This window comes from Exiguobacterium sp. SH3S3 (assembly GCF_004337115.1).
GTDB lineage: Bacteria > Bacillota > Bacilli > Exiguobacteriales > Exiguobacteriaceae > Exiguobacterium > Exiguobacterium aurantiacum_A.
In genome coordinates this window covers 222,295-279,965 of the sequence record NZ_SJUU01000003.1, presented here as the reverse complement: position 1 = coordinate 279,965, position 57,671 = coordinate 222,295, and the positions used below count along the sequence as shown (strand labels likewise).

The 57,671-nt window shown below is 51.1% G+C and carries 56 protein-coding genes (2 of these 56 only partly in view); 41 read left to right on the top strand and 15 right to left on the bottom strand.

Annotated features, from left to right (window positions below; genetic code table 11):
• The 4 genes from mnmG to EVJ28_RS04735 all read left to right on the top strand — a co-directional run.
• Positions 1 to 688 carry the 3' portion of a tRNA uridine-5-carboxymethylaminomethyl(34) synthesis enzyme MnmG gene (gene mnmG, locus EVJ28_RS04750; RefSeq protein ID WP_131457818.1) on the top strand. It extends 1,199 nt beyond the left edge of the window, so the window shows 688 of its 1,887 coding nt (coding positions 1,200-1,887); the start codon falls outside the window, past its left edge; it ends in the stop codon at positions 686 to 688.
• 4 nt (positions 689 to 692) lie between these two features.
• Positions 693 to 1,409: a 16S rRNA (guanine(527)-N(7))-methyltransferase RsmG gene (rsmG, locus tag EVJ28_RS04745; protein WP_070329336.1), complete on the top strand. Its 717-nt coding sequence runs from the start codon at positions 693 to 695 to the stop codon at positions 1,407 to 1,409.
• Between the two features lie 79 nt (positions 1,410 to 1,488).
• Positions 1,489 to 2,367 (top strand): nucleoid occlusion protein, encoded by an 879-nt coding sequence (gene noc, locus EVJ28_RS04740; protein ID WP_070329337.1) that lies wholly within the window; start codon positions 1,489 to 1,491, stop codon positions 2,365 to 2,367.
• Between the two features lie 42 nt (positions 2,368 to 2,409).
• Complete coding sequence (locus EVJ28_RS04735) at positions 2,410 to 3,192, top strand: ParB/RepB/Spo0J family partition protein (RefSeq protein WP_131457817.1); 783 nt, start codon at positions 2,410 to 2,412, stop codon at positions 3,190 to 3,192.
• Here EVJ28_RS04735 and yyaC read toward each other — a convergent pair.
• Complete coding sequence (gene yyaC / locus EVJ28_RS04730) at positions 3,165 to 3,791, bottom strand: spore protease YyaC (protein ID WP_070329339.1); 627 nt, start codon at positions 3,789 to 3,791, stop codon at positions 3,165 to 3,167. The genes EVJ28_RS04735 and yyaC overlap by 28 nt on opposite strands.
• Before the next feature lie 170 nt (positions 3,792 to 3,961).
• Here yyaC and EVJ28_RS04725 point away from each other — a divergent pair, with 170 nt between their 5' ends.
• The 22 genes from EVJ28_RS04725 to EVJ28_RS04620 all read left to right on the top strand — a co-directional run bounded on the left by EVJ28_RS04725 (position 3,962) and on the right by EVJ28_RS04620 (position 24,617).
• Positions 3,962 to 4,900, top strand: coding sequence for a mechanosensitive ion channel family protein (locus EVJ28_RS04725; protein ID WP_131488142.1), 939 nt, complete (start codon positions 3,962 to 3,964; stop codon positions 4,898 to 4,900).
• Positions 4,890 to 5,093 (top strand): DUF951 domain-containing protein, encoded by a 204-nt coding sequence (locus EVJ28_RS04720; RefSeq protein WP_016509068.1) that lies wholly within the window; start codon positions 4,890 to 4,892, stop codon positions 5,091 to 5,093. The genes EVJ28_RS04725 and EVJ28_RS04720 overlap by 11 nt, the downstream gene beginning before the upstream one ends.
• Positions 5,094 to 5,246: 153 nt before the next feature.
• Positions 5,247 to 6,347, top strand: coding sequence for a redox-regulated ATPase YchF (gene ychF / locus EVJ28_RS04715; RefSeq protein ID WP_131488140.1), 1,101 nt, complete (start codon positions 5,247 to 5,249; stop codon positions 6,345 to 6,347).
• Positions 6,348 to 6,477: 130 nt separating this feature from the next.
• Positions 6,478 to 6,765, top strand: coding sequence for a 30S ribosomal protein S6 (gene rpsF / locus EVJ28_RS04710; protein ID WP_071398686.1), 288 nt, complete (start codon positions 6,478 to 6,480; stop codon positions 6,763 to 6,765).
• A 37-nt stretch (positions 6,766 to 6,802) separates the two neighbouring features.
• The gene (ssb, locus tag EVJ28_RS04705; protein WP_131466046.1) at positions 6,803 to 7,318 is read left to right on the top strand and encodes a single-stranded DNA-binding protein; all 516 of its coding nucleotides are present in this window, start codon (positions 6,803 to 6,805) and stop codon (positions 7,316 to 7,318) included.
• Positions 7,319 to 7,359: 41 nt separating this feature from the next.
• Positions 7,360 to 7,590 (top strand): 30S ribosomal protein S18, encoded by a 231-nt coding sequence (gene rpsR / locus EVJ28_RS04700; RefSeq protein ID WP_015880232.1) that lies wholly within the window; start codon positions 7,360 to 7,362, stop codon positions 7,588 to 7,590.
• Positions 7,591 to 7,740: 150 nt separating this feature from the next.
• Positions 7,741 to 9,732 (top strand): DHH family phosphoesterase, encoded by a 1,992-nt coding sequence (locus EVJ28_RS04695; RefSeq protein WP_131488138.1) that lies wholly within the window; start codon positions 7,741 to 7,743, stop codon positions 9,730 to 9,732.
• Positions 9,729 to 10,172, top strand: a complete 444-nt coding sequence (gene rplI, locus EVJ28_RS04690; protein WP_070329344.1) for a 50S ribosomal protein L9 — start codon at positions 9,729 to 9,731, stop codon at positions 10,170 to 10,172. The genes EVJ28_RS04695 and rplI overlap by 4 nt, the downstream gene beginning before the upstream one ends.
• 17 nt (positions 10,173 to 10,189) lie before the next feature.
• Positions 10,190 to 11,542: a replicative DNA helicase gene (dnaB, locus tag EVJ28_RS04685; RefSeq protein ID WP_131457812.1), complete on the top strand. Its 1,353-nt coding sequence runs from the start codon at positions 10,190 to 10,192 to the stop codon at positions 11,540 to 11,542.
• A 173-nt stretch (positions 11,543 to 11,715) separates the two neighbouring features.
• Positions 11,716 to 13,005, top strand: a complete 1,290-nt coding sequence (locus tag EVJ28_RS04680; RefSeq protein WP_070329346.1) for an adenylosuccinate synthase — start codon at positions 11,716 to 11,718, stop codon at positions 13,003 to 13,005.
• Between the two features lie 118 nt (positions 13,006 to 13,123).
• On the top strand, positions 13,124 to 13,834 hold the full coding sequence (yycF, locus tag EVJ28_RS04675) for a response regulator YycF (RefSeq protein ID WP_070329347.1): 711 nt from the start codon (positions 13,124 to 13,126) through the stop codon (positions 13,832 to 13,834).
• Positions 13,835 to 13,837: 3 nt separating this feature from the next.
• Positions 13,838 to 15,679 carry a cell wall metabolism sensor histidine kinase WalK gene (gene walK / locus EVJ28_RS04670; protein WP_131457811.1) on the top strand — a complete coding sequence of 614 codons (1,842 nt, stop codon included), beginning with the start codon at positions 13,838 to 13,840 and terminating at the stop codon, positions 15,677 to 15,679.
• The gene (gene yycH, locus EVJ28_RS04665) at positions 15,679 to 17,064 is read left to right on the top strand and encodes a two-component system activity regulator YycH (RefSeq protein ID WP_131457810.1); all 1,386 of its coding nucleotides are present in this window, start codon (positions 15,679 to 15,681) and stop codon (positions 17,062 to 17,064) included. Before walK ends, yycH begins: the two co-directional genes overlap by 1 nt.
• On the top strand, positions 17,051 to 17,875 hold the full coding sequence (locus EVJ28_RS04660; RefSeq protein WP_131457809.1) for a two-component system regulatory protein YycI: 825 nt from the start codon (positions 17,051 to 17,053) through the stop codon (positions 17,873 to 17,875). The genes yycH and EVJ28_RS04660 overlap by 14 nt, the downstream gene beginning before the upstream one ends.
• A 13-nt stretch (positions 17,876 to 17,888) precedes the next feature.
• The gene (locus EVJ28_RS04655) at positions 17,889 to 18,680 is read left to right on the top strand and encodes an MBL fold metallo-hydrolase (RefSeq protein WP_131457808.1); all 792 of its coding nucleotides are present in this window, start codon (positions 17,889 to 17,891) and stop codon (positions 18,678 to 18,680) included.
• A 49-nt stretch (positions 18,681 to 18,729) separates the two neighbouring features.
• Positions 18,730 to 19,998, top strand: coding sequence for a S1C family serine protease (locus EVJ28_RS04650; RefSeq protein WP_131457807.1), 1,269 nt, complete (start codon positions 18,730 to 18,732; stop codon positions 19,996 to 19,998).
• 37 nt (positions 19,999 to 20,035) lie between these two features.
• On the top strand, positions 20,036 to 20,197 hold the full coding sequence (locus tag EVJ28_RS04645) for a CxxH/CxxC protein (protein ID WP_131457806.1): 162 nt from the start codon (positions 20,036 to 20,038) through the stop codon (positions 20,195 to 20,197).
• A gap of 83 nt (positions 20,198 to 20,280) precedes the next feature.
• Positions 20,281 to 20,760, top strand: coding sequence for a 23S rRNA (pseudouridine(1915)-N(3))-methyltransferase RlmH (rlmH, locus tag EVJ28_RS04640; protein WP_016509065.1), 480 nt, complete (start codon positions 20,281 to 20,283; stop codon positions 20,758 to 20,760).
• A 104-nt stretch (positions 20,761 to 20,864) separates the two neighbouring features.
• Positions 20,865 to 21,722: a DMT family transporter gene (locus tag EVJ28_RS04635; protein ID WP_131488136.1), complete on the top strand. Its 858-nt coding sequence runs from the start codon at positions 20,865 to 20,867 to the stop codon at positions 21,720 to 21,722.
• Between the two features lie 146 nt (positions 21,723 to 21,868).
• Complete coding sequence (locus EVJ28_RS04630) at positions 21,869 to 22,804, top strand: aldo/keto reductase (protein ID WP_131488134.1); 936 nt, start codon at positions 21,869 to 21,871, stop codon at positions 22,802 to 22,804.
• 49 nt (positions 22,805 to 22,853) lie between these two features.
• Positions 22,854 to 23,336, top strand: coding sequence for a peptide-methionine (S)-S-oxide reductase (locus tag EVJ28_RS04625; protein WP_131488154.1), 483 nt, complete (start codon positions 22,854 to 22,856; stop codon positions 23,334 to 23,336).
• A gap of 87 nt (positions 23,337 to 23,423) precedes the next feature.
• Positions 23,424 to 24,617 (top strand): DUF4317 domain-containing protein, encoded by a 1,194-nt coding sequence (locus EVJ28_RS04620; protein WP_131488132.1) that lies wholly within the window; start codon positions 23,424 to 23,426, stop codon positions 24,615 to 24,617.
• A 408-nt stretch (positions 24,618 to 25,025) separates the two neighbouring features.
• Here the strand turns inward: EVJ28_RS04620 and EVJ28_RS04615 are convergent, their stop codons facing one another.
• A complete protein-coding gene (locus EVJ28_RS04615) occupies positions 25,026 to 26,471 on the bottom strand; it encodes a DEAD/DEAH box helicase (RefSeq protein ID WP_131457793.1) in 1,446 nt (481 codons plus the stop codon).
• A gap of 290 nt (positions 26,472 to 26,761) precedes the next feature.
• Between EVJ28_RS04615 and EVJ28_RS04610 the strand changes: the two genes are divergently transcribed.
• Both EVJ28_RS04610 and EVJ28_RS04605 read left to right on the top strand, forming a co-directional pair.
• Complete coding sequence (locus tag EVJ28_RS04610) at positions 26,762 to 27,844, top strand: alpha/beta hydrolase (protein ID WP_236634040.1); 1,083 nt, start codon at positions 26,762 to 26,764, stop codon at positions 27,842 to 27,844.
• Positions 27,841 to 30,618 (top strand): glycoside hydrolase family 3 C-terminal domain-containing protein, encoded by a 2,778-nt coding sequence (locus EVJ28_RS04605; RefSeq protein WP_131488130.1) that lies wholly within the window; start codon positions 27,841 to 27,843, stop codon positions 30,616 to 30,618. Before EVJ28_RS04610 ends, EVJ28_RS04605 begins: the two co-directional genes overlap by 4 nt.
• Positions 30,619 to 30,708: 90 nt before the next feature.
• On the opposite strand, the gene hepT is transcribed toward EVJ28_RS04605, so the two are convergent.
• Positions 30,709 to 31,119 (bottom strand): type VII toxin-antitoxin system HepT family RNase toxin, encoded by a 411-nt coding sequence (gene hepT / locus EVJ28_RS04600; protein ID WP_201738400.1) that lies wholly within the window; start codon positions 31,117 to 31,119, stop codon positions 30,709 to 30,711.
• Positions 31,109 to 31,516: a type VII toxin-antitoxin system MntA family adenylyltransferase antitoxin gene (gene mntA / locus EVJ28_RS04595; RefSeq protein WP_131488129.1), complete on the bottom strand. Its 408-nt coding sequence runs from the start codon at positions 31,514 to 31,516 to the stop codon at positions 31,109 to 31,111. Before mntA ends, hepT begins: the two co-directional genes overlap by 11 nt.
• A gap of 129 nt (positions 31,517 to 31,645) precedes the next feature.
• Here mntA and EVJ28_RS04590 point away from each other — a divergent pair, with 129 nt between their 5' ends.
• The 4 genes from EVJ28_RS04590 (at position 31,646) to EVJ28_RS04575 (ending at position 35,584) form a co-directional block, all read left to right on the top strand.
• Positions 31,646 to 32,137, top strand: a complete 492-nt coding sequence (locus EVJ28_RS04590) for an LURP-one-related/scramblase family protein (RefSeq protein WP_070327992.1) — start codon at positions 31,646 to 31,648, stop codon at positions 32,135 to 32,137.
• A 13-nt stretch (positions 32,138 to 32,150) separates the two neighbouring features.
• A complete protein-coding gene (locus EVJ28_RS04585) occupies positions 32,151 to 32,690 on the top strand; it encodes an NUDIX hydrolase (protein ID WP_131488127.1) in 540 nt (179 codons plus the stop codon).
• Positions 32,686 to 32,973, top strand: coding sequence for a DUF1349 domain-containing protein (locus EVJ28_RS04580; RefSeq protein ID WP_131488152.1), 288 nt, complete (start codon positions 32,686 to 32,688; stop codon positions 32,971 to 32,973). The genes EVJ28_RS04585 and EVJ28_RS04580 overlap by 5 nt, the downstream gene beginning before the upstream one ends.
• A gap of 220 nt (positions 32,974 to 33,193) precedes the next feature.
• Complete coding sequence (locus EVJ28_RS04575; protein WP_201738399.1) at positions 33,194 to 35,584, top strand: carbohydrate binding domain-containing protein; 2,391 nt, start codon at positions 33,194 to 33,196, stop codon at positions 35,582 to 35,584.
• Between the two features lie 47 nt (positions 35,585 to 35,631).
• On the opposite strand, the gene mprF is transcribed toward EVJ28_RS04575, so the two are convergent.
• Positions 35,632 to 38,130, bottom strand: a complete 2,499-nt coding sequence (mprF, locus tag EVJ28_RS04570) for a bifunctional lysylphosphatidylglycerol flippase/synthetase MprF (protein WP_236634039.1) — start codon at positions 38,128 to 38,130, stop codon at positions 35,632 to 35,634.
• Positions 38,131 to 38,388: 258 nt separating this feature from the next.
• On the opposite strand from mprF, the gene EVJ28_RS04565 reads away from it, so the two are divergent.
• Complete coding sequence (locus EVJ28_RS04565) at positions 38,389 to 39,252, top strand: DegV family protein (RefSeq protein WP_131488121.1); 864 nt, start codon at positions 38,389 to 38,391, stop codon at positions 39,250 to 39,252.
• A 47-nt stretch (positions 39,253 to 39,299) separates the two neighbouring features.
• Here the strand turns inward: EVJ28_RS04565 and EVJ28_RS04560 are convergent, their stop codons facing one another.
• Entirely contained in the window at positions 39,300 to 39,842 is a 543-nt protein-coding gene (locus tag EVJ28_RS04560; RefSeq protein ID WP_131488119.1) for a histidine phosphatase family protein, read from the bottom strand.
• 112 nt (positions 39,843 to 39,954) lie between these two features.
• Between EVJ28_RS04560 and EVJ28_RS04555 the strand changes: the two genes are divergently transcribed.
• Positions 39,955 to 42,834 (top strand): DEAD/DEAH box helicase, encoded by a 2,880-nt coding sequence (locus tag EVJ28_RS04555; RefSeq protein ID WP_131488117.1) that lies wholly within the window; start codon positions 39,955 to 39,957, stop codon positions 42,832 to 42,834.
• A gap of 20 nt (positions 42,835 to 42,854) precedes the next feature.
• Here the strand turns inward: EVJ28_RS04555 and EVJ28_RS04550 are convergent, their stop codons facing one another.
• Positions 42,855 to 43,268: a (deoxy)nucleoside triphosphate pyrophosphohydrolase gene (locus tag EVJ28_RS04550; protein WP_070328000.1), complete on the bottom strand. Its 414-nt coding sequence runs from the start codon at positions 43,266 to 43,268 to the stop codon at positions 42,855 to 42,857.
• A gap of 242 nt (positions 43,269 to 43,510) precedes the next feature.
• On the opposite strand from EVJ28_RS04550, the gene mqo reads away from it, so the two are divergent.
• The gene (mqo, locus tag EVJ28_RS04545; protein WP_131488115.1) at positions 43,511 to 45,010 is read left to right on the top strand and encodes a malate dehydrogenase (quinone); all 1,500 of its coding nucleotides are present in this window, start codon (positions 43,511 to 43,513) and stop codon (positions 45,008 to 45,010) included.
• A gap of 89 nt (positions 45,011 to 45,099) precedes the next feature.
• Here mqo and EVJ28_RS04540 read toward each other — a convergent pair whose 3' ends face one another.
• The 3 genes from EVJ28_RS04540 to adhP all read right to left on the bottom strand — a co-directional run bounded on the left by EVJ28_RS04540 (position 45,100) and on the right by adhP (position 47,356).
• Positions 45,100 to 45,624: a CarD family transcriptional regulator gene (locus EVJ28_RS04540; protein WP_016510581.1), complete on the bottom strand. Its 525-nt coding sequence runs from the start codon at positions 45,622 to 45,624 to the stop codon at positions 45,100 to 45,102.
• A gap of 104 nt (positions 45,625 to 45,728) precedes the next feature.
• A complete protein-coding gene (locus EVJ28_RS04535) occupies positions 45,729 to 46,163 on the bottom strand; it encodes a MarR family winged helix-turn-helix transcriptional regulator (protein WP_070328004.1) in 435 nt (144 codons plus the stop codon).
• Between the two features lie 161 nt (positions 46,164 to 46,324).
• Entirely contained in the window at positions 46,325 to 47,356 is a 1,032-nt protein-coding gene (gene adhP, locus EVJ28_RS04530; RefSeq protein WP_070328005.1) for an alcohol dehydrogenase AdhP, read from the bottom strand.
• A 192-nt stretch (positions 47,357 to 47,548) separates the two neighbouring features.
• Between adhP and EVJ28_RS04525 the strand changes: the two genes are divergently transcribed.
• On the top strand, positions 47,549 to 48,292 hold the full coding sequence (locus EVJ28_RS04525; protein ID WP_131457778.1) for a hypothetical protein: 744 nt from the start codon (positions 47,549 to 47,551) through the stop codon (positions 48,290 to 48,292).
• 48 nt (positions 48,293 to 48,340) lie between these two features.
• On the opposite strand, the gene EVJ28_RS04520 is transcribed toward EVJ28_RS04525, so the two are convergent.
• The gene (locus EVJ28_RS04520; protein ID WP_131488113.1) at positions 48,341 to 50,125 is read right to left on the bottom strand and encodes an SLC13 family permease; all 1,785 of its coding nucleotides are present in this window, start codon (positions 50,123 to 50,125) and stop codon (positions 48,341 to 48,343) included.
• 190 nt (positions 50,126 to 50,315) lie between these two features.
• Here EVJ28_RS04520 and EVJ28_RS04515 point away from each other — a divergent pair, with 190 nt between their 5' ends.
• The 4 genes from EVJ28_RS04515 to EVJ28_RS04495 all read left to right on the top strand — a co-directional run bounded on the left by EVJ28_RS04515 (position 50,316) and on the right by EVJ28_RS04495 (position 53,132).
• Positions 50,316 to 51,062, top strand: coding sequence for a methionine ABC transporter ATP-binding protein (locus EVJ28_RS04515; protein ID WP_131470485.1), 747 nt, complete (start codon positions 50,316 to 50,318; stop codon positions 51,060 to 51,062).
• A complete protein-coding gene (locus tag EVJ28_RS04510; protein ID WP_071398721.1) occupies positions 51,055 to 51,717 on the top strand; it encodes a methionine ABC transporter permease in 663 nt (220 codons plus the stop codon). Before EVJ28_RS04515 ends, EVJ28_RS04510 begins: the two co-directional genes overlap by 8 nt.
• A gap of 25 nt (positions 51,718 to 51,742) precedes the next feature.
• The gene (locus EVJ28_RS04505; RefSeq protein WP_131488111.1) at positions 51,743 to 52,558 is read left to right on the top strand and encodes a MetQ/NlpA family ABC transporter substrate-binding protein; all 816 of its coding nucleotides are present in this window, start codon (positions 51,743 to 51,745) and stop codon (positions 52,556 to 52,558) included.
• 172 nt (positions 52,559 to 52,730) lie between these two features.
• A complete protein-coding gene (locus EVJ28_RS04495; RefSeq protein ID WP_131488109.1) occupies positions 52,731 to 53,132 on the top strand; it encodes a hypothetical protein in 402 nt (133 codons plus the stop codon).
• A 36-nt stretch (positions 53,133 to 53,168) separates the two neighbouring features.
• On the opposite strand, the gene ahpF is transcribed toward EVJ28_RS04495, so the two are convergent.
• Complete coding sequence (gene ahpF / locus EVJ28_RS04490) at positions 53,169 to 54,692, bottom strand: alkyl hydroperoxide reductase subunit F (protein ID WP_131488107.1); 1,524 nt, start codon at positions 54,690 to 54,692, stop codon at positions 53,169 to 53,171.
• Positions 54,693 to 54,704: 12 nt separating this feature from the next.
• On the bottom strand, positions 54,705 to 55,268 hold the full coding sequence (ahpC, locus tag EVJ28_RS04485) for an alkyl hydroperoxide reductase subunit C (RefSeq protein ID WP_016510347.1): 564 nt from the start codon (positions 55,266 to 55,268) through the stop codon (positions 54,705 to 54,707).
• A gap of 315 nt (positions 55,269 to 55,583) precedes the next feature.
• Here ahpC and EVJ28_RS04480 point away from each other — a divergent pair, with 315 nt between their 5' ends.
• Positions 55,584 to 56,279: a BglII/BstYI family type II restriction endonuclease gene (locus tag EVJ28_RS04480; protein WP_236634038.1), complete on the top strand. Its 696-nt coding sequence runs from the start codon at positions 55,584 to 55,586 to the stop codon at positions 56,277 to 56,279.
• 13 nt (positions 56,280 to 56,292) lie between these two features.
• Here EVJ28_RS04480 and EVJ28_RS04475 read toward each other — a convergent pair whose 3' ends face one another.
• Together EVJ28_RS04475 and EVJ28_RS04470 are read right to left on the bottom strand one after the other, a co-directional pair.
• A complete protein-coding gene (locus EVJ28_RS04475; protein WP_131470469.1) occupies positions 56,293 to 56,739 on the bottom strand; it encodes a very short patch repair endonuclease in 447 nt (148 codons plus the stop codon).
• A 55-nt stretch (positions 56,740 to 56,794) separates the two neighbouring features.
• Positions 56,795 to 57,671, bottom strand: partial view of a Sau3AI family type II restriction endonuclease gene (locus tag EVJ28_RS04470; protein WP_131488105.1) — the 3' portion only. 494 nt of this gene lie beyond the right edge of the window; the window shows 877 of its 1,371 coding nt (coding positions 495-1,371); its start codon lies off the right edge, out of view; it ends in the stop codon at positions 56,795 to 56,797.

The window sequence follows — 57,671 nt, the reverse complement described above, 5'->3', positions numbered from 1 at the left end:
CCCGGTCATCTTGGACCGGTCGCAAGCGTATATCGGTGTCTTGATCGACGACCTCGTGACGAAAGGGACGAACGAGCCGTACCGTCTGCTGACGTCACGTGCCGAATATCGCTTGCTCCTTCGCCACGATAACGCCGATCTTCGCCTCAGCGACATCGGACACGAAGTCGGTTTGTTGTCGGCTGAGCGCCATGCAAATCTTGAAGACAAACGTACAGCCATCGCTGCGGAAGTGAAGCGGCTCCAGTCGCTCGTGATCAAACCGTCGGCTGAAGTGAATGCGATTTTGGAAGAAGTCGGGGCGAACCCGCTCAAAGAAGCAGCACATGCCAACATCTTGTTGAAGCGGCCCGAAGTGACGTACGCGACGCTGACGCGGTTTGCACCGGCTCTGGTCGAAGTGCCGTTCGAAGTGGCTGAACAAGTCGAGATTCAAGTGAAATATGAAGGCTACATCTCGAAACAGCTCGAGCAAGTCGAAAAAATGCGTCGTATGGAAGAGAAGCGCATCCCTGAGAAGCTCGACTATGACGCGATCAGTGGTCTTGCGACGGAAGCACAACAGAAATTGAAACAAGTTCGTCCGCTCTCGATTGGACAAGCGTCACGTATTTCCGGGGTGAACCCGGCCGACGTATCGATTCTTCTTGTCTATATCGAGCAGGGACAATACGCAACGGTGGAGTGAGACGATGAATCAATCCCAATTTATTGAAGCCTTACAGGCAGAAGGGTTCGAACTGAGCGAGAAACAACTCGCCCAGTTCGAACGGTATTTCGAGATGCTCGTCGAATGGAACGAGAAGATGAATTTGACGGCGATCACGGATAAAGAAGAAGTCTATTTGAAGCATTTCTATGATTCGCTGAGCGCTGCGTTTCATTTCGACTTCACGGCCGTCGAGACGGTATGTGACGTCGGCGCCGGGGCAGGATTCCCGAGCTTACCGCTCAAAATCTTGTTCCCGCACTTACATGTAACGATTGTCGATTCGCTCAACAAGCGCATCACGTTCTTGAACGAACTCGCCCTCGCTCTCGAGCTAGATGGCGTCGCGTTCCACCATGGACGCGCCGAAGAGTTCGGGAAAAATAAAAAATTCCGTGAGCAATTTGATGTCGTGACGGCCCGTGCCGTCGCGCGGATGACGGTGCTCGCCGAGTACTGTCTACCGCTCGCAAAAGTCGGCGGAACGTTCGTGGCGCTCAAAGCCGCGAAAGTTTCCGACGAACTTGTGGACGCGAAGAATGCCTTGGCGGTGCTCGGTGGGAAAGTAAAAGCGACACACCAGTTCCTATTGCCAGGAGAGATGAGTGAGCGTAATATCGTAATTGTAGATAAATTACGTAAAACGCCCGGGAAATATCCGCGTAAAGCGGGAACGCCGGCGAAAGAGCCGCTAATCTGAGTATTCTTGTTTCACGTGAAACTAAAAGCAGATTCCAGTGGTGGAATCTGCTTATTTTTTACATAAAGGGGTGCCGACGTTGAAGAAAACATTTGCTAAACTGTTCGGAAGTCGTCAAGAAGTGGCCGTCACGGAAATGACGCAAGTTAAACCGAACGACACGGTCCAAGAAATCGCTTTAGCATTACTTCTTCCAAACCGTTATCAACCGCGTAAAGTATTTGAACCGGCTAAGATTGAAGAGTTGGCCGTCACGATCGAAGAGCACGGATTGCTTCAGCCGATCGTCGTTCGTAAGGCGGAAGGGGACCGCTATGAGATCATCGCTGGGGAGCGTCGTTTTCGCGCGGTCAAATCGTTAGGATGGTCCGTCATTCCGGCCATCGTCCGTGACATGGATGACGATACAACGGCCGCCTTGGCGCTCATCGAAAACTTACAACGCGAACAGCTTAGCCCGATTGAAGAAGCGGAAGCGTATGACCGATTGTTGTCGATGAAACAGTTGACGCAAGACGCGCTCGCGAAGAGCCTCGGTAAGAGCCAGTCGACAATCGCGAACAAGCTACGCCTCTTGAAGCTGCCGAACGACGTCAAACAATGTTTACGTGACCGTCAAATCAACGAACGACATGCCCGGGCGCTCTTGCCGCTCAAAGAAGAGTTGCTGCAAATTCAAGTACTCACGGAGATCCTTGAAGAAGACTATAACGTCAAAGAGACGGAACAACGTGTCGCGTTCCTGACGACGCCGATTGAGGAAGAAAAACGGAAACCGAAGAAGCAACGCCGGCGGACGAAAAGTTTTGCCCGAGACACTCGAATCGCGATCAACACGATCCGTGACTCGATTGATCTGATCGGGAAAACCGGTATCGAAGTTCAAACCGAAGAAGTCGATGAAGAAGAGTTTGTTGAAATTCGAATCCGAATCCCAAAAGCGCGGCCACAAAAGTGAGCTCGTGCTTTTTTTATAATTCATGAACAAGGAGGCGTCACGATGGAAAAGTTAGCGCTCAAATTTATCCGTCCCAACCCGAACCAACCAAGGAAGCAATTCGAAGCCGAGAAGCTAGAAGAGCTGCGACAATCGATTGAACGGTACGGTGTCTTGCAGCCCATCGTCGTCCGTAAGGCGAGCGGCTATTATGAGATCATCGCTGGCGAGCGGCGCTATCAGGCGGCGATGCTTGCCGGAAAGGAAGATATTCCGGCGCTCATCGTGACGGCCGACTCGGATCGGGTCATGGAGCTCGCGCTCATCGAGAACATCCAACGGGCTGATTTGAACGCGATCGAAGAAGCGCTCGCCTATGAGCAACTCATGCAGACGTTAGGGCTGACGCAACAACAGCTCGCCGAACGTGTCGGGAAGAGCCGGAGCCATGTGACGAATAGCCTCCGGCTCCTGAGACTGCCGAGCGCGGTCCAACACGCGGTCATGGTCGGGGAACTGACGATGGGTCATGCCCGTGCCATTACCGGCATGAAGTCGGAGGCGGCGATGGAACAAATCGCGCGACGTGTCATTGCTGAGCAGTGGACGGTCCGCCGGCTCGAGCGCCATTTGCAAAAAGAGCGCACAGAAAAAAAGACGCTCAAACGCTCAGACGCCGACGTCGAAGCCGTCGAGGCCGTGCTTGCGGAACGTCTTCAAATGGATGTCTCGATTCGGTCACGTCGAAAAGGCGGCGTCCTCGAGTTGAAATATTTTTCGCAGGAAGACTTGGAACATTTGTTGACGCTGTTGTCACCTCAAGATTTTGATTCGTCACGTGATTGACGAAGTCTTGTGAACGCAGCCTCTTCATGGTGGATGTTTCCGATTCGCGAATCGAATTCGACGAATCCGGCGGTGACGAAGCGCGCCAGTTCGTAAACGAGGTGGAGACGCGTGTTTTGTAGAATCATCATCTCCATGAAGCCGCTCACGTTGACGACCGCCTTGATGTTGTATTCGCCGACCGAGGGGAGTTCTTTTTGAACGCCAGCGCCCGGTGCGAGCGGGCCTTCCGAGAAGAAGACGTAACCGACGCTCGATAAGCGGCCGAGGCAGGCATCGATGGCGATGATGAGCGGACGGTGAAAGCGTGTCTGAATCTCATGGAGCGTTTCTACTAGGTTTAATGCGTGGACCGGTTTCGTGAGTGTTCCGTAGACGTGCAAGTTCCGAACCATTTTTTCCTCGAGAAACGTACCGACGAGGGGACCGAGCGAATCTCCGGTCGAACGGTCGGATCCGATGCAGACGAGAACGATCGGACGGTGTGTCTCGCTCGCCAACTGTTCGTGAAGCTGGTCAGCAAAAAGTTTGGATCCACTCCGTTCAGTATGTTCGATGAAGAAAGAGTATGGTTTATGAGGTTTTAGGCGAAACGGCATGAATCTCATCCTCTCTTCTAAGCTGTTTGTGATCTAGTTGCATTTGCGGAAGGATATCGTATTAACCCATTCCCGGAACAAGGAAACTTATAACGTCCGGATGTAGGGTTTGAGAAAAGTCATCAATTATGGTTTGATGGGTTAGAATATATGACTTTAGAGGTGACAACATGGCTTCACAGAATACAGAAACAGATTTAAGTACGGTGGCCGACGAGACGATTAATAACGTCAACCGCTTCGTCGCGTATTTTCAAGACACAGAGATGTGGATCGCCCTTGGGATTAAGCTGACCGGGGTCGTGCTCATCATCGTGGCGTTGTATGCGGCGACAAGAATATTGACGTCGATGGTCCAGCGCGTGTTCACGTTACGTAAAATCCATGAAGATAACATCGTGGCGCAACGGCAAAATGAAACGCTTTTGAAACTGGCGCAAAACACGATCCGTTATGTGATCGGGCTCATTATGATTTTGACCGTACTCGGTCAATTCGGGGTCAATATCGCTGGTTTGATCGCATCGGCCGGGGTCGCGGGTCTCGCCATCTCGTTCGGTGCCCAAAACTTGGTCAAAGACGTCATCACAGGCGCGTTCATTATTTTTGAGAACCAGTACAAGAACGGGGACTACGTGAACTTGAACCAACAAGTCGACGGGACCGTCATCGAAGTCGGCATCCGGACGACGAAACTTAAAGGATTGAACGGACAAGTGACGATCATTCCGAACGGTCAAATCATGCAAGTGACGAACTACTCGCTTGAGAACAGCGTCGCTGTCGTCGATATCGGGGTCGCTTATGAGGAAGAGGTAGAAGGGGTCGAGAAAGCGCTGAAAGAAATCGCGAAAGCGGTCGAGGCAAAGTATCATGATCTGTTCATCGAACCGATCACACTCGCCGGCGTGCAGTCGCTCGGACCGTCGGAAGTCGTGTACCGTCTCATGGCCGAAGTGCCGCCGACGCAACATTTCGCGGCAGGCCGGATTTTGCATAAAGAGTTGAAGGCCGGACTTGATGAGCGCAGGATTGAAATTCCATATCCACGCACGGTCATGATGCCTCCAACGACTTCGACTAAAGGAGCGCCCGAAAATGCAGGCTAAATCGTATGAGTTAAACGATTTTGTAGAGATGAAGAAACCGCACGCTTGTCAGACGAACCGTTGGCAAGTCACACGGGTCGGGATGGACATCCGAATCAAATGTCAAGGCTGCGGAGCGAGCGTCTTAATGCCGCGACGTGACTTTGACAAACGTTTGAAAAAAGTGCTTAAACAAGAGAACGCCGCTGAATAAGTGGCGTTCTTCTCTATGTTGCAACCGTGAGTTGCGGTTTAATCGAGGACTATCTATAATTGTGAAGGATGTGACGGTGTGGTGTACTGAACGTACCCACTCCACAGACGGATCAACATTTCCCGGGAAACACCGGATGAGGAGGAAATATAAGTGGGATTAACAGCAGGAATCGTCGGGTTACCGAACGTCGGGAAATCGACATTATTTAACGCCATCACGCAAGCAGGTGTAGAAGCGGCCAACTATCCGTTTGCTACAATCGACCCGAACGTCGGAGTCGTCGAAGTACCGGACGTGCGTTTGGACCGGTTGACGGAACTCGTCAAACCGAAGAAGACGGTACCGACAGCGTTCGAATTTACAGATATCGCTGGAATCGTTAAAGGAGCATCAAAAGGAGAAGGGCTCGGGAACAAGTTCCTAGCCAACATCCGTGAAGTGGACGCGATTTGCCAAGTCGTCCGTTGTTTTGAAGATGACAACATCACCCACGTCGCCGGTAAAGTGTCGCCGATCGATGACATCACGACAATTAACCTCGAGCTCATCTTGGCGGACCTCGAACTTGTCGACAAGCGCATCACGCGCGTTCAAAAAATGGTGAAGTCAAAAGATAAAGGGGCCGCCCAAGAACTTGAAGCACTCGAGATCGTTCAAGCGGTCCTCGAATCAGAGCGCCCGGCCCGTGTAGCCGAATTGACGGAAGACCAACTCGCGATCGTCAAACACTTCCAACTGTTGACGATGAAACCGATGCTTTACGTCGCGAACGTGAGCGAAGACGAAGTCGCGGACTCGGATAACAACAAGTACGTGCAAGCCGTGCGTGAACACGCCGCGACGGAAGATGCGAAAGTGATCGTCATCTGTGCGCGCATCGAGGAAGAAATCTCTGAGCTTGAGCCAGAAGAGCGCCTCGAGTTCTTACAAGACCTCGGGATTGAAGAGTCTGGCCTCGATCAACTGATCCATGCTGCGTACTCGACGCTTGGTCTCGCCACATACTTCACGGCAGGCGAGAAAGAAGTCCGTGCTTGGACGTTCAAACAAGGGATGAAGGCTCCTCAGTGTGCCGGCGTCATCCACTCGGACTTTGAGCGTGGATTCATCCGGGCCGAAGTCGTCTCGTACGAAGACTTGTCGGCTGCCGGCAACATGACGCTCGTCAAAGAACAAGGCAAGTTGCGTTCAGAAGGTAAAGAATATGTGTTCGAAGATGGCGACGTAGTCACGTTCCGCTTCAACGTTTAAGACATTTCCTTGAAACGTATTGTAAAATGCGAATAAGTTTGATAGTATATTATGACGTGAGTAAAACAATTGTTTGCTCCTTGCTCCTGCAACCGGTAGGAGCCGCTAGTCCAAGAGGAGGTGAAAGATAATGCGTAAATATGAACTACTTTACATTATCCGTCCATCAGTTGATGAGGAAGCTAAAAAAGCGTTGATTGAACGTTTTAACAACGTCATCACTGACAACGGAGGTACTGTTGAAAAAACAACAGATATGGGTAAACGTCGTTTCGCTTACGAGATCAACAAAATGCGCGAAGGATACTATGTTCTTCTTAGCATCACTGCTGAACCTAAAGCGATCCAAGAAACAGAGCGTCTCATGAAGATCTCTGATGACGTTGTCCGTCAAATGACAACTAAAGATGAGCGTTGATTCTTGACGCTTCATATTGTGAAAGGGGAGCTTTGAGATGATTAACCGAGTTGTGTTAGTTGGTCGATTGACACGCGATCCAGAAATGCGTTATACGCAGAGCGGAATCGCCGTAACTCGCTTCACTCTCGCTTGCGATCGTCCATTTACTGGACAAGATGGGAAGCGTGAGGCGGACTTTATTGATTGTGTCGTTTGGCGCAAACAAGCAGAGAACGTGGCGCAATATTTGAAAAAAGGCAGCATGGCCGGCGTAGACGGTCGCCTTCAAATCAGTAGTTACGAGGGTCAAGATGGCCAACGTCGTTACCGGGCAGAAGTCGTAGCAGATAGCGTACGCTTCCTTGAACCACGCGGTGCCTCAGCGCAACGTGATACAGCACCAGCGGGAGATGTTTTCGGTGGTGGTGAGTCAAGTGGATCAGGATGGGGCGCAGCCGCTTCTTCGACTTCATCTCAGTCCTCAAACCAATCTTCAAACAAAGGTTTTGAAGCAGATCCGTTCTCGGGTGGCGGCAAAATCGACTTATCGGATGACGATCTACCATTTTGATCGCGTCGATTCGAAACTAAACTAATAAAGGAGGTCTTCACATGGCACGTCGTCCAGGAGGTCGTCGTCGTCGTAAAGTATGTTTCTTTACGTCGAACAACATCACTCATATCGATTATAAAGACGTAGAATTACTCAAGCGCTTCGTTTCAGAGCGTGGGAAAATTCTTCCACGTCGTGTGACCGGTACTTCAGCGAAATACCAACGTCCACTTACTGTCGCTATCAAGCGTTCACGTCAAATGGCTTTGCTTCCATACGTTGCAGAGTAATGTTTGACACACGGCTTATCCTTTGGGGTAAGTCGTTTTTTTGTTTTCTGTCTCCACGTAGGAGTGTAAGTGAAACCGGCAGATATGGTATGATAGAGCAGAAACCATTTAGACATCATGAGTGCTTGGCACTCATTTTAGGAGGCACACATGCACAGTGGTGAAGCAATAACATCAGTGAAGAACCAATACGCACGTTACGCGATTCCTTATGTGATTGGAATGCTCGTTTCGTTAGGATTGGCGTTCTACAGCATTGTGGCGGCAATCACCCTGTTCGTGGGCACGCTGATCTTCTTCACGTATCAGCAAGTGACGATCCGGCGAGAACGCAAAGCGTGGGAACGTTATGTCCACTCGCTCTCACATCGGATTGAGGATGTCGGCAAAGAAGCGCTCACGAGTATGCCGATCGGGATTCTCATATTCGATGAGACCCGGCGCATCAGTTGGTTCAATGAACAGTCCCGACTCATCTTTGAACTTGAGATGGAACTGGGCATCTCGATCGACTCGATTCACTCGGCCTTTACGGAGTTGATCGAGGAGGAAGAGGACGAGGCGACGATTGAAGTCGGGGACCGTGTATACCGTGTCCTGTACAATAAGGAATATCAAACGCTGTACTTGTTCGATATGACGGACGAGGCGGAGATTGAACAGAAGTATTCTGAAACGCAGACAGTGATCGGCGTCCTCTACTTAGACAACTACGATGAGATGTCGACTGCCGTCGATGAACAGGTCCGCAGCGAAATCAACCGCCGTGTGACCGTTCTCTTGAACCAATGGGCGCAAAAATATCACATTTATATGCGGCGGACGGCTGCCGACCGGTTTTTCCTCGTCATGAACGAACGAACGCTCTCGGAACTCGAGAACAATCGCTTCTCGATTCTTGATGAGGTAAGGGAAGCGACGAAGGAACATAAAATTCCGCTCACGCTCTCGATCGGTATCGGCTGCGGCGAGACGACGCTGACCGAACTCGGCAACTTGTCCCAATCGAGCCTCGATTTAGGGCTCGGACGCGGCGGCGACCAAGTCGTCGTCAAACGTCATAACGGAAAAGTCCGCTTCTTCGGCGGCAAGACGAATCCGACCGAGAAACGGACGCGGGTACGTGCCCGCGTCATCTCGAACTCGATGCGTGATTTGATTCGAGAGTCGAGCCGTGTCCTCATCATGGGACATAAAAACCCGGACATGGATTCGCTCGGCGCATCGATTGGAATCATGAAGCTCGCTGAGTTTGTCGGTCGTGAGGCGTACGTCGTCATCCCGGCCGGCGAGACGAGTGTCGGGATTCAACGGCTCGTCCATGAAGTCGAGAATGATGAAGACTTGTACAGCCGCTTTTTGACGGAGTTTGAGGCGCAACCGCTCATCGATGACCAGACACTTCTCGTCATCGTCGACACGCATCGTCCCTCACTCGTCATCTCACGGGATCTTTTGGACCGGGCCGAACGAGTCGTCGTCATCGACCATCATCGTCGCGGCGAAGAGTTTATCGAGGACCCGGTGCTCGTCTATATGGAACCTTACGCGTCATCGACGTGTGAACTCGTGACAGAGTTGATTGAATATCAAGCGGGTACCCGCAAACTGTCGATTTTAGAGGCGACGTCGCTTCTTGCCGGAATCATGGTCGATACGAAAGGGTTCACGCTCCGGACCGGGTCGCGGACGTTTGATGCCGCTTCATTCCTCCGGATTCAAGGAGCGGACACCGTGCTCGTCCAACATTTCATGCGGCAAGACCTCGATTCTTATATCGAACAGTCGCATATTTTAGAGAATACCGACATTTATGCGGGCGGTATGGCAATCGCGGTCGCTTCAGACGACGAGGCCCATCATCAAGTGTTGATCGCCCAATCGGCGGACCAGCTCCTGAACATGGAAGGCGTCAAGGCGTCGTTCGTCATCGCCATCTTGCCAGACGGTCGGACCGGGATCAGTGCCCGTTCGCTCGGTGACGTCAACGTTCAAGTCATCATGGAGATGCTCGACGGGGGAGGCCACTTGACGAACGCGGCCACGCAGTTGAACGTGGGTCGCGACGAGGCAAAACAGCTGTTAAAAGAAGCAATCGATCATTATACGATAGATGAAAACGAGGGAGAGGAATCGGAATGAAAGTCATTTTAAAAGTAGATGTTAAAGGTCAAGGACAGGCAGGGGACGTGAAAAACGTCGCCGATGCTTACGCAAAAAACGTACTCTTCAAGCAAAATTTGGCAGTCGAGGCGACACCAGGCAACTTGAAGGCGTTTCAAGCGAAAGAACGCCGTGCCGAGGAAGCAGCCGAAGAAGAGCTGAAAGCCGCACAACAGTTGAAAGACAAGCTTGAAAAAGAGACGATCGTCGTCAAGACGAAATCAGGCGAAGGTGGCCGTGTCTTCGGCTCGGTAACGAGTAAACAGATCGGTGAAGCGCTCAAAGGGATGGGTTACAAGATCGATAAGCGTAAAATCGAACTTGAACATCCGATCAAAGCGCTCGGTTTCACAAAAGTGCCCGTGAAGTTGCACCATGACGTCACGGCACTGTTAAACGTACATGTTCAAGAAGCTTGAAGGCGAGGTAGAAACGAATGAGTGATGCGATTCAAGTCAATACTCCGCCACATAGCGTTGAGGCGGAACAAGCCGTCCTTGGGGCAGTTATTCTCGATTCTGACCGGCTGATCACGGCCTCGGAACGAGTCGACCCGGACGACTTTTATCGTGTCAGCCATCAACGGATCTTCGAAGCGATGCTGAAGATCAACGACCGCGGGGAACTCGTCGACTTGGTCACGCTCAGTTCGGAGCTCCAATCACAAGGAATCCTCGATGAGATCGGTGGATTGAACTACTTGGCCGAAATCGCCGAGGCGGTTCCTGCCATCGGGAACATCGGGTACTATTTGAACGTCGTCGATCAAAAGGCGGCGCTCCGGCGTCTCATCCGGACGGCGACGAATATCGTCTCGGACGGATACGAGCGTCAAGACGAAGTCGATGCGGTCCTATCTGATGCCGAGCGAAACATTTTAAAAGTTTCGCAGCGGAAAGGCCAATCGAGTTTCCATTCGATCGGTTCGGTTTTGTCGGATGCCTATTCGACGATCGAGAAGCTGCATCAATCGAGCGGTGAGATCACCGGGATCGCGACCGGCTTTAGTGACCTCGACAAGATGACGGCCGGGTTCCAGCGTAACGACCTCATCATCGTGGCTGCCCGTCCTTCTGTCGGGAAGACGGCCTTCGCCCTCAACATCTCGCAAAACGTCGCCGTCCGTACGGGCGAAAACGTCGCCATCTTTAGTCTTGAGATGGGTGCCGAACAACTCGTCATGCGGATGCTCTGTGCGGAAGGCAATATCGACGCGCAGCGTCTGCGGACCGGGCGACTCGAGTCTGAGGACTGGGGACGGCTATCGCTCGCGATGTCGTCGTTATCACAGGCCGGTATCTTTATCGATGATACACCAGGTCTTCGCGTCAACGAGATTCGGGCCAAATGCCGCCGCTTGAAGCAAGAGTACGGTCTCGGCATGATCATGATCGACTACTTGCAGCTCATTGTCGGGAACGGCAAGCCGGGCGAGAACCGGCAACAAGAAGTCTCTGAGATCTCGCGTACGCTCAAAGCGATCGCCCGGGAACTCCAAGTACCGGTCATTGCCTTGTCGCAGCTCTCGCGTGGCGTAGAGAGCCGTCAAGACAAACGGCCGATGATGTCGGATATCCGGGAATCCGGAGCAATCGAGCAAGATGCCGATATCGTCGCCTTCTTGTACCGGGACGACTATTACGATAAAGAGAGTGAAGACGCCAACACGATCGAGATCATCATCGCCAAACAGCGTAACGGTCCGACCGGCACGGTCAAACTCTCGTTCCGGAAAGAGTACAACAAGTTCGTCAACATGGAGACGCAAGCCTTCGCACCACCGATGTGAGATCGGTGGTGTTTTTTTGTAGAATCGGGAAAATAGTAATTGAATGCGAGTCAATAACGAACGAAAGGTTAATACATAAAATTATCGTTCGGTATTAGGTTGACTTTCTGAAGTGTCAAGTGTACACTTACCAATGGTTTGAACAGAACGTTTATCTACAAGGAGGATTCATTATGTCATCAGTAGTCGTAGTGGGAACGCAGTGGGGCGATGAAGGAAAAGGGAAGATCACCGATTTCTTGTCTAAACAAGCCGACGTCGTCGCGCGTTATCAAGGGGGAGACAACGCTGGTCATACGATCGTCTTCAATGATACGAAGTATAAACTTCACTTGATTCCATCGGGGATCTTCTATTCGGACAAGACATGTGTCATCGGGAACGGGATGGTCGTCAACCCGAAGTCGCTTATTACAGAGCTTGCATACTTACATGAGCGCGGCGTGAGCACGGACAACCTCCGCATCTCAAACCGGGCCCACGTCATCTTGCCGTATCACCAGCTTCAAGACAAGCTTGAAGAAGATGCGAAAGGTGACGCGAAAGTCGGGACGACGCTCAAAGGGATCGGCCCTTGTTACATGGACAAAGCGGCACGGATCGGGATCCGGATCGCTGACCTACTCGACAAGGAAGTGTTCGCCGAGAAACTGAAGACGGTCCTCGCAATTAAAAACCGGATGTTCGTCAAGATGTATGAAGTCGACGCGGTCGAGTTCGATGATATCTTTGAAGAATACTATGCGTACGGCCAACAGTTTGCCAAGTACGTGTGTGATACATCGGTCGTGTTGAACGATGCGCTCGACGAAGAACAGAAAATCCTATTCGAAGGCGCGCAAGGTGTGCTGTTAGACATCGATCACGGGACGTACCCGTTCGTCACATCGTCGAACGCGGCGTCAGGCGGGGTATCGAGCGGTGCCGGAATCGGACCTTCGAAGATTGACCACGTCGTCGGCGTCTGTAAAGCGTACACGTCGCGCGTCGGAGACGGCCCGTTCCCAACCCAGCTCGATGACGAGATCGGTCACATGATCCGTGAAGTCGGTAAGGAGTACGGTACGACGACAGGACGTCCGCGCCGTGTCGGTTGGTTCGACTCGGTCGTCGTCCGCCACTCGCGTCGTGTCAGCGGCATCACTGACCTATGCCTAAACTCGATCGACGTGTTGACAGGTCTTGAGACGCTTAAAATTTGTACGGCGTACGAGTACGAAGGCAAGCTCCTCGATGAGTACCCACCTAACTTCCGCGTCCTCGAGAAGTGTGAGCCGGTGTTTGAAGAGCTCCCAGGCTGGACGGAAGACATCACAGGGGTCCGCAAGTTCGAAGACTTGCCGGTGAACGCACAGCGCTATGTCAAGCGCATCGAAGCGTTGACGGGCATCGAACTGTTGACGTTCTCGGTCGGACCGGCGCGTGAACAGACAGTCATCTTGCGTGACATCTACGAAGCATAAGACTAAGAGCCCTCGCGGCTCTTTTTTCATTTCCGTGGAAATGGACCACGCTTTCTAACCCATTGAAAAAGAGTTACAATAAGACGTGTACGTTTAACGATAGAGGAGGACTCACTGAATGGATCGTACGATTTTAGTGGTAGATGACGAACAACCAATCGCTGATATATTGAAGTTTAAACTTGAAAAAGAGGGCTATGTCGTCCACGTCGCTTATGACGGGGAAGAGGCACTCGTGAAAGTCGAGGAGGTCAAGCCTGATTTGATCTTGCTTGACATCATGCTCCCGCTCAAAGACGGCATGGAAGTGTGTCGTGAAGTGCGTAAGAAGTATGATATGCCGATCATCATGTTGACGGCGAAAGACTCGGAGATCGACAAAGTACTCGGTCTCGAACTCGGCGCTGACGACTACGTCACGAAGCCGTTCAGCTCACGCGAGCTCTTAGCCCGCGTCAAAGCGAACATGCGTCGTCACGCGACGGCACCGGCTGTCGAAGCGAAAGGCGCCAACGCGAACGATATCGTGATCGGTGACTTGACGATTCATCCGGATTCATACATGGTCACGAAACGCGAAGAGAAGATCGAACTGACGCACCGTGAATTTGAGCTCATCCATTACCTGGCCCAAAACATCGGCCAAGTGATGACGCGCGAGCATTTGCTTCAGACGGTGTGGGGTTACGACTACTTCGGAGACGTGCGTACGGTCGACGTGACGGTCCGCCGTTTGCGGGAGAAGGTCGAAGACAGCCCGAGTACACCGACGTATATTATTACGCGCCGCGGTGTCGGGTACTATTTAAAAGCGGGAGAAGAAGACTAAACGATGAAACGGACGAACTTCTTTAAATCTATCCAGTGGAAGCTCGTCGTCATCTATGCGCTGCTCATCCTTGTTGCGATGCAAGTCATCGGAGTGTACTTCGTACGCTCCCTCGAACGACAATACATCAACAACTTCTCGCAGTCGCTCGTCGATCGGGCCAACCTTCTGAGCTACAACGTCAGTGAAGGGATCGCATCGAACGGCGGTGACTCGACTACTGATCAGCAGTTGAACCAGGTACTGGATCAACTGCTGTCTGAGTTTACGGAGAGCACGACGCTAGCTGACGACATTCGCGAAGTCCAAATTATCGACACGAACAGTGTCGTCCGGGCGACTTCGAACCAAAACAACCAAAGCCTCGTCGGACAACGGACGGCGAGTTCATTCATTCAAAAATCGTTCGCGACAAGCGGTGCGCAAGAGACGCTCGTCTATGAGGACTCGAACGAGCGGATGCGCGTCGTCGCCGTCCCGATCAAATCTGAGGTCGATGGGACGACGACCGGGATGATCTATATCGAGGCGTCGATGCAATCGATATACAACCAGATGGAGCAAGTGACGAGGATCCTTGCGACCGGTACGCTCATCGCCTTGATTATCACGTCCATCCTCGGAATTTTGCTGTCACGGACGATCACGCGGCCGATTGCGGACATGCGTCGTCAAGCCGTCGAGATGAGAAAAGGAAACTTCTCGCGGAAAGTTAAAGTCTATTCTGACGATGAGGTCGGTCAACTCGCCTACGCCTTTAACGAATTGACCGATGAACTGATGGAAGCGAACGCGACGACCGAGGCGGAACGACGGCGCTTGACGAGCGTGTTAGAGAACATGTCGGACGGTGTCGTCGCGACCGACCGCTCGCTCCGGGTCATCCTCATGAACGATCAGGCCCGCGATATGATTGGCGTCGCCGAAGAAGAGGCGATGGGAGCGAATCTGCAGAGCCTGCTCGAGTTTGATGATGAGATCGTCATCCCGGAAGACGGGACGATGCCGACGAAATTAATCGATCTGAGCACGGACGAAGAACTGTTCCTCGTCCGCGCCTACTTCTCACCAATTCAAAAACATAGCGGTCCGATCACCGGACTCATCGTCGTCTTGCACGACGTGACCGAGCAAGAGCAAGTCGAACAAGACCGCCGTGAGTTCGTCGCCAACGTCAGCCACGAGCTGCGGACGCCGCTCACGACGATGCGGAGCTATCTCGAAGTGCTCGCCGAAGGCGCGTACAAAGATGATGAGCTCGCACCGCGGTTCCTTGAGACGACTCAAAACGAGACCGAACGGATGATTCGTCTCGTCAACGACTTACTCCAGCTCTCGAAGATGGACAGTAAAGAGTATACGATGCAAAAAGTGAAGTTTGACTTCATCCAATTCTTCAACGATATAATCGAGCGCCATGAGATGACGAAAGGCGAAACGATCCAGTTCCGCCGGAAACTCATGAAGCGTCGCGTCTACGTGCACGCCGATCAAGATAAGATGACGCAAGTCATCGACAACATCATCACGAACGCGGTCAAGTTCTCTCCAGAAGGTGGGACGATCACGTTCCGGACGATGCTGCGGGCGAAACGGCTCGTCATCGGTATCAAAGATGAAGGTGTCGGGATTCCGAAGTCGAATTTGAAGAAAATCTTTGAACGCTTTTACCGGGTCGACAAGGCCCGAGCGCGAAATATCGGCGGGACCGGACTCGGTCTGTCGATTGCCAAGGAAGTCGTTTCAGCCCACGGTGGCGACATTTGGGCGGAGAGCGAGTTTGGACGTGGGACGACGATTTACTTCACCATCCCGTTCGATACGATCGTGGAGGTGAATGACTGATGGGACGACCTCGCTTCTTGGCGAAGCCAGAACTAGTGAAATCGCTCGTCTTGCTTACCTTGATCGTCACGTCGATCGTCCAAACGGTCATCCTTTGGGATTACCATCCGAAGTATCAATCGGTTCAATCCGAGACCCAAGTGGCGACGGTGGATGAGTCGCTGCAACGTCAGGCGAGGCAAATTATCGTGCCAACCCAGACGGTCGTCCACGAGAACAACGCTGTCTTTGCGACGAAGAACACGCCGAAGCAAATCGCTCGGGTCATTCGCGACGCGTTCGAGGCGAACGAGTTTAAACCGCTCGCCGTCAAAAACGTACCGAGCTTGTATGCCGGTGTCAACGAGGCAGTTGAACTGATTTTACCGGAACCATACTATGCAGACACACTCAGTTACATTCTGCCCGGATCTTACAGCCTGTCAGGGAAAGTACCGCAACGGGCGCTCATCTTCATGGACGACAACGTCTGGAAAGTCCGGGCGATCATGAGCGATCAGTCGTTGTGGGAAGGTCGGCTCTCTAAAGCCGGACAAGGGGACGTCAACAGTTTGTTCTTAAAAGATTCGAACCGCGCGATGCAACGGGTCACGTACACGGATGAGCGGGTCAACTATATCCCGGTCGTCGGGCCTGAGATGAACGAGCTGTTCGCTTATGACGTCTCACAAATCCAAATCTCGGCACGCCTTGATTGGATGCGCGATACGTTCTTCCCCGGGGACCCGAACGTTCAAGAAGTCGATCCGGCGAGTTCGGTCGGCGCACTCACGAACGGGATCAGCGTCGCCGAGTATGACGCGACGTTGAACGCGAGCCGCTACCGTAACTTGTCACGCAATAGCACCGAGCGCGAGTCGGCGATCGGGCTTGATACGATCGTCGACTTCGTCAACTTTCATGGCGGCTGGGTCGATGAGACGTCAGAGAGTCAAGGGCTGTCCCTTCGTTTCGATGCGATCACACCAGCGAACAAAGGCTTTGAGACGACCGTGTTTCGGTTTCACGTGAAAGGGCACCCTGTTTTTAGCCAACGTGATGCGTTTATCAACAACGATGCGATCGACTTATCCACACTGCGCGTTGAAAATGACGGGGCACAAGTCCGGTCCATCACGCGTCACCATCTCGAGATCGATCGGTTGATCTCGGTCGGGACGACACAGCTTGCGGACGGGCAAGACGTCATCGATACGCTCGTCAACGCAGACCGGTTCGAAAACGTGACCGAGATTCGTCCCGGTTATGAGATCGAATACAATGAAGACGCGAGCCGTTACGTCACGTTCTCCCCGAACTGGTTCGTCCGTGAAGCTGGGAGATGGATCCCGTACGATAAGCCGGAAGATTGGACAGAGAGGATGATGTACCGTGGATTGGAGTAAAGCGAAAACGATTCTAATCCTCGCCTTCCTCGCGCTGAACATCTACCTGTTGTTCCAGCTCTTGACGGAAACGTGGGCGACCGAGGTCGTGACGAGCGACAACACGTCAATCGCCCAAATCTTGGACCAACGTGACGTCGACGCATCGAAATTGCCGCGGATGGGACGGGATATCGGTTATTTGACCGGCTCGTCTGAGCAGATGTCGGCGTCGATGATTACGAAAAATCGTGAAGTACAACTAGCGACGACGCTCGACAACATGCAGCTTGAAGTTGAGCTCAAACAAGCTGTCCCGCTCGACGAGAACGACTTGCGGACGACGGCGACGACGTTCGTCACCGAGTACGTGCCGTTCGGGTCAGAGTACGCCTACTGGCGGTTTGACCAAGAGACGCGCCAACTCGCATTCGTTCAGACGTATGAAAAAAATAAGATTTTCTCGAACCCGGAAATCGAGGCGGGTACGGAGACATATATCGGTCCGTCCCTATTATTGCTCCAATTGAACGAAAACTACGAAGTGACCGACTACAAGCAGCGCCATTTGACGAACTTGTCGTCGAAATCGCAAGACGACCTAGTCTTGACAGCGAGTGAGGCGATCTCACAACTCGCGGCCCGGAAGTACTTCCAGCCGAACCAAGAGATGCGCGCCATCAACACCGGGTTTTATAGCTTACCGCTCGACAGTTCCGGCAGCTTGGTCATCATGCCGCCGCTCTGGTCGATCGCCATCGACGACAACGTGTATTTCGTCAATGCGATCGATGGGACGGTCGAACGGGTTGAATTTAATTTAGAAGACTGAAAGGAGTGATCGAGTGACTTTACGCTACAGTGTGCTCGCGAGCGGTTCGACCGGCAACGCGCTCTATATTGAGACGGACCGGGCGAAATTGCTCGTCGACGCCGGATTGACCGGCAAGGCGATGCAGCAACGCGTCACAGACATCGGCCAGTCGTTCGAGGGTATCGACGCACTGCTCGTCACACATGAGCACTCCGACCATATTAAAGGAGTCGGGATCCTCGCCCGGAAGTACAACTTGCCGATCTACGCGAACACGAAGACGTGGGCAGCGATGGAAGACAAAATCGGCAAGATCGACCCGGCCTTGAAGTTTCATTTCGAAGTCGGTGACGTCAAACAGTTCGGGGACATCGAGATCGAGTCGTTCAACGTTAGCCACGATGCGGCCGACCCGATGTTTTATCAGTTCGCCCATGACGGCAAGCGGTTGGCCCACATCACCGACACCGGGTACGTCTCGGACCGGATGAAAGGGCTCATCCGCGGCGCGGACGACTTCATCTTTGAGTCGAACCACGACGTCTCGATGCTGCAGATGGGACGGTACCCGTGGAGCGTCAAACGGCGTATCCTCGGGGACTATGGCCACGTCTCGAACGAAGACGCCGCCATCGCCATGAGCGAGGTCATCGGTGACCGGACGAAACGGATCTTTTTGGCCCACCTCAGTAAAGACAACAATATGAAAGAACTCGCGCAGATGAGCGTCGCACAGACGCTCGGCATGCGTGACGTCGATCTCGGACGCATCAAACTGCATGACACCGACCCATTAATCCCATGTCCGCTCGTTTCTTTATAAGCGAACTTGGGAAAAGACAGGTAACACTGTCCTGAAGGGGGGGCGCGTCGTGAACGAAGAGAGACACCATGAGTATGAACCTCAAGACGTCGAACCTTTAGAGCACGAAGCAGCATCAATGAACGATTCACCATCGACTTATCCATCCCGAAGCGAGTGGCGTCCGAAGCAAGAGGAACACGTGCGCCATAAGCCACGGCTGAATGTAAAACCGTTATTACTCGGAGGGGTTGGCGGATTCTTAGGAGCGGCGTTATTCTTTTTCGCGATGATGCTCTGGGATTCGCCGACCTCTCGTTTTGTTACAAACGAACTGGTCCGTACCGAGCAAGCCGTCACCGTCACGGAGTCGGACATCACGGCCGCCGTCACGGGCGCGAAGACGTCCGTCGTCAGCATCACGAACATCCAGCGCGCCTTCACCTCGGACTCGCAATGGGAGGCAGGTGCAGGCTCTGGTGTCGTTTATAAAGTGGACCGGGACACGGCGTACATCGTCACGAACTTCCACGTCATCGAGGAAGCGGACGAGATCAACGTCGCCTTCGCGGACGGGCAAGTCGCCACGGCCACGATTTTAGGAGAAGACCCGCTTAACGACTTGGCGGTCGCCTCCGTGAAACTTCCGGAGAATATCGACGTCAATCCGATCGTGCTCGGCGATTCGACGGTGCTACAGGCCGGCGAGACCGTGATGGCGATCGGCAACCCGCTCGGCGTCTTTTCAAACTCGGTCACGCGTGGTATCGTCAGTGGTGTCGAACGGACCGTGCCGGTCGATACGAACGCGGACGGTCTCATGGACTATAACGCCGAGGTCATTCAGACCGACGCCGCCATCAATCCCGGCAACTCGGGCGGGGCACTCATCAACATCCGCGGCGAGCTCGTCGGTATCAACTCGATGAAAATCGCCGAAGCGAGCGTCGAAGGGGTCGGCTTCTCGATCCCGGTCAACGTGGCGTTGCCGGTCATCGACATGCTCGAGCGTGACGGACGGGTGACACGGGCTCAGCTCGGCGTCACGATCCAAGAGGTCATCGCCGTCCCGGGCAACGTCCGGGAAGAATACGGCATCAGTTTTGACAAAGAGGACGGGGTGTTCGTCGAGGCGATCACACCCGGTAGTCCGGCCGAACAAGCGGGGCTGCGAGTCGGTGACGTCATCACGAAGATCGGCGACCGTGAGATTAAACGTTACGTCGATTTACGTGACGCTTTGTACCGAGACGCCGCGGTCGGGGATAACATCGTCATCGAATATACACGGCGAGGCAAGACAGGAACGACCGAGGCCACATTAACAGAAGCAACGTAAAGGAGCGGCGACGCTTCTTTTTTAAGGAGGAAAAATTGTGGAAAAAAAAGTATGCAAGGAACATGTTGAAATCGCTTTAGACATCATTGTCGATGAGACGGGGGAGTACCCGTTGCTCGAAGAACTATCCACGAGTGGACAAGTCAAATGTGAGTTCTGCGACGACGACGCAACATATGTTGTGTCAAGCAAAAAATGATTGTCAACATGTGGATTTGTGGATAACTCTGTGGATAACCCTATGGATAACTCCGAAAAAACTGTGGAAAAAGGAAGAATTGGATGAATATTTCAATTATCACGGTCGGCAAATTAAAAGAAAAATATTTGAAACTAGGAATTGCAGAGTACACGAAGCGCCTGTCGGCATACGCGAAAGTGCATGAAATCGAGGTTGCGGACGAGAAAGCGCCCGAACATTTGAGTGAAGCCGACATGTTTCTAGTAAAACAAAAAGAAGGCGAGCGGATTTTGGCGAAAATCAGTCCGGACACGCACGTCATCGCTCTCGCCATCGATGCCAAGCAGCGGACGAGTGAAGAGTTCGCCCGTGAGCTCGACAAGTTGGCAACGTACGGCAAGAGTAAAATCGCCTTCGTTATCGGTGGGTCGCTTGGCTTATCCGACGACGTCATGAAACGGTCGGACGATACGATCTCGTTCTCGAAGATGACGTTCCCGCATCAATTGATGAAGCTCGTGTTGTGTGAGCAGATTTACCGGGCGTATCGGATCAATCGGAATGAACCGTACCATAAATAACTGAGGTTTTAGGCGTTAACCGCACCAAAATCAAGTTATAAATTTTTGATTAAAAGGTATAGTTACCTCCACATAGATTAAATGAGGAATGTGGAGGTAATAATATGCTTAATAAGGGCCTGGTGTTAGTGGCTTTATCGGCAATTTTATGGGGTATCTCCGGTGGACTTGGCAGTTTTTTAATGGAGAAAGGTTGGGACCCTTTGGTCGTTTCTTTTTACAGAGGAACTGTAGGGTTAATATATCTTCTAATTTGGTTTGTATTTCGACCAGTCCGGTTAAACAAACGCTTATGCCTTTGGGCCGTCGTAGCAGGCATTGGGATAGTAGGAAACTTTGTTTTTTACTTTGTTAGCATCTCAGAATCAAGCGTCGCCGTAGCGGCGGCCTTGATGTACACGGCACCTATCTTTGTTCTCCTTATCTCGTTTATATTTCATCTGGAAAAACCTTCTCTCTTCAAATTCATAGCAATCGCTTTCGTGATGGTTGGTGTCGTCTTGCTGACGGAAGTTTACAATGTCGGCTCTGATCAGGTTACAACGATTGGACTTCTAGCGGGCCTAGGCGCCGGACTATCATATGCGTTGTTTATTTTTGGTTTTAAATATGCTTCAAAGCATGGAGAACCACAAGGGATTTTGGCAATCGCTTTTCTTACGTTTACGTTAATCATGTTGTTCTTCACAGATTTGAATGAAGCAGTATCCGTCATTTACTCACCAGACTGGTTCTGGATGATTCTATTAGGGATCTTTGGTGCGGGTTTATCCTTCTTTTTATACGTAGTGGGTTTGGAGGAAACGTCGCCAACTTCAGCTTCTGTTATTGCTATGGTCGAGCCAGTCACTGCGTCCTCTTTTGGATTTTTTCTCCTCAGTGAAACCCTCAACGTTGTTCAACTATGTGGAATGGCGATCATATTGATAACTGTGACCGTCTTAAGCGTGAAAAAAGGCTAAAGTGAATTCATAGACATCGTATCCATCACTGGGAGTTATCTGAAGTAATTATGTGTATTGAAACACCAAAGATCAGTCACTATAATAAATTGAAAACCCTCATTTGATGATAACTCTTTCTAGACAGAAAGGTTGGAAGGTTAAAAATGAAAAAACGACCATTGGGACATTCAGGGATTGAAGTATCGGAGATCGGCTTTGGAGCATGGCAGTTAGGTAATGAAAAAGACTGGGGCAAGATGACGGATGAAGAAGCTATCCATTTAGTGGAACAAGCAATGGATGAAGATTGCACGTTTTTTGATACGGCACCAAACTATGGAGCCGGGAAAAGTGAAGAGTTGATCGGAAAAGCCGTTAGAGGAAAACGAGATCAAGTCGTCATTAGTAGTAAGGGCGGCCATCATTCAAATGGAGAGCTGAACTTTGAACCAGAGCAGTTACGGTTATCTGTCGAAAGTAGTTTACGCAGATTACAGACCGATTATTTAGACTGCCTCTTACTACATAATCCTCCGTTCTCAACGCTAACTAGTGAATCTCCGCAGTTTGAGTTACTAGAACAGCTAAAAGCTGAAGGGAAAATTAAAGCGTATGGGGCTTCGGTTGATACGGGAAAAGAAGTGACCGAATTAATCAAGCATACCGACAGTCAGGTGATTGAGGTCATGTTCAATATGTTTCATCAGGAACCAGCCGAGTCAATCAAGCTGGCATACCAACAAGGCGTCGGAATCATTGCCAAGATTCCACTCGATTCAGGTTGGCTAACAGGAAAGTATGATCGTCATAGTAAATTTAGCGGGATTCGGGACAGATGGAGTGAAGAAGAAATTCAGAGAAGAGCTCGATTGGTAGAAAAAGTCCGTCTCATTCTTGGAGAAGAACGCTCGATGGTACAAGCGGCACTCCAATATGTTCTCTCTTTCGAAGAAGTGTCTACCACCATTCCTGGGGCGAGAAATATTGCACAACTGCAACACAATATTTCTGCATCAGAAGGTGAGCTGTCGATGAAGGTGTTAAATGAGCTCCATAAACTATGGGAAGAAGAAATAAAGGATTTAAAGCTACCTTGGTAACATACCTCAGTATTTTTTACGTACTGCTTTTGAAAGAGGAGTGATTCTAATCGAGACGATCTATTTAGCCGGAGGTTGTCTATGGGGCGTTCAAGCGTTCGTCAAGACGTTGCCGGGTATCATCACAACAGAGGCCGGACGTGCCAATGGGATGACAGATACGCTCGATGGAGACTACGACGGTTACGCCGAGTGTGTGAAGACAACGTTTGATCCAACGATTGTTACGGTCGCATGTCTGATGGAATATCTGTTTGAAATCATCGACCCATATAGCATCAATCACCAAGGCGAGGATGTGGGGGAGAAGTATCGAACGGGCGTTTATAGTATAGAGCCACGTCATTTAGTGGAGGCGCAAGCGTTTATCGACCGACGTCTTGATGCTGAACGAATCGCACTTGAGGTTAAACCACTCACGTACTACGTGAGAAGCGCAGACGAGCATCAAGACCGACTGACACGTTGTCCAGACGATTATTGTCACATTCCCAAAGCTTTGCTTGAAAAGTACAAGCTTGCTCCTAACTGATGAAGAATTGGTATAATCAAAGTCGAATCGTCAACAATGAGGTTGTTGGGGTTCGGCTTTTTAGTAGGGAACGAAGGAGTGAGGAGCATGAACAAAAAAGACATCGCGGCAATCCGCAAGCATTTCAAGTTGAATGCGGAAGCGGTCAAAATCGCTGAAATTTATAATATTTACATCCGGCAAGACAGCAACGAGATCTTCCACGAAGAGATGCGGTCGTTCCCGTTTTTGGAGCAAGAGCACCAAGAGCTGTTTTTGACGAGTTTTAAGAAAGTACTCGGTGGCAAGCTCGACGAGAAGCTGTTTGAAGTGAAGTTCGAGCACCCGGAAGCGGGTCAGACCGACCATACGCAGACGCTATTGTACAAAGGACTGCAGACAGAAGACTTAGAGGACTGGGCCGCCTCGATGCAGAAAATCGCGTTGAAGATGGTCCAAGACGCCCCGTTCGAGAAAGATGTCGTCGTCACGTTCATTCGCTTCCAATACAATAAACCGACGCGGCGTCATTCCGAAGAGACAGAAATCGACATGCGCGACGAGGTGTACACGTCGCGGTTCATCCTCGGCAGCATCAACCAGACCGAACTGCCGAAACAGTCGCTCGTGTTCGACTTTATCGAGCGTGAGTACAAATCGAACGTCTTCATCAATCCTGTCATCAAACTCGACGCGCCCGTCGGCGGCTTCTTGTTCCCGTGTTTCACGGACAATGCGGCCGACGTCAACCATGTCCTGTATGCGGCCCAGAAGGCGCACCAACCGGACTTCGGTTTTATCGAGAACGTGTTGAATGGCACTGAGATCGTGACGGCGGTCGAAGAGAAAGCGATGTTCGAAGAAGTCGTCAAAGCCGTCATCGGGGAGGAAGTCAACTTGGCGACGCTCGCCACCGTCTATGAAGAGATCAATTATTTGATCGTCGCGGAAGAAGAGCGTGAGGACGAGGACGAGACGGTCCCGATGCTTGACGCACGAGCGGTCGAGGTCGTCTTGAAGGCGAGTGGCGTCGAGGACGTGACGACGGAGAAAGTCGAGCAGGCGTTCAAACAAGTCGTCGATGACACGAAATACGAGATGAAGGCGAGCAGCGTCGTCCCGAAGTATACGTCGAAGTCGATTAAAATCAACACGAAAGTCGCGAATATCACGATCAGCCCGCAAGATTTGAAATACGTGAAGCAAGTGAACGTGAAAGGCAAACGATGTCTGTTAATCGAATTGGAAGAGGACACGGAAATCGAAGGATTCAAGTTGATCTCGGAAGAACTGTTCGACTAATTCATCTCGGCTGGACAAAATCCGTTGCACCCGACAGAGCTGATTGAGCATGTGCTGGCAGCGATTGTTGTTTTTGTGATGTTATGTATTTCACGGGAAATGGCGAACGATAATTCGCACGCTAGCTGTGCTCTGTGTGCAAGATAGAAGTGACGGGATATCGTGCGCGAAACAATGCGGAATTGAAATTTTTAGAGTGAGAGATGAAGGCTCAGGCGACATTGCCTGAGCCTTTTTTTGACAATCAGGTGAGGAAGGTTGAATTCAAGACGTGTTATCGGTATGATTCTGTTGAAAGCGTTCTCTCAAAAACATTATTTTTTTACGGTTTTTCGAAAGCGCTTTCGATAACGTGGTCAAAACATAAAAAAGGCTCGGAGAGATCAAACTCTCCGAGACCTGGATTGGTTATTTATGTGCTTTACTCACTTTTAGCTTTTTACCTTTGATCGGTGTCGACTCCATCGCCTGAAGGACGAGTGAGCCTTTGCCGTTCAAGATGTCGACGTACGTCATCTGATCGGTGATCGTGATGATGCCGATGTCTTCGACTGTCACACCTGGGATTTTGGCGATCGTGCCGACGAAGTCGATGGCACGAAGTTTTTTCTTCTTCCCGCCGCTGAAGTGAAGCTTCAGGATGTCTTGGTTGATGCGGGCCGTCTTGTTGTTACGGACGACGCGTCGACCGCTCAACTTCTCTTCGAACGCCGCTTTGCCGCGAGCGACTTGTGCTTCGGTAGGGGCGTCCATCGTCGGGATCTCGAACTTGATGAACGCTTCGATGGCGCGAACGAATTTACCTTCATAAGGAGTCGCGAGCGTGAGGGCTTTCCCTTTGTTACCGGCACGGCCTGTCCGTCCGGTCCGGTGCACGTAGCTCTCTTTTTCCATCGGCACGTCATAGTTGATGACAAGATTGACGTTATCGATATCGATGCCGCGTGCCGCGACGTCTGTCGCGACGAGATAACGGAAGTTGCCCGTCTTGAACCCTTCCATGACTGCGAACCGGTCTTCTTGCTCGAGTCCACCGTGGAGCCGTTCACAAGAATAGCCGGCCTTATCGAGCGCGCTGTACACGGTGTCGACATGTTCTTTCGTCCGGCAGAAGATGAGACAGCTGTCAGGATTTTCGACGACAGTGATGTTTTGTAACACCGACAACTTGTCTTCATTGCGGACTTCGATCAAGCCGTGCTCGATCGTCGAGGCCGTGACGCCAGCAGACTCGATCGAGATGCGGGTCGGCTCGTTCATGTGTTGTTTACACAGACGCTCGATGTCATTCGGGAACGTGGCCGAGAACACCATCGTGACGCGATCAGTCGGTAGCTTTTGAATGATGGCTTCAACGTCGGCGAGGAAGCCGCGGTTCAACATCTCGTCCGCCTCATCGATGATCAAGTACTTGATTTGGTCCAAGACGAGCGTTTCACGTTCGATATGGTCCATGACGCGTCCCGGTGTCCCGACGACGATATGTGTCTTCTGTTTCAAGTCTTCACGTTGTTTCGAGAACGGTTCTTTCCCGTAGACGGCAGTCGCCTTGATCCGTTTGAAGCGGCCGATGTTCGTCATGTCTTCCCGGACTTGGACGGCGAGCTCGCGTGTCGGTGTGAGAATTAACACTTGTGGTTTGTTTTCTTCCCACTCGATCATTTCAGTGATAGGAATGCCGAATGCGGCCGTCTTGCCGCTTCCGGTCTGTGCTTTGACGACTAGATCTTGGTGCTCGAGTGCGAGCGGGATGACTTTCTGTTGCACTTCTGTCGGTGCCACGTACTTCATGATACCGAGTGCGCGTTGGATGTCTTCACTTAAGCGGTAGTCCGCAAAGTTTGGTTGATTCATATGTTTACCTCGTTTTCGTGTAAGAAACTTCTGTTGTAGAAATTTTCATTAGCAATTTGGATTACGTCTCATTATACACGAAAGGGAGCAGTTAGTCGTTCATCCGTGAAATCGAGCGAGTGCGAAGGGGGAGAGGTCGAACTGACTTCTACCGTCTAACGCTAGTTGTGTCAACACTTTACCGATGACACGACCGAATTTGAAGCCGTGTCTGAAGAAGTAAGATTTAAGTCAACGGATAAAGCTGTCATCAGCAAGGTAGCGGTGATTGAGAAAGGAGCATTCAGTTCATGTCGACTCAAAGTAACCCGTACGAACGGTTAGTTGACGAGTTAAGTGCAGTACATATTCGAGAGATGATCGCTGGCGTCGAGACGACGATCAAACCGATCCCGGACTCAAATAAACAAGGTGACCTCGACCCACGCGTGTTGGCGAACACCAGTCAGCAGGCACCGGCTGATGAGGCACCGGCACCGTTTGACCTCGCGGCCGTCCGCGCAAGTATGGGCTGGCCGAACCGTGACGTGACGACACGTCCGATCACGACGGAACCGATCACGATTCCAAGCCTTGAAGGCGACATCCCGGCCCGGCTCTATCGGCCCGAGTCAGACGAGCCGTTACCGGCCGTCCTGTTCTTCCATGGCGGCGGCTTCTTTGGCGGGACACTCGACACGGTCGAGAACCCGTGCAAAGCGCTCGCTGAGAAAGCGAACGCGGTCGTCGTCTCGGTCGACTATCGGCTCGCGCCGGAGCATCCGTTCCCGGCTGGCTTGCATGATTGCTTTCAAGCGGTCAAATGGGTATACGACCAGGCCGATGAGCTCGGGGTGTTGCGAGACACTATCGCCGTCGCGGGCGATAGCGCCGGGGGAAATTTGGCGACCGGCTGCTGTTTACTCGATCGTGCGCAACAGACGAGCATGATCAGCTTCCAGGCACTCATCTATCCGGTCGTCAATTTAGGTTCGGTCCCGACAGATGATTACGCATGGGACATCGCACAATACGATATCCGACATCATCACGACTTGATTCGCGGGATGGTGCTAGCGCTCAGCGATTCGGATTCGATGTTCAACAACATTTATTTACAAGGTGCGACCGACGTGACGCATCCGCTCGTATCGCCCTTGTTGGCGGACGACTTGAAGAACCTCCCGCCCGCGCTCATCGTGACGGCGGAGTACGATTATTTGCGCTTAGAAGGCGAGGCGTATGCGCGGAAACTCGCGCGCGACGGCGTGAAGACGAGACTGATTCAATACCGAGGGATGGACCACGCCTTCCTCGATAAAATCGGGGACTATCCGCAAGCTGAAGACTGTATGAACGAAATCGCAAACGAAATGAAGGAGCTGACAACATGAAACATTACACATTGAACTGGGATACGTATAAACAACTGGCGCGAACGGCGGTCGCCGAAGGGGCTGTCCTCTTAAAGAACGAACAGACGCTGCCGATCGAGGCGGGGACGACCGTGTCCGTGTTCGGTCGCAGCCAATTCAACTACTATAAGAGCGGGACCGGCTCAGGAGGGATGGTCAACGTCTCCCACGTGACGAGTCCGCTCGAGGCGCTCCAAGCGAGTGAAGGCATCCAGCTGAACGAGTCGCTCCTTCAGACGTATGAGGCGTGGGTCGAAGAAAACCCGTTCGACAAAGGTGTCGGCTGGGCCGGCGAACCGTGGTCACAGCCGGAGATGGCCGTCACGGACGCGCTCGTCGCGGAAGCGGCAGCCAAGTCAGATATGGCGCTCATCATGATCGGGCGTACGGCGGGTGAGGACCGTGACAACACGGCCGACCCGGGCAGCTACTTGTTGACCGAGATCGAGAACGAGTTGATCGAGAAAGTGTCGAAGGCGTTTACGAAGACGGCCGTCGTCTTGAACGTCGGCAACATCATCGATATGAAGTGGGCGACGGACTATGAGCCGAGCGCGATTCTTTACGCATGGCAAGGGGGATTAGAAGGTGGGACGGGACTCGTCGATGTACTCACAGGCAAAGTCAGCCCGTCCGGCAAGTTGACAGACACGATCGCCCGGTCGATTGACGACTATCCGTCGACGAAAAACTTCGGTCACGCCGACAAAGGAATTTATCAAGAAGATATTTATGTCGGCTATCGCTATTTCGAGACGTTCGCGAAAGACGAGGTGCTCTATCCATTCGGTTTCGGGTTGTCGTATACACGTTTCAGCACGGAAGTCGTTGAAACGAGCGAACAGAACGGTTTGATTACGATCAACGTCGCGGTGACGAACACCGGGGCAGTTGACGGGAAAGAAGTCGTCCAGTTGTATGTCGAGAAGCCGCAAGGCGTCCTCGGTAACCCGGCGCGCGCCCTCGTCGCGTTCGATAAGACAGGTCTGCTTGCACCAGGAGAGCGGCAAACGCTCGAATTCTCCGTCCCGGTCACGGACTTTGCGAGCTATGACGATCGTGGCGTCACCGGACACGCGTCGAGCTTTGTCTTAGAAGCGGGGACGTACCGGATTCACGCTGGGACGGACGTCCGTTCAGCCGTCGCGGTCTTCGACTATGAGCTCGCCGAACTACAAGTCGTCGAGACGCTCAGCGAGAACATGGCGCCGGTCACACCGTTCGACCGCATCAAGCCGGTCGCAAGCGGTCAAGGATATGAAGTCAGCTACGAAGCAACACCGCTGCGCCAGGTTGACGTCGAGGCACGTTATCTCGCCGAACGTCCGATGCAGCGTCATCAGACAAGCGACAACGGCTTGAAGCTGACGGACGTCTATCACGGGAAAGCCGAGCTTGAGACGTTCCTCGACCAGTTGACGGATGAGGACCTCGCCTGTATCGTCCGCGGACAAGGTATGAACTCACCCCGCGTGACACCAGGGACGGCCGCCGCGTTCGGCGGCGTGTCGGACCGTTTGAACGAGCTCGACATTCCGGCCGCTTGTTGCGCGGACGGTCCGTCTGGTATCCGGATGGACATCGGCACGAAGGCGTTCGCGTTGCCGAACGGGACGCTGTTAGCGTCAAGCTTCAACGTGGCGTTGATCGAAGACCTGTTCGAGATGACGGGACTCGAGATGCGGAAAAACCGCGTCGACACGTTGCTCGGACCAGGGATGAACATCCATCGTAATCCGCTTAACGGACGGAACTTCGAGTACTTCTCGGAAGATCCGCACGTGACGGGCAAGATGGCGATCGCCCAGTTGAACGGGATGCACCGCGTCGGCGTGACCGGTACGCTCAAACACTTCAGCGCCAACAACCAAGAAGCGCACCGCCACGACATCGACTCGGTCGTCTCGGAACGGGCGTTACGCGAGATTTATTTGAAAGGGTTCGAGATGGCGGTCAAAGAAGGTAAGGCGACGTCGATCATGACGACGTACGGTGCCGTCAACGGCGTCTGGACGGCCGGGCTGTATGATCAGAACACACGTGTCCTTCGCGACGAGTGGGGCTTTGAAGGCATCGTCATGACCGACTGGTGGGCGAAAGTGAACCACCATGAAGATGAGCCGGCGAACCGTCAGAACACGGCGGCGATGGTCCAGTCGCAGAACGACTTGTACATGGTCGTCGACCGTCCGGATACGAACTCGTTCGACGATAATACAGGAGCGGCACTCGCTGCCGGTACGTTGACGCGGGCGGAACTGTTGCGGAGTGCGGCGAACATTTGCCGCTTCGTCTTGCAGTCTCCGGCGATGGAGCGTCTGCTCGGGCTTCATGACGGTTCAGTCGAAGTGATCGGACTCGACGAAGAAGCAGGACAAACGATCGATTTCGATGTGACGTATCAGCATCTTGCGAACGGAGAGAGCGTCAGCTTGATCGACGCGGACACATCGACGGGGAACACACACGTCTTCGCCGTATCGGTCGATGAGACGGGCACGTACGACGTGACGATCACGGCCCGTTCGGAAGCAGGAGAGCTCGCTCAAATGCCTGTGACGCTATTTGCGAACAACATCCCGGGTCCGACGTTCACGTTTAACGGAACGGGCGGGGAATGGGTGACGCAGACGAAGCAACTGTTCTTCTTGAACCAACACAACTACTTGCAGCTTTACTTCACACTCGGAGGTCTCGACGTGAAAGACATTACGTTCACGCTTGCTGACTCGTTCAGTATGAAGAACGGATAATTGAAAAACGCCGTCTCGGAAACGAGGCGGCGTTTTAATATGCTTTTAGGGATTTCCACGTCGATTCATGGCACTGAAGAGCCGTGATTGTCACACATCCAGTTGGAGAACGATTTTTGTGAACGTCTTAAAATCATCGATGTGCTTTTCGAGAATCGCTTCAAGAATATCGAGTTGGAGTGCTTGATAGTCATGGACGGCGATATTACGGAATCCGACCATGTTCACGAGCGTCTTCGCTAGGGCGCTGTCAATGATGCCTGCCTCCTCGAGCATGATGAACCCGTCCCGGCTCGCTTTGGGCACGCCCAATTTCTTTTGGCTGACTAGGTACATCGCGATATCGATACTCGCTTCACACGCACGTTGGATATTGAGAATGATGCTGTCTTGCTTCGTGAAATCGTGTAGGTGATCTGGATTATCGTCATACACGTCATGGATTCGCTGAAGACAGCGTTCGATTGTCGTCACTTTGTTCAACACAACATCATTCATCAAATACACTTCCTCTAGCTTTGATTTCTTTCAAGACGATGTCTCGTTGTTCGTTCAATTCGGCATACATCCGATATGCTTTAATGCGTTGCCGTACCCATTCATTTTCGTCTCGAATTAGGAGAGGGATGCCCTCTGAGAATATCTGCATGGCAAAGACGGTATCGACTTCACGGATATCGACGAGGTCGACATCTCGTCCACATAGAAGTGCTAATTCGCTGGCCAAGTTGAAGCGTTCATATGGTGAGAGTCGCTTCTGACTAAAGTATGCTAAATCGACATCACTATCCTCACGATCTGTTCCTTTGGCGAATGACCCGAACAACAAGATGAAATCCGCGTCTGTTTCACGTTGAAGCGTTTCAATGATCATTTGTCTTACTTTTTCAGAAATCATACTCTCACCTCCTCATTTCATTATACGCTCTCTAGTATCAGCCTGAACATTTATTCAATCATAAAAAACGAACCATAATCGGGTAAAGAGCCGTATAGAGAATAACAAGTAAAAAATGGAGGGATGATAATGAACACGCTTTACATGAAACAGAAAGTCTTCAGCTTGCGCGGACGGTTCACGATCAAGGACGCGGATGAAAACGATATGTATTTCGTCGAAGGGAGCTTTATGAAGCTGCCGAAGTCGTTCACCATCTCGGACAAGGATGGGCGCGAGATCACGACCATTACGAAAAAGACGTTCAGCTTCTTACCGAAGTTTTACGTCGACGTCGAGGGTGAAGAGACGATGACGATCTCAAAAGAGTTCACCTTCTTCAAACCGCGTTATACGATTGACGCAGCAGGGATTGAAATCGATGGCGACTGGTGGGATATGGACTTCGAGGTGACACAGAACGGGCAAGTCATCGGCAGCGTCCAGAAGAAATGGTTGTCATGGGGCGACACGTATGAGATTCAAGTGATCGACGAGACGATGGAGCACATGCTCATCTCGATCGTCGTTGCCATCGATTGTGTGAAATCAGATCAAGCGGCAGCGAGTGCGGCCACATAAAGGGGATTGAACGATGGAGTTTTGGGACGTCTATAACGTTGACCGAGAAAAGACAGGGCGGACGTGGCAGCGGGGCAATCGTCTCGAGAATGGCGATTACCATCTTGTCATCCACGTCTGTATCTTTAACAAGGATGGGCAGATGTTGATTCAACAGCGCCAACCGTTCAAAGACGGCTGGTCGAACATGTGGGACATCACGGTAGGCGGCAGTGCCACGGTCGGCGATACGAGTCAACAGGCGGCGATGCGCGAGCTTGAAGAAGAGATCGGTCTGACACTAGACTTAACAGACACGCGACCACATTTGACGATCAACTTTGACGAAGGGTTCGACGACATCTATCTTGTCGAAATGGATGTCGATTTGAATAAGTTGACGCTTCAAGAATCAGAAGTGCAGGCGGTGCGGTGGGCGGATGAGGCGACCATCCTCGACATGATCCGGTCAGGAGAATTCATCCCGTACCACGAACCGATGATTCCACTTTTGTTCGCGATGCGAGGCCAATGGGGAGGAATCAATCGTGTGGCAGTAGTACACGTGGATTAACGAGCCGAGAGCAACAGATGTACGGGAGAGACTTACCTTCGAGACAGAAGCGGACACCGATTTTTGGCGCAACACCCACTACGGTTTCAACCGGATGACGGCGCACGCCTTGTTGACGGATGTGTCGACCGAACAGTTCACGTGTCGCGCGACTGTAGAGATGAAGCCGAGCCATACATACGACCAGGCCGGCATCTTATTGTATGTGAATGACGACCATTGGCTCAAGACGTCGATCGAATACATTCAGGATTTTCAGTCACATTTTCAGGTTGGACAGTGAGGAAAACTTAAGCATCGACCTGATTTATGGGTTGGTGCTTTTTTATGTGTCATTTTCATTTCACTTCAAGAAAATGGTTGAATCTAGGTAGGTGAAAAAATTATAATAGACGTAACGAAAGCGCTTTCGGAAAACGCTTTCAATGTTCGTGCGTTGTTAGAGGAGAGGCAGGTACGACTGGAGTGTGTCTGCCTTCATTTATGTCAAAGGAGGAATTTTGATGAAGAAATGGGTAGCACTTGCTCTCGGTACCGGACTTGTCTTGTCAGCCGCACAAGGCGCATCTGCCGAAAAGCCAGAGAAAAAAGACCATACGAAATGGAAGCTCGTCTGGGCGGATGAGTTCAGTAAGAAAGAGATCGACCAGACAAAATGGAATTTCGATACGGGGAACTGGTTACTCGACAAGGATGGGAATCCAGTGGCACCAGGATGGGGAAACAATGAGAAGCAATTTTATACGGACAAAAACGAAAACGCTTTCGTAAAAGACGGCAAGCTCGTCATTCGGGCTCAAAAAGAGCAGACGACGGACGAACTTGGGACGTATGACTATACATCGGCGAAGTTGACGACGAAAGGGAAGTTCAATCAAACATACGGCCGTTACGAGATGCGGGCCAAACTTCCAATCGGCAAAGGGCTATGGCCGGCATTTTGGATGCTTCCGGAAGATGACCGTTACGGTGGTTGGGCCGCTTCGGGTGAAATCGACATCATGGAATCGTGGGGCAGTCAACCAGACAAAGTCGCTGGTACGATTCACTACGGTGAGACGTGGCCAAACAACAAGTATACGGGCAAAGACTATCACTTTGCAGAAGGTAACGGCATCGACAAATGGCATACATATGCCGTCGAGTGGGAGCCGGGCGAGTTGCGTTGGTATGTCGATGGAAAACTGTATCAGACCCAAAACGATTGGTACGCCAAAGGTTTGAACCAAGCGACGAAGTTCAGCTACCCGGCGCCGTTCGACCAAAACTTCTACTTGATCATGAACTTGGCCGTCGGTGGCTGGTTTGACGGGGACGTCGATGCGACGACACCGTTCCCGGCCGAGATGGAGGTCGATTACGTTCGTGTGTTCGATTTACAGAACCGCGACTACCGAAAGGCGGTCGAACCGGTGTACACGGACGAAGAAATCGTATTGCCGGACGGAGCGAAACAACCGTCTGAAGACGGAAACCTCGTCTACGACCAAGATTACACGGAGCCGATCACGACCGTGACGAACGGTTCGCAAGCGCTCGATCCGACGTACTGGAACTATGTGGCCTTGCCAGACTTTGGCGGCGTCGGGACGGTTGATGTCATCGAACAAGCAGGCTCACGCTTTGCCGACATCTCGATCACTCAAGCCGGCAGTCAGCCATATTCGCACCAATTGATTCAAAACGTCTCACTCGGTAAAGGCGGACACTATAAAGTGACGTTCGACGCGAGTGCCGATTCGGCCCGTTCGATCGCCGTGAAAGTCGGCGGAGGACCAGACCGCGGCTACGCGAAATATTCGGATGAAGGTTCATTCGATTTGACGACAGACGTACAGACATATTCGATGACGTTTGATATGGCGGAAGACACGGATCTCGCGGCACGTCTCGAGTTCAATGTCGGACTCAGCACGGCCGGCGTTCAAATCGGGAACGTCCGTGTCGAACAGACCGAGCGTGCAGCGCTCGACCCGAACGCTACGAAACCAGCGCTCGGCGACGGGAACTTGGTCTACAACGGAACGTTTGACCAAGGCGCGATGGACCGCTTGACATACTGGCAGTTCGACCCGGGCGCAACGAAAGGGACGGCTACAGTTGACGAGAAGTTGCGTCACTTCAAGTTCGTGACGAACCCGAAAAAGGGCGAACCGGCAACGCTCGTCCAAAACGGGATTCAACTGACGGAAGGTCATGACTACGTGTTGCGCTTTAAAGCGAGAGCGGAACGCATCAAAGCACTTCAAGTCGGTTTGAATGGAGCGGACGGCAACGCGTATCTCCCGCTTCAAGACGTCGCGTTGACGCGCGAGTTTGAAACGATCGAGATCCCGTTCACGATGGGACAAGCGACAGACCTGTTGAGCCAGCTCCAGTTCGTGCTCGGCTCGGCGAAAGGCTCGATTGAGCTTGACGACGTCAAACTGTTCGATGTGACACCGATCGCGATCGACCCGTCTCCGCTGAAGAACGGATCGTTCACGGACGGGTTGACACATTGGGGCTCTTACGTGCACTTCGATGCGCAAGCCGCGGTTGAAGCGGTGAACGAAGCCGCTCAAATCTCGATCGGGCAAGAAGGACAGGAACCTTGGAGCGTCTTGCTTGAGCAAGGCGGTCTCGAACTGCACCAGGGACAGACGTATGTCGTCCGTTTCGATGCTTCTTCGACAGTCGCGCGCAACATGGAAGTGACGGTCGAGAACGCGGCGTACACACGTTACTTGAGCCAAATCGTTCAAGTCGGACCTGAGACGAAAACGTATGAGTTTGAGCTCACGATGGGTCAAACCGATATGACAGGATTGAAATTCTTGCTCGGACGCACGGACGGTTCGCCGCTCGGCGCGCACGATGTGAACATCGATAATGTCAGTGTGACAACGAAATAATGCAAACAAGGAGCGTCTCGACATTTTCGAGGCGCTCCTTTCGCGTGTCATTGAACGTTTTTTCGACTGATCAGCCGGGCCGTGCGCAACAAGGAAGGCAGGAGCGTCCGTCGTTGCCGGAACGCCAAGTAGCGGCCTTCCCACGTCGGTTTGAACTTGTTCTTAAATTGCCTTAACCCACTGAACGGATAAATGTAGCTGATGTTCTCGAAGATGTCCGCCGCGATCCGCTCGGGCCAGTAAGCGAACGTATGCTCACCGACCGATGCGAGTGGGGCGACTCCGAGCCCGACATCGGCATACTCATTCTCCCGCGCCCACTCGATTACGTGAAGAATCAGTACTTCGATTGAGCCGGGCGGGGCGTCACAACACGAGCGCATCAAGTCAATCGATACGGTACCATGCCCGCGCAGCAGCGTGATGAAGGCGACAATTTGTCCATCGACGTCCTTCAGCAGCGCCGTCGGATAATGGGATAGGGACTGCTCGTTGAAAAATCCGAGCGAGAAGCCTTTCTCACTGCGATTACCGATCCATTCTTCGGAAATATCTTTTAACGAGGTGATGATCGCCTCGTTCGGTCGCGTGATCACGTCCACGGTAAAGCCTTTTTTTATGAACTGGTTGTTTAGGGAGCGCATGTTCGCGCGCTTTTTACCTGTCAGTGAGAACGTATCGACATTGATCGTCGCCTCTTCGCCGAGCTTGAAAAACGTGAAGCCAGCGTCATGCAGGCGCGGCATCCAGTTCGGTGTGGCTTGATAGAACAACGGGACATAGCCGAGATGATCGGTCGCCTCAATGAACTGAATCAACAGCTCGGAGGCGGCACTCGTCTCACCTTGTATGTCTCCTAAAACGATTGCGTGATTACCAGATAACGCGAACAACAGGCAGGCTTTGTCATCAGGCCCATAATAGACGCGCTTGTCATTCATGTAAGCCAAATCAAACGTGTGTGATGTCGCATGCGTCGTCTGGAACCGTTCAAAGCGCACCGGTTCGAACGCCTCACCAAGACGGGGACGCTTCAGACGGTTAAACAAGACGAACAGGATACTCAATAGCAGGCCTGATATCATAACAGCGCTCACGCTTAACAGGGCAGCTTGATCCGGTTCAAAGAAAATCGTGTCGCTTTGACTGAACGACTGGAGCAAAATCGCATGTGTCCCGACATATAGACTGACGTACAACACGTTTCGGAAGAAGCGGCTGATGGTCAGGATCGAGCGATACCGCGTGTGCTGGTTTCGGGTCAGCCAAACGAACAAGGCAAATCCGACCACGACCAACGCTTCGAACAAATTGAACCCGCGTGCGAATATACCAAGCGTCGCGAAGAAGAACGACACAGCCGTGATCCACAGCACCCGTTTCGTGCGGATATACATGCCGTAGGTGCTCACTAACGTCAGGAGTCCGGCAACGAACAGACAAAGCGTCCCGACCCATTGCATCCAAGGGGCTGTCACATAAAGCGGGGCCACACTCGGGAGCAGCGTTTGAAACCAGAGGACGAGACTCGTCATCAAAGCGATCAGACTGCCGGCGATCCGACCGGTCTTGGCGAGTGTCCGCAACACGGTGCGCCAGACGACCGTCCCGATTTCATACGATGAGCCGATGATCGGTTTGTATTCGATTTGTTTGACGACCTGGTCCCCGAAGGCGATCGCGGCTAAAAACAAACCAATCATGAACGGGACGATGAAGTAGACGAACCGATAGACGATCAAGGACGACAACACAATCTCTTGGTTGATGCCGAGCTGCGTCATCCCGACCAAATACAATAGATCAAATGAGCCGGCTCCGCCTGGGACGAGTGAAACGACCCCAACGATTGTGGCGACGATGAATACGCCCAGCATACTAGCAATCGGGGCGTCCCCGCCGAGGAGATACAAGGCGTACAAGGCGACGAGTCCTGCTGTCACCCATTCCGCGAATGATGTGGCGATGTAGCCGAGTAACGTCGACCAGCTCAAGTTCGATCGTTTGCGGGTCATATAGATGTAAAGTGGCAAGACGGCTAGCGTTGCCAGCAATATGGGCCAAATCCACTGCTTCGTCGATATCAGCGTTGTAGCCGGAAATAGGCCGGAGAGGACCCCGATCGACAGTAGAGACAGTCCGCTGATCAGCGTCGGTGTCATCCAACCGATAGCCCGGAGCAGTCGCAATGTATCCGTGTACGGACGATACAGCGAGGTCCTGAGTGCGATGCCGATGACGCCGCCGAACCCGAGCATGCCGTTCATCGAGTTGGTGATCCAAGCCGCACGAAGCAGCTTATGGACCGGGATATGAACGTTCAATGAGCGGAGTAAAAAGTAGTCGTATCCGGTCATCGTCAGGACGGCGAGCAAGCCAAGAAGGATTAAGCTGGATTGTTCGAATCCTGTCAGTTTTTCTAACGCCGAGAAGGCGGCTGCGAGCGATAAGTTTTGTAGTTCTTGCCCGCTCTGATAAAGAATCAGGCCAATCAATAGGAATGGAACCAACCATTTCAGCTGCTTCCAAGAAAGTCGTTTTTGCATCATGTCTTCTCCTTACGGCTACGAGCTTAGTGTTAGCATTATATGCTGTTTTGCATGTGAGGAATAGTGAATCCTGTAGTGTATACGACCCGAATTCGCACATCGATTCAAAAACATGAATAAGTCGCACATTGAGCCTAGTAAAAAAACATCAAACCCTCTATATTTGGTACACTAAAGGTGTCCTGTCTTGACGTCTTAACGACGTAGTGAACTAGGACGATTCCCGTCACCTTAGGAGACAATTTGGAGGATACTATGATTAAATTACTAGCCGACTCAACTTGCGATTTATCAGACGACATTTTAGCAAAATATGATATCGGTGTAGCTCCGCTCATCATCACGATGAACAATAAGTCGTATGAAGACCGCGTCGATATTCAGCCCGATGAGTTTTACGGAATGTTGGAAGCGCTACCGGAATTTCCGACGACGGCGATGCCGAGCCCGGCGACGTTTTTGAAGCTGATGGAAGATGCCGTCACGGCCGGCCATCACGAAATTTTATGTATCTGCATGTCGAGTGGGACGAGTGGTTCGTATCAATCGGCCGTGCTCGGCAAAGAATATTTTGAAGAGGCGCATCCGGATTCGACGGTGAAGATTCATATCGTCGATTCCCGTTCGATGAGCCACGGCAGCGGTTGGTTACTTATGAAGAGCGCGCAGATGCGTGAAGCGGGTGCGACGTTCGAGGAACTCGTCGACTTCAATGAGGCGTATAAAATAAAAGTGAAACACTTCTTATCGGTCGACGACTTGGATCATTTGATCAAGAGTGGCCGTATCTCGAACGCGAGCGCGATCATCGGCAAGCTGTTGATGGTCAAGCCAATCATGAGCATGAAGAACGGGAAAGGTGCCATCGTCGCCAAAGAACGCGGAACTCGGAAAGTGCTCAAGCACTACACGGACGAGTTCATTAAACGCTACGACAAGGACATCACGAACTTCATCATCATCGGTTATACATCGGACCAGAAAATCGCCGAGAACTTAAAAGTGAAAATCCAAGCCGAATCGGACTTCGAAGGTGAGATTTATCTGATGCAGATGGGTGTCTCAGTCGGGACGCACGTCGGCCTAGGCGCGATCTCGATGTTCTTTGTGGAAAAGTGAAGCAGTGAAGCCGTCTCGTGATGAGACGGTTTTTTCTGTGGATAACGTTATCCACAGGCAGGGTCCGACCAGACGCGTTTGACTGAAAAAAAGTTATCCACAATTTCCAACTGATAGACGTCCGGATTACTAAGATTCCGCCACGTCTCGAAATCAAACTGGTTATCCACATGTTGTAACAAGAGCGCGAGCAGATTGCCGTGCGTCACGAGAATCGTCGGACCGTTTATTTGAGTGACGACGTCCAAAATCCGAGCAGTTGCGTCTAGGCCCGATTCAGCTTCGGGTAACTTGAACGAAGGGTCGTCGAACGAGTGGCGGAGTAGGTCGAACCAATCAGCCCGTGGTTCGAGCGAGAGGATGCGCTCACGAAGCTTCGGTTCCTGTTCAATCGTTAAGTTCCGCTCGTTAGCGACAGGTGTGATTGAAGCGACGGCCCGAGTGTAATCGCTTGAGATGATGCGCTCGATCGGGACGTCTTCGAAAAAATCGCGCAAGGCGATCGCCTGGATTTGACCGGTTTCCGTGAGCGGAGCGTCCGGCTCTTGACCGGTGGCCGAACAATGTCGGACGAGATATATGGTTGGCATGGTGGATTCTCCTTGATCATTTTTGATGAGAAGATAATAATGAAATATATGTAAAACGATTTCATGTAATAGGAATTATTTCAATTTATTATAATTCAAGCTGGAGGATCAAATGAGCCATTTTACAGACCAATTAAAAAATTCATTGGAAAAAGGGTTTCTTGATAAGAATCATCATCATATCAGCCCATTTAAACCAGAGCTACTCGTCAATGAGAAGAGCAAGCGGCAAGACGTCTTAACTTCTTTGACGGATGAGTTAAAAGTATGTCGGTCCTTTTTATTTTCTGTCGCATTCATCACCGAATCGGGGTTAGCGACACTAAAATCGACGCTCTTCGACTTACATGAAAAAGGAATTCGCGGAAAAATCATGACCTCGACGTATCAATTCTTCAACCAACCAAAAGTCTTTAAAGAACTACTTAAGCTTCAAAACGTTGAGGTCCGCATCGCCGAAGTTGAGGCGTTTCATTCAAAAGGTTACATTTTTCAGCATAATGAATACTACTCATTAATTGTTGGAAGTTCCAATCTGACGTCTGGAGCGTTAAAAACGAATTATGAATGGAATGTAAAATTGACATCTCATGAGAATGGGGAAATTGTTGAACACTTTTTACTACAATTTGAGGACATGTGGAATGAGTCGATTCCGCTGACGGCAGAATGGATTACGGCGTATGAACGAGTCTATCGTCCGATCTTCGGTGATCGGGTTGCCGAGTTTCCAAGTCGGTATGATGTGAATCGAATCGAAGACGCGTTACGAGTAGAGCCGAATTCGATGCAGCTCGCTGCCTTAAACGGAATCGAAGCAGTTCGTGCCCAAGGAAATCAGCGTGGCCTCGTCGTTTCCGCTACAGGTACAGGAAAAACATATTTAGCCGCTTTTGATGTACGCCGTTATCATCCGAATAGAATGCTGTTCGTCGTTCACCGAGAGCAAATTCTTCAAAAAGCAAAAGCAGATTTTCAAAGAGTAATTGGCGGGAAAGACGAAGACTTTGGTATCCTTTCGGGTTCAAGCCGAGCAACGAATGCTAAATATATGTTCGCAACGATTCAAACGATTTCAAAACAAGAGACGTTGAATCAATTTGACCCGGATACGTTTGACTATATTTTGATTGATGAAAGTCATCGCGCCGGTGCGAATACGTATCAACGAATGATTGAGTATTTTACACCGCGATTTTTACTTGGTATGACGGCAACTCCTGAGCGTTCGGACGGATATGACTTGTTTAAACTGTTTGACTACAACATTGCGTATGAAATCCGATTACAAGAAGCGCTTGAAGAAGATATGCTGTGCCCGTTTCATTATTTTGGGGTGACAGACCTTGCGGTGAGTGGAAATCAAGTTGAAATGGATATGTTTAATCAACTCGTTTCATTAGAGCGAGTTACACGAATTGTGGAAAAAATTGATTACTACGGATTTTCTGGAGAACGTTTGTGCGGATTGATGTTTTGTAGTTCAAAACGAGAGGCAAAACGATTATCTGAAGAATTGAATCGGCGTGGATTTAGAACTTGTGCATTAACTGGAGATGATTCACAAGAGAAACGGCGACTTGAAGTTGCGAATCTTGAAGAAGGGCGCTTAGATTATATTCTGACAGTTGATATCTTCAACGAAGGAATTGATATTCCAAGCATTAACCAAGTCGTTATGCTTCGTCAGACAGAGTCGAGTATTGTTTTTGTTCAACAGTTAGGACGAGGATTGCGCAAACATGACTCGAAACGGTATGTCACAGTAATCGATTTCATCGCAAACTATAAAAATAACTATTTAATTCCGGTTGCTTTATCGGATGACCATTCTCAAAATAAAGATTCGATTCGACGGAAAGTGATTGATCGTAGTTATATGTCTGGAACATCGACAATCAATTTTGAAGCAATTGCAAAAGAACGTATTTATGAATCGATTAACCAAGCAAGATTAACGGATTTAAAAGTATTGAAGGAAGCCTATCAAAACTTAAAGAACCGTTTAGGCCGTACACCAATGCTTCTTGATTTCATCGAAAATCATTCGATGGATCCAATTGTCGTGGGAACGAAAAAGGGGCACTATGGAGAACTGTTAAATACAGTAGAGCGTGATCTTCCGAATCTTCCACATTCTCATTCGCAAGTATTATTGATGGTGACTCAAGAGTTATTATCAGGGAAACGAGTTCATGAAGTTTTGTTGTTACAAGCACTTCTACACCGGAAGACAGTGACAAAACAAGAGTTTATGAACTTGCTACTTGAACAAGGCGTTCGTTGTGATGAAGCAACGTTGCAATCTTTAGAGAATGTATTATCGTTAGGCTTTTTCAAAGATGCAGATCAATTGAAATACGGAGGTCACCCGCTCATTACATTGGAAAATGAAGCGTATCAGTTGTCTTCGCACTTACAGTCGCTATTAACAAATGAATGGTTCTACCGCTTGTTTAACGACGTGTTACAGTCTTCGCTCGCAAGAAGTGAGCGTTACGATCAAACTAAACCTTTGACAAGACTTGAGAAATATACGAGAAAAGATGCGTGCCGGCTTTTGAACTGGGATAAAGAAGAGCAATCAACGATATACGGCTACAAAGTTAAACATCAAACGTGTCCGATTTTTGTAACGTATCATAAAGGTGAAGACGTGGAAGCAAGTGTGAACTATGGAGATACATTTATCAATCCTGAAGTATTCCATTGGTTTACGAGAAGTCGCAGAACAACTAAGTCAGAAGAAGTTATTAAAATTGTAAATTCGAAACAGCGAGACATCGACGTTCATCTGTTTGTGAAGAAAGATGACGATGAAGGTGGAGATTTCTACTACTTAGGAGAAGTGACCCCGGATCTGGAATCAGTTCAAGATACGACAATGCTGAATCAAGATGGACAGGAATTGCCCGTAGTAACGATGAATTTACTTTTACAGGAAAGCGTCGATCAACAAATCTACGACTACCTTCATGAGCAAACGCATTGAAAAAAGCCGAGACGTGTTTTTTACACGTTCTCGGCTTTCGTCGTTTGATTGATGACGTCATTTACGGCAGGGATATCTGCTGGCGCCCAGACGAGGGAATGTAAGTTTTCTCGTTTCAACCAGATCAAAGCGTCATGTTCCGTTGCAACCGGAGTGCCTGACTTCAATTCAGCACGCAGTGAAATTAATTGAATGATAAACGTCTCATATTCATGAACGTGTTCATTAATCACTTCATGTGCTGTGATTTCACAGTTTAACTCTTCAAGAATTTCTCGCTCAAGTGCTTCTTGTAGATTTTCACCAGCTTCGACTTTCCCACCAGGAAACTCCCACATATTTGAGATAAGCATATCGGTTGAGCGAAGTGCGCACAAAATCTCTTGGTTCTCATTTTCGATTACAGCTGCTACAACTTTTACTTTTTTTTTCATACTTCTGACCTCGCTCTGTTCGTTTAGTTGCCTTCATCATACCATTCGAAACAAAGTGTGACGTCGGCGATTTCCGAAGTGTAAACTCGATAAAAAGTTTCATCTCTATTTTCACTACTTAACCCTTATCTTTCATCACAAAAGCGTTATAATCAGTATAACGAGTACAAAGAAACGATCGGCGAATGGGGATTTACTGAGTCGTTTCATACACAAATTCAGGGGAGAAGGATGGGGTTTTCATGAGCAGTGTCCAGAAGAGAACAGACGTCATTTTGATTGGTGCGGGAATTATGAGCGCGACGCTCGGGTCGCTCTTTAAAGAGCTCGTACCGGAGTGGGAAGTCAAAGTGTTCGAGAAGCTCGCAAGCGCAGGGGAAGAAAGCTCGAACGAATGGAATAACGCAGGAACGGGGCATGCCGCCCTCTGCGAGTTGAACTATACGACCGAGAATTCGGACGGCACGCTCGACATCTCAAAAGCGATTAACGTCAACGAGCAGTTCCAAATCTCGCGCCAGTTTTGGGCGCATCTAGTGAACAAAGGATTGATTCAACAACCGGAAGACTTTATCCGCTCGATCCCACATATGAGCATGGTCCAAGGGGAGAAAGATATCCGCTTCTTGAAGAAACGTTTGGAAGCGCTAACAAATAATCCGTTGTTCGATGGTATGGTCTTATCGGACGATCCGGAGCAGTTGCGCGAATGGATGCCGATCGTCATGGAAGGTCGCACGATCGATGAGCCGATTGCTGCGACGAAAATTGACTCAGGGACGGACGTCAACTTTGGCGCGCTGACGCGGGTGCTGTTTGACCATTTGACGAATCATGATGTCGAGGTCAACTACAAGCATAGCGTCGAGGACGTGACACGGTTGCCAGACGGGCTATGGGAAGTGAAAGTGAAGGACATCGAGGCGAATACGACCGAGACGCATACGGCGCCGTTCCTCTTTATCGGCGGCGGTGGCGGCAGCTTGCCGCTGTTGCAAAAGACGGGTATCCCGGAGTCGAAGCATATCGGCGGATTCCCGGTGAGCGGGTTGTTCCTCGTCTGTAAAAACCGTGACGTCATCGAGCAGCACCACGCCAAAGTATACGGTAAGGCGAAAGTCGGCGCGCCGCCGATGTCGGTGCCGCATCTTGATACACGTTACATCGATGGACGGAAAGAGCTCTTGTTCGGACCGTTCGCCGGCTTTACGCCGAAGTTCTTGAAGACAGGCTCGAACCTCGACCTCATCCAATCGGTCAAACCGTACAACGTCGTGACGATGCTTGCGGCCGGGGCGAAAGAGATGCCGCTCACGAAATATTTGATCGAGCAAGTGCTCTTGTCGCACGACAAGCGGATGGACGAGCTCCGTGAGTTCATCCCGACCGCGAAAAACGAGGATTGGGAAATCGTCGCCGCTGGTCAGCGTGTGCAAGTCATCAAAGACACGCCAGCAGGCAAAGGCACGCTCCAATTCGGGACAGAAGTCGTCAGTGCGGAAGACGGTTCGGTCGCGGCGCTCCTCGGCGCGTCACCTGGTGCGTCGACAGCGGTCCACGTCATGTTGAAAGTGCTCGAGCAGTGCTTCCCTGAGCAGTTGCCGGAATGGGAGTCGAAGATCAAGCAAATGGTGCCATCGTACGGCGTCTCGCTCTCAGACCATCCTGAGCTGTTCAAGACGATCCACGAATCGACGGCAATGGCGCTCGGCTTGAAAGAAAAGGGTGTCGTGCACAATTGAATCGGTTGAAGCGAGAATGCGAAAATATTCTCGCTTTTTCTTTTGAATTTTTACATAAAAAAAAGACCGCTTCATATAGAAGGGTCCAATCAAGTGGCGGCAACAGGTTCAGCGCTCAAATAAGCGGCAATCTGTTGATCGATGACTTCTTCCGACAAATGAAGCGCGAGTGAAAGTTCTTTCACAAGAATCGTTTTAGCGTTTTCTAAAATCTTACGATCCTGTTCATATAACTTTTTGTTCAACGAGACTGCTTCGGTTTGTCTCCGAGCAAGCGTGTTGATGACTTGAGCGATATCGTGACGGTTGCCCGAATGAACGACATGCAAGAATTCGCGGTTCCGGTTATTCGGATGGGGATTCCATTCGACACCAGGAGAGCGGAACGATTCGAGGATCTCTTTTGCTTCTTTAGCTTCCAAGAGTGTCAACATCATGACTTTGTCACTATCGACCGGAATACTGATCTGTAGCTTCTGCGCGTTGTTGATTGGATGGAGCGTATAGTACGACTTCGTCTCACCTGCGACCGTCATATCGGAAATTTCGTCAATGCGACAAACTCCGTGGGTCGAATAGATGATTAAATCATCAATTTTGAACAAATCGATCACCTCTTCCTAATATCCATTATAGAGGTAATTGATGTAAATTGTCAACCCGGTTGACATTGAAGGCCGCACAGACGGAAAAAACCTCTTCTTATAATGAGAAGAGATCACAGTTTCCAGTCGGTTTGGAGCAACGTCTGCAATTGATTAAACGCATCGTCGCCGAGTGTCGTGGCAATTTTTTGTTCGAGATCGGCTTTTAGCGCCTCGTTTTGTTCATAACAGCGGATACCGAGGTCGGTCAGCTGAATGCATTTGTCTTTTCGGCTCGTCGGATGGTCGGTCACCGTGACGAGCTCTTTTGTCTTCAAGTTCTTGATCAGTTTATGGATCGCCTGGCGTGACACATGGACGTTCCGTGTCACTTCGGAGATGGTCGGATTCTTTCGGTAGATGCGGGCGAGGATGTACCATTCCGAGTTGGAGATGTAAATATCATGTTGTTCGTTCCATGCCCGTTCGCTAATGCGTCGGATTTGATCGTGGCGCTCACCGAGCAAATCCAAAAGGTGCGTTGGCGTAAGTTGTTCGTATGGAGTCAAATTGGTCACTCCTATTCTGTTTTGTCGTTCCTAACTATACAAAAGCGGATAGGGCGCGTCAATGCGCTAGTATCTCAATTTCAACTGAACAGATGATCATGTCATACGATGACCCGGTTTAGACGCCAGTAAAAAAAACGAGACCAAATGGCCTCGTTTTTTTACTGGCATTCTTTATTTTTGAAATCGATGACCATTCGTCCTTGAATTTTACCTTGTTCCATCTCTTCGAAAATATCTTGTACTTCGTGGAGGCAACGTTTCTGGACGACCGGTACGACCTTTCCTTCGGCCCCGAATTGGAAAGCCTCTTCTAAGTCTTTACGTGTACCGACGAGTGATCCGACGACTTCGATGCCATCGAGGACGAGACGTGGGATATTCAAATCCATTGTTTCAGACGGAAGTCCGACCGCGACAACTTTTCCACACGCTCTTACAGCGTCGACCGCAGAGTTGAAGGCTACTTTTGAAACGGCCGTGACGACCGCAGCATGTGCGCCCCCGAGTTGCTCTTGGATGATTTTGTCCGCAGCGCCCTCTGTCACTGGATTGATGATCATATCGGCGCCGCTGTCTTTAGCGAGTTTGAGTTTGTCGTCATTGATGTCGACTGCGACGACGTACGCATTGAACACGTGTTTGGCGTACTGAATTGCCAGGTTACCAAGACCACCGCATCCATAGATAACAACGATTTGACCTGGCTTCACGTCAGCCACTTTAATGGCTTTATACGTCGTGACACCGGCACACGTGATACTCGAAGCTTGTGCCGGATCGAGTCCGTCTGGTACTTTGACAGTGAAATCGGCCATTACGATACTTTGCTCGGCCATCCCGCCATCAACGCTATATCCAGCGTTTTGTACGTGGCGGCAGAACGTTTCGCGTCCGGTCGTACAGTACTCACAACGCCCGCAGGCATGATACATCCAGGCGATACTGACGCGGTCTCCGACTTTCAAACTCGTTACGTCGTCAGCAATTTTTGAAACGATCCCGATGCCTTCGTGTCCGAGTACGCGGCCTTGGACATCACCGAAATCTCCCGCGGCAACGTGTAGGTCCGTGTGACATACGCCACAATACTCGACGTCGACAAGCGCCTCTCCAGAATTTAGTGGGCGCAACTCCTTTTCAACCACTTCGATATTCGCTTTGTTAGATGAATTGACTACGACTGCTTTCACTTTATCCCACGCTCCCCATCCTAATTATAGGTAATTAAAGATATGTAATTACCAAACTGACAAGAAAAGAATAGCATAAAAAAGGGAATGAAAACGCTTAACTAAAGGAGAAATCTTGTCGCTTTCATGAACTTTTTTCACATAATGATTTTGGGGAACAGGATAAGACAGAACACGAAAGGAGGATGAATCGTGCCGACACGCACCGACCTGTTTCAAGCCTATAAACAGAAAATCATTGAGCTTCCTGATATGGACGAAACGACGTTGAAGAGCGAGATGTTCCTTCTCGAGGAAGACCCGAAGAAGCAATTGACCATTTATTATGCCCCGTTCGAATACATCAATCCGAATGCTAAAATCGTCATTGCTGGCATCACGCCGGGTCTCTATCAAATGCGACAGTCGTTCGAGGCGATCCGCGACTTGGCTGACGCCTCGGATGAAGCAGCGCTCCAGGCCGTCAAACAGCGCGGCAGCTTCTCAGGGCCGATTCGGAAGAACTTGGTGACGATGCTCGACGACTTGGACTTGCATCACCATCTCCAAATCGAATCGACGCTCGACTTGTTCGGTGAGGCGAACCATCTCGTGCAGAACACCGCTGTGTTGCCTTATCCGGTCTTCTATAAAGGCAAGAACTATAACGGTTCGAGTCCGGACATGTTAAGAACGGAGCTGTTCCGTTCATACGTCGAGGGAAGTTTCGCCGACGAGATGGCCGTCCTCGAAGATGCGCTCATTTTACCGATGGGTGTCAACGTGCGTCGGGCCGTCGAGACGCTCGTCGCTCGAGGACTCGTCGCACCAGAACGTGTCGTGAGCGGGTTTCCGCATCCGTCAGGCGGAAACGGACACCGACATCGTATCTTCGCTGAGAACCGTGACGCGATGCGGTCTCATATCGCCGACCATTTCAAGCGTCACCCGATTTGAGTGCACAAAAGGCAGAAAGCGCGATCGCGCTTTCTGCCTTTTCGAACGTTACATATATAGCACATAAATCATCATAACCGAGACAACAAGGAAGAGGAGGCTCATGACTCCTCCGGCCTTCATATAGTCCGCGTTGCGGTAACCACCCGGTCCCATGATGAAGGCGTTGACTTGATGGGTCGGTAAAATGAACGAGTTCGAAGCCGATACCGCGACAAGTAGCGCGAGACCGATCGGATCGATGTTGAACGTATCGGCCATCATCAGAACGAGCGGGACGAGCAAGACGGTCGCTGCCACGTTTGACATGAAGAGTGAGAAGAACATCGTGATGATCCCGATGATGAATAGAATTGCGAGCGTGCTCCACCCGCCAACGAGATTGACGATGGCATCCGCCGTATAAGCGGCAGCGCCACTTTTTTCAAAGGCTATACCGAGCGGGATGAGCCCGGCTAGTAAGAACACGGTCTTCCAGTCAATGGCTGGGTAAATCTCATCTTTCGGGATGACACCGAGTAAAATCATCAGCAGGGCTCCCGTAAAGAAGCTGAGCGACAGTGGAAAACCGAGAAAGACGAGACCGAGGGCGACGATGATTGAAAACAAGGCTGGCTTTTTCTTGTTTTGCTGCGGCGCGAGTTCGGGTGCTTTCACATCGCTTAAAATCGCGACTTCGCGACCGTTCCGCAAATTGATCAAATCTTTCCAGCTGCCGTAGACGACGAGTTGCATGCCGGCTTCGAACGGGACGTTTTCCAGTTTTGTCTGCGTACCGTCGCTTCCGACGATGGCAAGCGGCTCAAGTCGGAAATTTTTTCTGAAGCCAATATCGCGGAGCGTCTTCCCGATGAACGGCGACGTCGGCGGGATGATGATCTCAGCGAACCCGCTCTCGTCTTCATTTTCAAGCGAAGCGAAGTATTCAAGTTCAGATTTGATGGTCAGTTCATAATCGGCCGCGAAGCGACTGATCGCCTCGTCCGTTCCGAGGATGGCGAGCGTCTGCCCGATGGCGAGGCGAGTCTTGCGCCAAGGGCCATAGACGTGGCTCTCACCTTCGCGAAGTGCGAGAATGTTGATCCCATACGTCGACCAAATATCGAGTTGTTCAATCGTTTGTCCGGCAAGGCGAGCGTTGACGTCGAGCTCATGGATGTCGGTCGTCAATTGATGCGTTTCTTCCATGAAAGAAGCACTCGTCGTCTGCGTTTCCCCGGACGCTTTCGGCAAGACGAGGCCGCCCGCGAAGTAGAAGTAGAGGATGCCGGTCGCGAGCAAAACGAGACCGATTGGTGTGACAGCGAACAAGTTTAAAGCGTCAAACCCGGACTCGGTCAACAAGTCGTTCAAGATGATGAGCGGACCCGAAGCGACCATCGTCAACGTTCCTCCGAGAATGGCGGCAAACCCCATCGGCATGATCAGCTTGGAAGCCGGGATGTTGGCATTTTTACTGATCCGCTTCAAGGCCGGTAAAAATAAGGCGGCCGCGCCGATGTTTTGCATGAACGCCGAGATGAGTCCTACGGTTGTCGATGTCGTTGCCATGACGTTCTTTTCTTTGACCCCGACTCGTTTCGTGATAAATTCTGCGACGACGGTCATGATGCCGGAACGTTCGACCCCGTAACCGATCAACATAACCCCGATGACAGAAATGACAGCGTTTGACGCGAATCCAGAAAATGCCTCATTAGCCGTGATGACCCCGGTCCATGGCAAGATGACCATGATCAAGACGGCGACGAGGTCGGTCCGGAGTTTATCGGTGACGAATAAGACGATCGCTAGCGCCAAGACAGCGAAGGTCAATAGTATTTCGGTAGTCATTCACATACCCCCTGTGGTATTTATTAATTTTATTATAAGTGTCTAGAAGGCTTAAAGTGAAGTAAAACGTACTTCAAGCTCAAACCGAACCATTCTGATGAGCCGCCTCAACTGACAATTGCTCTTTAGTTCGCTAAAATGAAGAACGGTTATCATCCACTTTTCCAGTATGAAAGAAAGGGGACGGTCTATGATCACGTTAACGAATGTAAGCAAACAGTTTGGTCGTGACGAGGCGGTCCGCGACGTCTCGCTCCAGATTGAACGAGGCGAGATGTATGGCATCATCGGTGCGAGCGGTGCCGGCAAGTCGACGCTGCTGCGCCTGATGAACTTGCTCGAGACGCCTGACGCAGGGACGGTCACGGTCGATGGGAACGAACTGACGAGTCTATCGAGCCGGCAACTCCGCGAACAGCGACACGTCATCGGGATGATTTTTCAACAGTTCAACCTCGTCGGCAACAAGACGGTATATGACAACGTGGTCGCCCCGCTCAAACTGGCCGGGCGACCAAAAGCGAAGCATGAGGAACGGGTGCTCGAATGCCTCCGCTTCGTAGGACTCGAGTCGTTTAAGGACAAGTACCCGGCCCAGCTGAGCGGTGGGCAAAAGCAACGCGTCGCCATCGCCCGGGCGCTCGCGAACGAACCGCACGTCTTGTTGTGTGACGAGCCGACTTCGTCGCTCGACCCGAACACGACGGCCGAGATCCTCGGCGTGCTGAAGTCGATCAACGAGGCGCTCGGTGTCACGATCGTCATCGTCACCCACGAGATGGACGTCATCAAGCAAGTGTGTGACCGCGTGACCGTCATGGCGGATGGATCGGTGTATGAGACGCTCGGTCTCGTCCCGCGTGGTGTCCCGGAAATCGACAATAATCCGGCCTGGTTCGTCAACGAGTTGCGAAAGGCGGGTGAGCCGGATGCCTGACGTGCTCGTTCAATATCAGACCGAGATTTGGCGCTCGATCGGTGAGACGTTCATCATGGTCGGCGTCTCGATCCTCGCCGCCGTCCTCGTCGGCTTACCGCTCGGGACGTGGCTCTACTTGTCCCGGAAAGGGCAGTTGCTCGAGAATCGGGCCGTCTTCTCGGTGCTCAACTTGGTCGTCAACATCGTCCGCTCGTTCCCGTTCCTGCTCCTCGTCGTGTTTTTGATTCCATTTACGCGGCTCATCATCGGAACGGCGCTTGGGACGGCGGCAGCGACCGTGCCACTCGCGATCATCGCCATCGCCCACTACTCTCGTCTCGTCGAACAGTCGCTCCTAGACGTCCCGCGCGGCGTCGTCGAGGCGGCCGTATCGATGGGGGCGTCGATCAAAGACGTCATCTTCAAATTCTTATACGTCGAGGCCCGGTCCGGACTCGTCCTCGGGCTGACGACGTCGATCATCAGCTTTATCTCGTACTCGACCATCATGGGGGTGGTCGGGGGCGGCGGCATCGGCGACTTCGCCATCCGCTACGGCTATCAACAGTTCAAGACGGAGCTTATGCTGTATATGATCTTCATCATGCTCGTCTTCGTCCAGCTGATCCAGTTCACCGGTACGACGGTGGCCCGGGTCATCGACAAACGCTAATCACCTACAGAAAGAAGGAAAATCAATGAAAAAATTAATGGCACTCTTCGCCTCACTCACCCTCGTCCTCGCGGCGTGTGGAACTGACAACGAAACAACGACGGAAGCACCGACGAACGAGCCGCAGACGCTCAAAGTCGCCTCGCTCATCCCGCCGATGACCGACATGCTCGAGATCGCGAAAGACCAGCTCGCGGAAGACAACATCGAACTCGAAATCGTCGTCCTCGGCGATAACGTGCAACCGAACACGGCGCTCGCGGCGAAAGAAGTCGATGCGAACTTCTTCCAGCACGTCCCGTACATGGAAGAGTTCAACCGCAGCAATGACGCCAACCTCGTCCCGATCGAACCGATCTATTTCGCCAACTACGGCGTCTACTCGAAAGAGTACGACAACATCGACGACATCCCAGAAGGCGCGACGATCGCGATCGCGAACGACGTCTCGAACATCGACCGCTCACTCTCGCTCCTCGCGCAACACGACGTGATCAAACTCGGAGAGAAGAATGGCTCGTATTACACGCAAGCGGACATTACGGATAACCCGAAAAACCTTAAGTTTGAAGAAGTCGACCTTCTCATGCTCGCGCGTGCCTATGACGACGTCGACGCGGTCCTCATGACGCCGGCGTACGCGGCACCGCTCAACCTTACACCGAAGAGCGACGCGCTCTTGACGGAAGGGGTCGAGAACGACTTCGCCATCACGCTCATCGCCCGTGAAGACAACAAGGACGATGAAGCGATCCAGAAACTCGGTGAAGCGCTCACGAGCGACGAAGTCCGTGCGTTCTTAGAAGAGAATTACGACGAAACGGCGATCCCGGCGTTTTAACGAAAAAAATGAGCCCATGCGGCTCATTTTTTTTTAGAATTCTTCGTATTCTCTCGGGTCTTGGTTGTCGATGCGGCCATCCGGTTTCGTCAACGCATTGATGGTCTCTATCCGTCTAGAAAGCAGTTGCTTCATTTCCTGTTTTTGGGATAATTAGAATGAGGTGATCAGGATGAAATGGTGGTGGGCAATTGGTTTGGCAGTGGCGGTGACGTTACTTTACGTGAATGACGCTTGGTACGGGGGTGCGGCGACATTTGGTGTGCCGATCGGTTGGATGATTTCAATATTGATTTTAGTTAAGCTCACGTATCCGAGACGTAAAGTATGGTCCGCATTTGTGAGTGTGTTTTTAGTCGGCACTACAATCGTACTTTCGATTCCGACTTACTCGGTCGCTGCCGCGGAACAAGAACTGACCACAACGCATGGGAGTGTCACTTATACGGAAAGTGTGCGAACGAACGGGGACGATTGGAATCCGTTCACCCCAACTGTCGCTTATGTGTTTGAAACGGAAACGGGGGAGTCGATCCTGTTCATCCCGGACACTGGGAAGTCGTTTGAACTATAAAAAAAACTCGTCCCCACATGGAGGACGAGTTTGTCGTTAGTTGCGAATCATGTAGTCGAAAGCACCGAGTGCGGCTGTCGCACCAGAGCCCATCGAGATGATGATCTGTTTGTAGGCACTGTTCGTGCAGTCGCCTGCCGCGAACACGCCTGAGATGTTCGTCGAACCATGATGGTCGACGATAACCTCTCCGAAGTTGTTGCGTTCAACCGTATCGAGCCAGTCCGTGTTCGGGACGAGGCCGATCTGGACGAAGACGCCTTCAAGTTCGACGTGATGCGTTTCGTTCGTCTCACGAGACATGTACGAGATCCCGTTCACTTTGTCCGTACCTGTGATTTCAGTCGTCTGGGCGTTCGTGACGACGGTCACGTTCGGGAGACTGTGAAGACGGTTTTGAAGTACTTGGTCGGCCTTCAGTTCAGATGCGAACTCGAGTACCGTGACGTGCTTGACGATGCCGGCGAGGTCGATTGCCGCCTCGACGCCAGAGTTACCGCCGCCGATGACCGCGACACGCTTGCCTTCGAAGAGTGGACCGTCACAGTGTGGGCAGTAGGCGACACCTTTGTTTTTAAACTCGGCTTCGCCTGGGACGTTGACGTTGCGCCAGCGTGCCCCTGTCGACAAGATGACACTCTTACTCTTCAGGATCGCGCCGTTTTCAAGTTCGACTTCGACGAGGTCTTTCTTCTCAAGGCGCTTCGCGCGTTGAAGATTCATGACGTCGACGCCATATGCTTTCACGTGTTCCTCTAAGCTCGCGACGAGTTTTGGACCTTCCGTGTACGACGTGCCGATGAAGTTCTCGATGCCCATCGTGTCCATCACTTGACCACCGAAGCGTTCAGCGACGATGCCGGTACGAATGCCTTTACGAGCCGCGTAAACGGCCGCACTTGCACCAGCCGGACCGCCACCGATGACGAGGACGTCATACGCCTCTTTGTCTTCGAACGCCGAAGCGTCAGGACCTGTGCCGAGTTTCGCCAAGATCTCTTCAAGCGACATCCGTCCGTTACCGAACGCTTCTCCGTTCAAGAAGACGGTCGGGACGGCCATGATTTCTTTCGCTTCGACTTCTGCCTTGAACGCGCCGCCGTCGATCATCGTGTGTGAGATGTTCGGGTTGAGCACGCTCATGACGTTAAGTGCTTGGACGACGTCCGGACAGTTATGGCAGCTGAGGCTGATGTACGACTCGAAGTGGTACGTGCCTTGGATGTTTTGGATCTGCTTGATCGCATCTGCGTCGACTTTCGGCGCCCGGCCGCTCACTTGGAGCAACGCGAGGACGAGTGACGTGAACTCATGACCGAGCGGGATTCCGGCGAAGACGATGCCCGTCTCTTCAGACGGACGGTTCACGCTGAAGCTCGGTGTGCGTTCGAGCGTGACGTTTTCGACGGAGATACGTGACGACATGCTTGCGAGCTCGTTGACGAGTTCGAGCATCTCGGTTGAGACCGCGTCATCACCAGCGCTCACACGGAGGACGACGTCGCCCTCCATGAGCTGCAAGTATTGGTCTAATTGTTGTTTAATATCTGCTTCTAACATGAAATCCGCTCCTTACAACTTGCCAACGAGATCGAGGCTTGGACGAAGTGTCGCTGAGCCTTCTTCCCATTTTGCTGGGCAAACTTCGCCTGGGTTGTTGCGGACGTATTGTGCTGCTTTGACTTTGTTGACGAGCGTGCTCGCGTCACGGCCGATGCCGCCAGCGTTGATTTCAACAGTTTGGATGACGCCGTCTGGGTCGATGATGAACGTACCGCGGTCAGCAAGGCCATCTTCTTCGTTCAAGACGTCAAAGTTGCGTGAGATCGTGTGTGACGGGTCGCCGATCATGATGTATTCGATCTTGCCGATTTTCTCTGACGTTTCGTGCCAAGCTTTGTGCGTGAAGTGTGTGTCTGTAGATACTGAGTAGACTTCGACGCCGAGGTCTTTCAATGTCGCGTATTCGTTTTGAAGGTCTTCAAGTTCAGTCGGGCAGACGAATGTGAAGTCAGCCGGGTAGAAGCAAACGACGCTCCATTGACCTTTAAGGTTGTTGTCTGATACTTCGAGGAATTCACCTGTTTGGAACGCTTGTGCTGTGAATGGTAAGATTTCTTTGCCGATTAATGACATGGGGTATGTCCTCCTTGGGTTTTTACTCTAGCGGAATTGTATCTCTACTAGAATAATTATAATGTAATACTAATTTCATATAACCAGACGGAATTGTCAAGACGTATGCATGCTGCCTAAAAGGTTGATTCATCAACGTTAAATGGATAAAAGGCTTGATAAAGGCAAAGAAAGCGATTACAAATCAAATGTGCTTTTGTTTTCAATCATGTATCCTGATAAAGTTATTAGCAGGGTCGAGAGTTCGATTTGAATGAAGAGAAGCATGTCATTCTCGCCATGAGGCATGTCATTATCAATTACTAACAGAGAAGAGTGAATAAATTGAAATATAGAATCCATTCACATCGATTTGGAGAAACCATTCTAAAAAATGATGCGGCATTCACGGAAATCTGGTCAGAAATTCATGACATCATCCAGTCGATAAGTGATGATGCAATCATCAAGAAATTCGAGGAGAAGTACGCGAGCAAGAACAAAAGTCTATCCAAGGCCTTGAATGAGCTGTTCAAATCAGAGTTTTTAAAAAGGGGATGGGCGAGTGAGAGTCCGATATTTCAAGACCGTGACTATTCCGAGAATGTGTGGCGCCTCGATTTTGCCAAAGACAATATTTCGCTAGAGGTCGGATTCAACCATTCGGGTACGATTGCCTGGAATCTGTTGAAACCGGTCATTGCAAGCGAACTGAACCATGTAGAAAAAGCGATCCAAACAAGGGTTGGCGTGATCATCTGCGCGACCCAACGACTTCAGCGTGCAGGGAACTTCGACAACGCCATCGGGACGTTTGAGAAGTACGTCCACCATTTGAAGCCGTTGAACACGCAACTAACCGTACCAATCGTCATCATCGGACTCGAGGCGCCTGAGACGTTTAGGATTGCTGAGTATTTGAACGAAAATGGCGAAAAAAGAGGCCGCGTAGAGGAATTCTACACGAACCAGATTGTCGATGATGCGATAGAGACCTATGATGAACCATTGTTTGACGAGGATTTAGACTGATGCGTTTGAAGCATCAACCACTTGGTCTATGTCGATTGTTTTTGGCCATATCGACGAAATGAGTGATGGTGTAGATCACGTGATCAAAATCTTCATTGACCTGGTGCTCCCAAAACCGGAGGATGATCCAACCTTCTTCTACATAATGTCGTGTGACGTCAGCATCTCGCTCGATATTACGTCCAATCTTTTGGCGCCAGAACTCGGCGTTCGTCTTCGGTAGTTTGAAGTGAAGGGGACAGCCATGCCAGTAGCAGGAGTCCAGAAAAATCACGACATGAAGCCCGGGGAACGAGATGTCGGGTGTCCCATATAGCTTCCGGTTGTTCTTTCGATAACGATATCCGGCCGCCCATAAAGCCTTCCGGACTTTCACTTCCATCTTCGTGTCTTTCCCGCGATTCCCGCTCATCGTTTTAAAGACGGCCGGACTCGACGCCCTTGGTACATTTCTGGCCATGCCCTTCACCTCCCTCTAATAAGAAGATTCCACTTGAGGGAAGGAGGTACTCATGTTAAGCGTCTAGAATCTGTTGGATATAATTTTTATCCAACCAAAACGATTGCTTCGTGATCCATTGACCGTCCGGGAGTCGAACTTTATCTTTTCCATTGAGAGCTTTTGAGCGGACGTGTGCCACACGATTGAATTTTGGACCGGGAAGGTTGTTTTTAACTCGCTTACCTGTAGGGGTCAGTTTCACTCCAGTGTGAACAATGTGTTTAGCCTCTAGCCACATTGACTTCAATTCACCATCGACCGTGTCGAGCGGCATGTTCCAAAGGCGTATCCCTTCGAAACGAGGGATACGTTTTTGTTTGGGCACATATTCCTCATCATATCGGAAGACGAGGAAGAGGTATTTCTGTTCGGCGAACGTGTCGTATAGGTCGGATTCTTCCCATTCGTCTCGAGATAAATCGTCGAAACCGACTTTTCCGAATGACATGTGTTCCCGAATCTTGCCGTCCGATTCTCGAGCAATTGTCTTGAACTTGATGTTAGCCTTTGCGAACTCCTCGATGCTAGATAAATCTGTCTTGCGAACCCCTAAGAGTTTTGCCATGACTCGCGGAATCATCGCTTTGTTGCCCGGGTTATATGGGATACCCGTCTCTTCGCACAGTTCGGGTATCGTCTTCCCGTAATGAGGGGAGAGTTTTGCCTCGAGTAGTTGTTCGAGGGACATCTCTTTCAACTCCCCGTGCGAGGCAATCGATTCCATCAGCTCTGGGGTCAAGTACTTGCGGACGAGTCCCGACATATAAGAGGGTTTGAGAGAAAAGGCGCGCGGTTTTGCGGGTTGCTCTGAGAATGGCTGGCTGCGGACAACAGAGCCGTTCGCTCCCTTCGTGCAAGCAGACAAGTACATCGTATCGGCCTCGGAAATC

Coding starts and splice junctions, on each gene's coding strand:
- rsmG (WP_070329336.1), top strand. CDS start 693: ATGAATCAATCCCAATTTATTGAAGCCTTACAGGCAGAAGGGTTCGAA.
- EVJ28_RS04735 (WP_131457817.1), top strand. CDS start 2,410: ATGGAAAAGTTAGCGCTCAAATTTATCCGTCCCAACCCGAACCAACCA.
- yyaC (WP_070329339.1), bottom strand. CDS start 3,791: ATGCCGTTTCGCCTAAAACCTCATAAACCATACTCTTTCTTCATCGAA.
- EVJ28_RS04725 (WP_131488142.1), top strand. CDS start 3,962: ATGGCTTCACAGAATACAGAAACAGATTTAAGTACGGTGGCCGACGAG.
- EVJ28_RS04720 (WP_016509068.1), top strand. CDS start 4,890: ATGCAGGCTAAATCGTATGAGTTAAACGATTTTGTAGAGATGAAGAAA.
- rpsF (WP_071398686.1), top strand. CDS start 6,478: ATGCGTAAATATGAACTACTTTACATTATCCGTCCATCAGTTGATGAG.
- ssb (WP_131466046.1), top strand. CDS start 6,803: ATGATTAACCGAGTTGTGTTAGTTGGTCGATTGACACGCGATCCAGAA.
- rpsR (WP_015880232.1), top strand. CDS start 7,360: ATGGCACGTCGTCCAGGAGGTCGTCGTCGTCGTAAAGTATGTTTCTTT.
- EVJ28_RS04695 (WP_131488138.1), top strand. CDS start 7,741: ATGCACAGTGGTGAAGCAATAACATCAGTGAAGAACCAATACGCACGT.
- rplI (WP_070329344.1), top strand. CDS start 9,729: ATGAAAGTCATTTTAAAAGTAGATGTTAAAGGTCAAGGACAGGCAGGG.
- dnaB (WP_131457812.1), top strand. CDS start 10,190: ATGAGTGATGCGATTCAAGTCAATACTCCGCCACATAGCGTTGAGGCG.
- EVJ28_RS04680 (WP_070329346.1), top strand. CDS start 11,716: ATGTCATCAGTAGTCGTAGTGGGAACGCAGTGGGGCGATGAAGGAAAA.
- yycF (WP_070329347.1), top strand. CDS start 13,124: ATGGATCGTACGATTTTAGTGGTAGATGACGAACAACCAATCGCTGAT.
- walK (WP_131457811.1), top strand. CDS start 13,838: ATGAAACGGACGAACTTCTTTAAATCTATCCAGTGGAAGCTCGTCGTC.
- yycH (WP_131457810.1), top strand. CDS start 15,679: ATGGGACGACCTCGCTTCTTGGCGAAGCCAGAACTAGTGAAATCGCTC.
- rlmH (WP_016509065.1), top strand. CDS start 20,281: ATGAATATTTCAATTATCACGGTCGGCAAATTAAAAGAAAAATATTTG.
- EVJ28_RS04635 (WP_131488136.1), top strand. CDS start 20,865: ATGCTTAATAAGGGCCTGGTGTTAGTGGCTTTATCGGCAATTTTATGG.
- EVJ28_RS04630 (WP_131488134.1), top strand. CDS start 21,869: ATGAAAAAACGACCATTGGGACATTCAGGGATTGAAGTATCGGAGATC.
- EVJ28_RS04620 (WP_131488132.1), top strand. CDS start 23,424: ATGAACAAAAAAGACATCGCGGCAATCCGCAAGCATTTCAAGTTGAAT.
- EVJ28_RS04615 (WP_131457793.1), bottom strand. CDS start 26,471: ATGAATCAACCAAACTTTGCGGACTACCGCTTAAGTGAAGACATCCAA.
- EVJ28_RS04610 (WP_236634040.1), top strand. CDS start 26,762: ATGTCGACTCAAAGTAACCCGTACGAACGGTTAGTTGACGAGTTAAGT.
- EVJ28_RS04605 (WP_131488130.1), top strand. CDS start 27,841: ATGAAACATTACACATTGAACTGGGATACGTATAAACAACTGGCGCGA.
- mntA (WP_131488129.1), bottom strand. CDS start 31,516: ATGATTTCTGAAAAAGTAAGACAAATGATCATTGAAACGCTTCAACGT.
- EVJ28_RS04590 (WP_070327992.1), top strand. CDS start 31,646: ATGAACACGCTTTACATGAAACAGAAAGTCTTCAGCTTGCGCGGACGG.
- EVJ28_RS04585 (WP_131488127.1), top strand. CDS start 32,151: ATGGAGTTTTGGGACGTCTATAACGTTGACCGAGAAAAGACAGGGCGG.
- EVJ28_RS04575 (WP_201738399.1), top strand. CDS start 33,194: ATGAAGAAATGGGTAGCACTTGCTCTCGGTACCGGACTTGTCTTGTCA.
- mprF (WP_236634039.1), bottom strand. CDS start 38,130: ATGCAAAAACGACTTTCTTGGAAGCAGCTGAAATGGTTGGTTCCATTC.
- EVJ28_RS04565 (WP_131488121.1), top strand. CDS start 38,389: ATGATTAAATTACTAGCCGACTCAACTTGCGATTTATCAGACGACATT.
- EVJ28_RS04560 (WP_131488119.1), bottom strand. CDS start 39,842: ATGCCAACCATATATCTCGTCCGACATTGTTCGGCCACCGGTCAAGAG.
- EVJ28_RS04555 (WP_131488117.1), top strand. CDS start 39,955: ATGAGCCATTTTACAGACCAATTAAAAAATTCATTGGAAAAAGGGTTT.
- EVJ28_RS04550 (WP_070328000.1), bottom strand. CDS start 43,268: ATGAAAAAAAAAGTAAAAGTTGTAGCAGCTGTAATCGAAAATGAGAAC.
- mqo (WP_131488115.1), top strand. CDS start 43,511: ATGAGCAGTGTCCAGAAGAGAACAGACGTCATTTTGATTGGTGCGGGA.
- EVJ28_RS04520 (WP_131488113.1), bottom strand. CDS start 50,125: ATGACTACCGAAATACTATTGACCTTCGCTGTCTTGGCGCTAGCGATC.
- EVJ28_RS04515 (WP_131470485.1), top strand. CDS start 50,316: ATGATCACGTTAACGAATGTAAGCAAACAGTTTGGTCGTGACGAGGCG.
- EVJ28_RS04510 (WP_071398721.1), top strand. CDS start 51,055: ATGCCTGACGTGCTCGTTCAATATCAGACCGAGATTTGGCGCTCGATC.
- EVJ28_RS04505 (WP_131488111.1), top strand. CDS start 51,743: ATGAAAAAATTAATGGCACTCTTCGCCTCACTCACCCTCGTCCTCGCG.
- EVJ28_RS04495 (WP_131488109.1), top strand. CDS start 52,731: ATGAAATGGTGGTGGGCAATTGGTTTGGCAGTGGCGGTGACGTTACTT.
- ahpF (WP_131488107.1), bottom strand. CDS start 54,692: ATGTTAGAAGCAGATATTAAACAACAATTAGACCAATACTTGCAGCTC.
- ahpC (WP_016510347.1), bottom strand. CDS start 55,268: ATGTCATTAATCGGCAAAGAAATCTTACCATTCACAGCACAAGCGTTC.
- EVJ28_RS04475 (WP_131470469.1), bottom strand. CDS start 56,739: ATGGCCAGAAATGTACCAAGGGCGTCGAGTCCGGCCGTCTTTAAAACG.